Annotated in this window: 48 protein-coding genes (1 of these 48 running past the window's edge); 16 read left to right on the top strand and 32 right to left on the bottom strand. The window is 66.1% G+C overall.

Translation table 11 applies throughout. The annotated features are described in order from the left end of the window. Positions 1-503 carry the 3' portion of a tryptophan 2,3-dioxygenase gene (gene kynA / locus AB9K35_RS11900; protein WP_369926323.1) on the top strand. It extends 331 nt beyond the left edge of the window, so 503 of the gene's 834 nt are visible here — the last part of the coding sequence; the start codon falls outside the window, past its left edge; its stop codon occupies positions 501-503. Positions 504-535: 32 nt separating this feature from the next. Here the strand turns inward: kynA and AB9K35_RS11895 are convergent, their stop codons facing one another. Beyond that, on the bottom strand, positions 536-1,123 hold the full coding sequence (locus AB9K35_RS11895) for a TetR/AcrR family transcriptional regulator (protein WP_369926321.1): 588 nt from the start codon (positions 1,121-1,123) through the stop codon (positions 536-538). A 107-nt stretch (positions 1,124-1,230) separates the two neighbouring features. On the opposite strand from AB9K35_RS11895, the gene AB9K35_RS11890 reads away from it, so the two are divergent. Together AB9K35_RS11890 and AB9K35_RS11885 are read left to right on the top strand one after the other, a co-directional pair. Continuing rightward, positions 1,231-1,695, top strand: a complete 465-nt coding sequence (locus tag AB9K35_RS11890; RefSeq protein ID WP_369926319.1) for a (2Fe-2S)-binding protein — start codon at positions 1,231-1,233, stop codon at positions 1,693-1,695. 3 nt (positions 1,696-1,698) lie between these two features. Continuing rightward, a complete protein-coding gene (locus tag AB9K35_RS11885) occupies positions 1,699-3,939 on the top strand; it encodes a molybdopterin cofactor-binding domain-containing protein (RefSeq protein WP_369926317.1) in 2,241 nt (746 codons plus the stop codon). Between the two features lie 43 nt (positions 3,940-3,982). Here AB9K35_RS11885 and AB9K35_RS11880 read toward each other — a convergent pair whose 3' ends face one another. The 5 genes from AB9K35_RS11880 to AB9K35_RS11860 all read right to left on the bottom strand — a co-directional run bounded on the left by AB9K35_RS11880 (position 3,983) and on the right by AB9K35_RS11860 (position 8,580). Further along, a complete protein-coding gene (locus tag AB9K35_RS11880; protein ID WP_369926315.1) occupies positions 3,983-4,498 on the bottom strand; it encodes an N-acetyltransferase family protein in 516 nt (171 codons plus the stop codon). 27 nt (positions 4,499-4,525) lie between these two features. Beyond that, positions 4,526-5,305 carry a gamma-glutamyl-gamma-aminobutyrate hydrolase family protein gene (locus tag AB9K35_RS11875; protein WP_222455901.1) on the bottom strand — a complete coding sequence of 260 codons (780 nt, stop codon included), beginning with the start codon at positions 5,303-5,305 and terminating at the stop codon, positions 4,526-4,528. Between the two features lie 152 nt (positions 5,306-5,457). Beyond that, positions 5,458-5,886, bottom strand: a complete 429-nt coding sequence (locus AB9K35_RS11870; protein WP_369926313.1) for a heme-binding protein — start codon at positions 5,884-5,886, stop codon at positions 5,458-5,460. A 120-nt stretch (positions 5,887-6,006) separates the two neighbouring features. Further along, entirely contained in the window at positions 6,007-8,154 is a 2,148-nt protein-coding gene (locus AB9K35_RS11865; RefSeq protein WP_369926311.1) for a malate synthase G, read from the bottom strand. A gap of 219 nt (positions 8,155-8,373) precedes the next feature. Further along, a complete protein-coding gene (locus AB9K35_RS11860; protein WP_222455898.1) occupies positions 8,374-8,580 on the bottom strand; it encodes a hypothetical protein in 207 nt (68 codons plus the stop codon). Positions 8,581-8,703: 123 nt separating this feature from the next. On the opposite strand from AB9K35_RS11860, the gene pepN reads away from it, so the two are divergent. From pepN to AB9K35_RS11845, 3 genes are all read left to right on the top strand, one after another. After that, entirely contained in the window at positions 8,704-11,268 is a 2,565-nt protein-coding gene (pepN, locus tag AB9K35_RS11855; protein ID WP_369926309.1) for an aminopeptidase N, read from the top strand. Then, entirely contained in the window at positions 11,261-11,716 is a 456-nt protein-coding gene (locus AB9K35_RS11850; RefSeq protein ID WP_369926307.1) for a hypothetical protein, read from the top strand. Before pepN ends, AB9K35_RS11850 begins: the two co-directional genes overlap by 8 nt. Before the next feature lie 190 nt (positions 11,717-11,906). Next, positions 11,907-13,259: a hypothetical protein gene (locus tag AB9K35_RS11845; protein WP_369926305.1), complete on the top strand. Its 1,353-nt coding sequence runs from the start codon at positions 11,907-11,909 to the stop codon at positions 13,257-13,259. Positions 13,260-13,323: 64 nt separating this feature from the next. Here the strand turns inward: AB9K35_RS11845 and AB9K35_RS11840 are convergent, their stop codons facing one another. Continuing rightward, positions 13,324-15,690 carry a Tex family protein gene (locus AB9K35_RS11840; protein WP_369926303.1) on the bottom strand — a complete coding sequence of 789 codons (2,367 nt, stop codon included), beginning with the start codon at positions 15,688-15,690 and terminating at the stop codon, positions 13,324-13,326. Between the two features lie 336 nt (positions 15,691-16,026). Here AB9K35_RS11840 and gatB point away from each other — a divergent pair, with 336 nt between their 5' ends. The 3 genes from gatB (at position 16,027) to AB9K35_RS11825 (ending at position 19,631) form a co-directional block, all read left to right on the top strand. Beyond that, complete coding sequence (gene gatB, locus AB9K35_RS11835) at positions 16,027-17,541, top strand: Asp-tRNA(Asn)/Glu-tRNA(Gln) amidotransferase subunit GatB (RefSeq protein WP_369926301.1); 1,515 nt, start codon at positions 16,027-16,029, stop codon at positions 17,539-17,541. Positions 17,542-17,738: 197 nt separating this feature from the next. Continuing rightward, positions 17,739-18,980 carry a peptidase T gene (gene pepT / locus AB9K35_RS11830; protein WP_369926299.1) on the top strand — a complete coding sequence of 414 codons (1,242 nt, stop codon included), beginning with the start codon at positions 17,739-17,741 and terminating at the stop codon, positions 18,978-18,980. A 135-nt stretch (positions 18,981-19,115) separates the two neighbouring features. Next, on the top strand, positions 19,116-19,631 hold the full coding sequence (locus AB9K35_RS11825) for a DUF4177 domain-containing protein (protein ID WP_369926297.1): 516 nt from the start codon (positions 19,116-19,118) through the stop codon (positions 19,629-19,631). A 55-nt stretch (positions 19,632-19,686) separates the two neighbouring features. Here AB9K35_RS11825 and AB9K35_RS11820 read toward each other — a convergent pair whose 3' ends face one another. Continuing rightward, positions 19,687-19,941, bottom strand: coding sequence for a BolA family protein (locus AB9K35_RS11820; protein WP_222455891.1), 255 nt, complete (start codon positions 19,939-19,941; stop codon positions 19,687-19,689). Positions 19,942-20,047: 106 nt separating this feature from the next. On the opposite strand from AB9K35_RS11820, the gene AB9K35_RS11815 reads away from it, so the two are divergent. The 5 genes from AB9K35_RS11815 (at position 20,048) to AB9K35_RS11795 (ending at position 26,712) form a co-directional block, all read left to right on the top strand. Further along, positions 20,048-20,671 carry a DnaJ domain-containing protein gene (locus AB9K35_RS11815; protein WP_222455890.1) on the top strand — a complete coding sequence of 208 codons (624 nt, stop codon included), beginning with the start codon at positions 20,048-20,050 and terminating at the stop codon, positions 20,669-20,671. A 419-nt stretch (positions 20,672-21,090) separates the two neighbouring features. Next, on the top strand, positions 21,091-22,077 hold the full coding sequence (gene cobS / locus AB9K35_RS11810; RefSeq protein ID WP_222455889.1) for a cobaltochelatase subunit CobS: 987 nt from the start codon (positions 21,091-21,093) through the stop codon (positions 22,075-22,077). 166 nt (positions 22,078-22,243) lie between these two features. Then, positions 22,244-24,121, top strand: coding sequence for a cobaltochelatase subunit CobT (gene cobT, locus AB9K35_RS11805; protein WP_222455888.1), 1,878 nt, complete (start codon positions 22,244-22,246; stop codon positions 24,119-24,121). A gap of 395 nt (positions 24,122-24,516) precedes the next feature. Further along, positions 24,517-26,307, top strand: a complete 1,791-nt coding sequence (locus AB9K35_RS11800; RefSeq protein WP_369926293.1) for an aminopeptidase P family protein — start codon at positions 24,517-24,519, stop codon at positions 26,305-26,307. A 63-nt stretch (positions 26,308-26,370) separates the two neighbouring features. Then, positions 26,371-26,712 (top strand): DUF427 domain-containing protein, encoded by a 342-nt coding sequence (locus tag AB9K35_RS11795; protein WP_369926291.1) that lies wholly within the window; start codon positions 26,371-26,373, stop codon positions 26,710-26,712. Positions 26,713-27,051: 339 nt separating this feature from the next. Here the strand turns inward: AB9K35_RS11795 and AB9K35_RS11790 are convergent, their stop codons facing one another. The 14 genes from AB9K35_RS11790 to ftsW all read right to left on the bottom strand — a co-directional run bounded on the left by AB9K35_RS11790 (position 27,052) and on the right by ftsW (position 43,882). Further along, entirely contained in the window at positions 27,052-27,243 is a 192-nt protein-coding gene (locus tag AB9K35_RS11790; RefSeq protein WP_222455885.1) for a hypothetical protein, read from the bottom strand. 190 nt (positions 27,244-27,433) lie between these two features. After that, the gene (locus tag AB9K35_RS11785; RefSeq protein WP_222455884.1) at positions 27,434-29,116 is read right to left on the bottom strand and encodes a chloride channel protein; all 1,683 of its coding nucleotides are present in this window, start codon (positions 29,114-29,116) and stop codon (positions 27,434-27,436) included. Positions 29,117-29,201: 85 nt separating this feature from the next. Further along, entirely contained in the window at positions 29,202-30,851 is a 1,650-nt protein-coding gene (gene recN / locus AB9K35_RS11780) for a DNA repair protein RecN (RefSeq protein WP_222455883.1), read from the bottom strand. Positions 30,852-30,908: 57 nt separating this feature from the next. Beyond that, a complete protein-coding gene (locus AB9K35_RS11775; protein WP_222455882.1) occupies positions 30,909-31,760 on the bottom strand; it encodes an outer membrane protein assembly factor BamD in 852 nt (283 codons plus the stop codon). Between the two features lie 229 nt (positions 31,761-31,989). Next, positions 31,990-32,937, bottom strand: a complete 948-nt coding sequence (gene lpxC / locus AB9K35_RS11770; protein WP_369926287.1) for a UDP-3-O-acyl-N-acetylglucosamine deacetylase — start codon at positions 32,935-32,937, stop codon at positions 31,990-31,992. A 199-nt stretch (positions 32,938-33,136) separates the two neighbouring features. Further along, positions 33,137-34,882 carry a cell division protein FtsZ gene (ftsZ, locus tag AB9K35_RS11765; RefSeq protein WP_222455880.1) on the bottom strand — a complete coding sequence of 582 codons (1,746 nt, stop codon included), beginning with the start codon at positions 34,880-34,882 and terminating at the stop codon, positions 33,137-33,139. A 373-nt stretch (positions 34,883-35,255) separates the two neighbouring features. Then, positions 35,256-36,590 carry a cell division protein FtsA gene (ftsA, locus tag AB9K35_RS11760; RefSeq protein ID WP_222455879.1) on the bottom strand — a complete coding sequence of 445 codons (1,335 nt, stop codon included), beginning with the start codon at positions 36,588-36,590 and terminating at the stop codon, positions 35,256-35,258. 1 nt (position 36,591) lies between these two features. After that, positions 36,592-37,488, bottom strand: a complete 897-nt coding sequence (locus AB9K35_RS11755) for a cell division protein FtsQ/DivIB (RefSeq protein ID WP_369926284.1) — start codon at positions 37,486-37,488, stop codon at positions 36,592-36,594. Next, positions 37,476-38,396, bottom strand: a complete 921-nt coding sequence (locus AB9K35_RS11750; RefSeq protein WP_369926282.1) for a D-alanine--D-alanine ligase — start codon at positions 38,394-38,396, stop codon at positions 37,476-37,478. The genes AB9K35_RS11755 and AB9K35_RS11750 overlap by 13 nt, the downstream gene beginning before the upstream one ends. Before the next feature lie 297 nt (positions 38,397-38,693). Beyond that, positions 38,694-39,614, bottom strand: a complete 921-nt coding sequence (murB, locus tag AB9K35_RS11745; protein ID WP_369926280.1) for a UDP-N-acetylmuramate dehydrogenase — start codon at positions 39,612-39,614, stop codon at positions 38,694-38,696. 110 nt (positions 39,615-39,724) lie between these two features. After that, a complete protein-coding gene (locus AB9K35_RS11740; RefSeq protein WP_369926278.1) occupies positions 39,725-39,979 on the bottom strand; it encodes a DUF2484 family protein in 255 nt (84 codons plus the stop codon). A gap of 70 nt (positions 39,980-40,049) precedes the next feature. Then, positions 40,050-41,447: a UDP-N-acetylmuramate--L-alanine ligase gene (gene murC / locus AB9K35_RS11735; protein ID WP_222455874.1), complete on the bottom strand. Its 1,398-nt coding sequence runs from the start codon at positions 41,445-41,447 to the stop codon at positions 40,050-40,052. Between the two features lie 4 nt (positions 41,448-41,451). Then, positions 41,452-42,543, bottom strand: coding sequence for a UDP-N-acetylglucosamine--N-acetylmuramyl-(pentapeptide) pyrophosphoryl-undecaprenol N-acetylglucosamine transferase (locus tag AB9K35_RS11730; RefSeq protein WP_222455873.1), 1,092 nt, complete (start codon positions 42,541-42,543; stop codon positions 41,452-41,454). Positions 42,544-42,712: 169 nt separating this feature from the next. Then, positions 42,713-43,882, bottom strand: a complete 1,170-nt coding sequence (gene ftsW / locus AB9K35_RS11725) for a putative lipid II flippase FtsW (protein WP_369926276.1) — start codon at positions 43,880-43,882, stop codon at positions 42,713-42,715. A gap of 183 nt (positions 43,883-44,065) precedes the next feature. On the opposite strand from ftsW, the gene AB9K35_RS11720 reads away from it, so the two are divergent. Next, entirely contained in the window at positions 44,066-45,247 is a 1,182-nt protein-coding gene (locus AB9K35_RS11720; protein ID WP_369926274.1) for an NAD(P)/FAD-dependent oxidoreductase, read from the top strand. Positions 45,248-45,337: 90 nt separating this feature from the next. Here the strand turns inward: AB9K35_RS11720 and murD are convergent, their stop codons facing one another. From murD to AB9K35_RS11670, 10 genes are all read right to left on the bottom strand, one after another. Then, positions 45,338-46,735 carry a UDP-N-acetylmuramoyl-L-alanine--D-glutamate ligase gene (gene murD, locus AB9K35_RS11715; protein WP_369926272.1) on the bottom strand — a complete coding sequence of 466 codons (1,398 nt, stop codon included), beginning with the start codon at positions 46,733-46,735 and terminating at the stop codon, positions 45,338-45,340. A gap of 450 nt (positions 46,736-47,185) precedes the next feature. Continuing rightward, positions 47,186-48,268 (bottom strand): phospho-N-acetylmuramoyl-pentapeptide-transferase, encoded by a 1,083-nt coding sequence (mraY, locus tag AB9K35_RS11710; RefSeq protein WP_222455869.1) that lies wholly within the window; start codon positions 48,266-48,268, stop codon positions 47,186-47,188. A 19-nt stretch (positions 48,269-48,287) separates the two neighbouring features. Then, entirely contained in the window at positions 48,288-49,694 is a 1,407-nt protein-coding gene (gene murF, locus AB9K35_RS11705; RefSeq protein WP_369926270.1) for a UDP-N-acetylmuramoyl-tripeptide--D-alanyl-D-alanine ligase, read from the bottom strand. Continuing rightward, positions 49,691-51,190, bottom strand: a complete 1,500-nt coding sequence (locus AB9K35_RS11700; protein WP_222455867.1) for a UDP-N-acetylmuramoyl-L-alanyl-D-glutamate--2,6-diaminopimelate ligase — start codon at positions 51,188-51,190, stop codon at positions 49,691-49,693. The genes murF and AB9K35_RS11700 overlap by 4 nt, the downstream gene beginning before the upstream one ends. Before the next feature lie 20 nt (positions 51,191-51,210). After that, entirely contained in the window at positions 51,211-52,998 is a 1,788-nt protein-coding gene (locus AB9K35_RS11695; protein ID WP_222455866.1) for a penicillin-binding protein 2, read from the bottom strand. Then, positions 52,995-53,354, bottom strand: a complete 360-nt coding sequence (locus AB9K35_RS11690) for a cell division protein FtsL (RefSeq protein WP_369926268.1) — start codon at positions 53,352-53,354, stop codon at positions 52,995-52,997. Before AB9K35_RS11690 ends, AB9K35_RS11695 begins: the two co-directional genes overlap by 4 nt. After that, positions 53,351-54,346, bottom strand: coding sequence for a 16S rRNA (cytosine(1402)-N(4))-methyltransferase RsmH (rsmH, locus tag AB9K35_RS11685; protein ID WP_369926266.1), 996 nt, complete (start codon positions 54,344-54,346; stop codon positions 53,351-53,353). Before rsmH ends, AB9K35_RS11690 begins: the two co-directional genes overlap by 4 nt. Before the next feature lie 3 nt (positions 54,347-54,349). Beyond that, entirely contained in the window at positions 54,350-54,853 is a 504-nt protein-coding gene (gene mraZ, locus AB9K35_RS11680) for a division/cell wall cluster transcriptional repressor MraZ (RefSeq protein ID WP_222455863.1), read from the bottom strand. Positions 54,854-55,263: 410 nt separating this feature from the next. Continuing rightward, positions 55,264-55,605: a hypothetical protein gene (locus tag AB9K35_RS11675; protein WP_369926262.1), complete on the bottom strand. Its 342-nt coding sequence runs from the start codon at positions 55,603-55,605 to the stop codon at positions 55,264-55,266. A 123-nt stretch (positions 55,606-55,728) separates the two neighbouring features. After that, positions 55,729-56,793 (bottom strand): P-loop NTPase, encoded by a 1,065-nt coding sequence (locus AB9K35_RS11670; protein ID WP_369926260.1) that lies wholly within the window; start codon positions 56,791-56,793, stop codon positions 55,729-55,731. A 351-nt stretch (positions 56,794-57,144) separates the two neighbouring features. On the opposite strand from AB9K35_RS11670, the gene AB9K35_RS11665 reads away from it, so the two are divergent. Then, positions 57,145-57,354 (top strand): DUF1127 domain-containing protein, encoded by a 210-nt coding sequence (locus AB9K35_RS11665; protein WP_222455861.1) that lies wholly within the window; start codon positions 57,145-57,147, stop codon positions 57,352-57,354. Positions 57,355-57,671: the final 317 nt, after the last annotated feature.

The raw sequence follows: 57,671 nt of genomic DNA, 5'->3' as shown, positions 1-57,671 counted from the left end.
GGTTCCGCGATGCGCTGGGGCAGAGCTCCGGCTTTCAATCGCATCAATACCGGCTGATCGAATTCATGCTGGGCAACCGAAACCGCGCCATGCTGAAGCCGCACGCCCACCGCCCCGACCTGGTGGAGCTGCTGGAGGCGGAACTGGCGCAGCCGTCCCTTTACGACGTGGCGCTGCGGGCGCTGTCACAAAGCTTCCCGCTGCCTGCCGAGGTGCTGGAGCGCGACCCCGCTGTAAAGCACCAGCCCCACCCGGCCGTGCAGGCCGCCTGGACCGAGGTTTACCGCGCGCCCGAAGACCACTGGGAGCTCTATGAGCTGGCAGAAAAACTGGTCGATTTCGAGGACTATTTCCGCCGCTGGCGGTTTAACCACGTCACCACGGTGGAACGCGTCATCGGCTTCAAACGCGGCACCGGCGGCACCGGCGGCGTCAGCTATCTGAAACGGATGCTGGAGGTGGAGCTGTTCCCAGAACTCTGGCACCTGCGCACCGAGCTCTAACGCAGCCCTGCGGGCCGGGACACCGGCCCGCCTTAGCGCGGTGTCAGCGCAGCGCCCAGCAGCTTGGCCAGCTGCCGCACCCCGGCCTGATAGGTGGCAAAATCGCCGGAGGTATGCTTCAGGCCCTTCAGCGCGGCGCAGATGGTGCGGGCAATCTCCGCGCTGGGACCGGTCAGGCTGACCCGCCCGGCGGCGGCCTCCGCCTCCAGCCAGTCGGCATAGATCGCCCGGAACGCGGCCTCGCCTGCCTCGATATCCTCGGCGGCGGCGTTCATGCCCGCCTCGAACACTTCCAACCCATGCGGAGAGGTCAGCATGGCCTCCACCGCTGGCCCGACCTGCGCCTGAAACGCGGCCAGCAGACGGGTCTCCAACGTGCCCTGCCCGGCCAGCGCCGCGCGCAGGTTTTCGCAGGCTTCCGCGTTGTAAACCGTTACCAGCGCGCGAAAAATGGCGTCCTTATTCTTGAAATGCAGATACAGCGCCGGGCGCGACATGCCCGCCCCCCGCGCGATGTCATCCATCGACGTCTTGCGAAAACCATAGGTGGCAAAGGCGCTCCAGGCGGCGCCAAGAATTGCCTGCTGCTTGGGATCAAGTCCGGTCATCTTCAGGGTCATGGCGCGAGGTCTGACCGTCCCGGCGAAATTTGTCAATTGACACGCTGACAGAATTAATCATTTTTGTCAGCGTGTCACAACCCACTCAGCCAAGCAGAGAGCCAGCCATGTCCACAACCCTCCGCATCAATGGAACGCCGCATCAGGTGGATCTCCCAGGCGAGGTCCCGCTGTTGTGGGTATTGCGCGACGAAATCGGCCTCACCGGCACCAAGTATGGCTGCGGCGTGGCGGCCTGCGGCGCCTGCACCGTGCATATCGACGGCGAGGCGGTGCGCTCCTGCCAGGTGGCGCTGTCGGATGTCTGGGGCGAGGTCACCACGATCGAGGGGCTTGGCACGCCGGACGCCATGGCCGCGGTGCAGCAGGCCTGGGTGGATCACCAGGTGGCGCAATGTGGCTACTGCCAGTCGGGGCAGATCATGCAGGCCGCCAGCCTGCTGGCCGAAAACCCCACACCGTCGGATGCGGATATTGACGAGGCGATGCAGGGCAACCTCTGCCGCTGCGGCACCTACCCGCGCATCCGCGCCGCGGTGCACACCGCCGCACGCAAGCTGCAGGAGGCATAAACCATGGCCAGCATTGGCAAGATCGCCCGTCGCAGTTTCCTGATCGGCTCTGCCGCCATTGTCGGCGGTGTGGCCTTTGGCGCCTATTCCGTCAGCCGCCCCGCCCCCAACCCGCTGACCGCTGGCAAGGGCGAGGCCGCGCTCAATCCCTTTGTGCTGATCGACCAGCAGGGCGTCACCCTGTATGCGCCGCGCGCCGAGATGGGCCAGGGCGTGAAAACCAGTTGGGCCGCCCTGATCGCCGAGGAGCTGGACGTGGATCTGGATCAGGTCCGGGTTCTGCACGGCCCCGCCGCAAAGGCCTATTACAATTCCGCTTTCATGACCGATGCGCTGCCGGGCAAGGGCTATGACCGTGGCGAGATCAGCCATGCCATTGGCAACGCGCTGGGGCATCTGGGCAAGGTGCTGAACCTGCACGGCACCGGCGGCTCCACCTCGATGAAGGATGGCTTTGTCCGCCTGCGCGCGGCCGGTGCAAGCGCCCGCGAGACCCTGAAACAGGCTGCCGCCGAGCGGCTGGGTGTGGCCCGCAGCCAACTGCGCACCGCGCAGGGTGCGGTGATCGCCCCGGACGGCACCAAAATCGCTTACGCGGATCTGGCAGAGGCCGCGGCGCAGCTGGAACCGATCGAGGCAGAACTCCGCCCCAGCAGCCAGTGGCGGCTGATCGGCAAATCGCAGCACCGCGTCGACATGGTTTCGAAGGCCACCGGCACGGCAACCTTCGGCATCGACGTGCGCCTGCCCGGGATGAAATTCGCAGCCCTGCGCATGAACCCGGCACAGGGCGGCGGCATGTCCGGGTTTGACGCCACAGACGCGTTGAAAATGCCCGGCGTGGAGCGCGTCGTCGACATGGGCAGCGGCATTGCCGTAGTGGCCAGCAACACCTGGCTCGCTATGCAGGCGGCAGAGGCGGTGCAGATCGACTGGCAGGCGGCGCCCTACCCGCCCGAGACCGATCAGATCTTTGCCCGCATCGCCGAAGCCTTCGACGACGCCCCCAACTCCGTGATGCGGGACGATGGCGACGCAGACCAGCTGCCGCCCGGCGCGACGGAGCTGGCGGCGGAGTATCAGGTGCCCTACCTCGCCCATGCAACGATGGAGCCGATGAACGCCACCGCCCTCCTTGAGGATGGCAAGCTGACTGTCTGGTGCGGCAACCAGATGCCCGGTTTCACACAGATGAAATGCGCAGCCGAAGCCGGGCTGGACGCCGAACAGGTGGATCTGCACACCACCTACCTGGGCGGCGGCTTCGGGCGGCGGGTCGAGTTCGACTACGCCGTCTACGCCACCCGCCTGGCCAAGGCGATGCCCGGCGTGCCGGTGCAGCTGACCTGGAGCCGCGAGGAGGACCTGCGCCACGACATGTACCGCCCCGGCGCGCTGGCGCGGATGCGCGGCGCGGTGAAGGACGGCCAAGCGGTGCTGCTGGATGGCAAGGTGGCCGCCGCCTCGCCGGTGGCACAGGCAATGGACCGCGTCGCGGGCTTGCCCGCCGCGGGCCCCGACAAGGTGCATGTGGAGGGGTTCTTCAACACGCCCTACGCAATCCCCAACCACCGCATGGCCGGGCATCTGTCCGACGTGGAGGTGCCGGTGGGCTTCTGGCGCTCGGTCGGCAACAGTTTCAACGCCTTCTTTGTCGAAAGCTTCGTCGACGAAATGGCCCATGCCGCCCAGCGCGATCCGCTGGACTTCCGGCTGGAGATGGCGCGGCGCGAATGGGAACCCGCTGCAGCGGTGCTGGAGGCCGTGCGCGAAATGTCCGGCTGGGACAGCCCATCCCCGGCAGGCACCGGGCGCGGCGTGGCGCTGTGCTACAGCTTTGGCACCCCGGTTGCGCAGGTGATCGAGGTCGCACAGCAGGACGGCAGCATCCGCATGACCCGCGCCTGGATTGCCGCCGATCTGGGCCGGGTGATCGACCCCGACAACACCCGCGCGCAGATGTTCGGGGCCATGGCCTATGGGCTGTCGGCGGCCTGCTTTGGCGAGATCACCTTTGCCGATGGGGCCGCCGAGCAGGGCAATTTCCCGGATTATGACGCCCTGCGCATGCACACGATGCCCGCGGTGCAGGTGCAACTTCTGGAGAACCAGCCGCGCATGGGCGGCGCGGGTGAGCCCGGCACGCCCCCGGCCGCTCCGGCGCTGGCAAATGCGCTGTTCGACCTGACCGGCATCCGGGCCCGGCGGCTGCCCCTGATGCATGACTTCGACCTGCTGGTCTGACACAGCCCCTGGCCTGCCCGGCACCGGGTGGGCCGAGGGCAGGTCAGGCGAGGTGCTTCTCCATCAGGTAGTTGTGCATCATCACGCCGTCACGCTCAAATACGCAGCGCTGCTGCACAGTAAACCCCTGATGCTCAAAGAACCCGCGTGCCGCCTCGCTGGCGCGCACATGGAGGCGGGTCAGCCCGTCCTGCCGCGCCGCAGCCTCGAGATCCGCGTACAGTACCGCGGCCACGCCCTGCCCCGCAGCGCGCGGATGGCAGAACAGCATATCCACATGCCCGTCCGCTTCCAGATCGATGAACGCGGCAGGCATATCCTCCGCATCGACCGCCACCCACAGCTGCCGCCCGTCCGACAGCCGCCGCCCGAATACCTCGGTCGGCGGGTGTTCCGGGCACCAGGCGCGGATCTGCTCCGGGGTGTAGTGACGGCTGGCCAGCCCATGCACCGCGGCATGAAAAACCTCTGCCAGCGCGGCGGCATCCTCCGGCCTGCCGGGCCGGATGCGGTAAGCGGACGATCCGCTCCCGGCAGCCCCTTTGGTTGCCAGTGTCATCTTAAACCTCTTGCGACGTTGTGCGGGTCAGGCGCTTTTCTGGAATCCGGCCTGAACGCGGGTATCAGCCCAGCCGCGCACCGCGCGGCCAAAGGCCTCGAACAGCGGACGCGACACCGGGTCATTGGCGGCATCCCATTCCGGGTGCCACTGAACCGACAAGGTAAAACCGGGGGCATCCTTGATGTAGATGGCCTCTGGCGTCCCATCGGGCGCATGCCCGTCCACCACCACACGCGGGCCGGGGCGCTTGATGCCCTGCCCGTGCAGCGTGTTGGTCATAACCTCTTCGGCGCCCATCAGCTGATGGAACACCCCGCCGGAGCTGAATTTGACGGGATGACGCAGGGCAAATTTCTCTTCCAGCGTGCCATCGGGCGGCATCCGGTGGTTCATCCGCCCCGGCAGGTCGCGGATCTCGGGGTAGAGCGTGCCGCCCATCGCCACGTTCACCTCCTGAAAGCCGCGGCAGATGCCCAGGAACGGCTGACCGCGTTCGACGCAGGCCCGCACCAGCGGCAGGGTGATGGCATCGCGGGCGCGGTCAAAGGCCCCATGTGCCTCGGTCTCGGCCTCGCCGTATTCCGCGGGGTGCACGTTTGGGCGGCCGCCGGTCAGCAGGAAGCCGTCGAAGGTGTCCAGCAGTTCCTCTACCGTGACGAAGCGCGGGTCTGACGGGATCATCAGCGGCATGCAGCCCGCCACCTCGGCCACAGCCTCGGAGTTCATCGTGCCGCCCGCGTGCACGGGGTACTGATCGTTGATCAGATAGGAATTGCCGATAATGCCAACCTTGGGACGCGCCATGATCCACCCGCGAAACTAATGCCTGTGGGAAAACCTAGCTCTGCCCTCTGCAGGGTTCAACAGTCGGCACCGCGCAACACATTGTTCACGCACACACATGCGCGATGGTCCTGCAGCCGGACGACAGGCGGCGCAGACGCCCGGCGCGCGCCTCAGGCCTCGCCCTGCAGGCCCACGGCCTCGATCCCGGCCAGCGCCGCGATGGCGTCATTGTCGGAGGTATCGCCGGTCACGCCCACCGCGCCAATCACCGCGCCTGTGCTGTCGCGCACCAGAACGCCGCCCGGCACCGGCACCACCTGGCCACCATAGACCCCGTTCACCGCCGCCATGAAATAACCCTGCGCCTCGGCCCGCGCCATCTGCGCCGTGCCCCCCATGCCCAGCATCACCGCGCCATAGGCCTTGGCCTGCGCGATCGCAAAGCGGCCTGGCGCGGCGCCGTCCTCGCGCACGAAGGCCTGCACATGGCCGCCCGCATCCAGCACCACCACCGACAAGGGCTTCAGCGCCAGTGCGCGGCCCTTTTCCAGCGCCGCCCCGATGATGCCGCGCGCTTCGCTCAGAGAAATCCCAGCCATATCCGTCCTGCCTTTCGCTTACCTTGCGTCAGAACGAAAAAGGAGGCCAAACGGCCCCCTTTGACTAGCCGCATTTGCGGCGAAACTGTTTTGCGCGGGTCAGTTCGACGCAGGCCGCAATCAGCCTGCCGCAGCCTGCGCCTTCAGCTCGAGACGGCGCGCGTGCAGCACCGGCTCGGTGTAGCCCGAGGGCTGCACCCGCCCCTTGAACACCAGATCGCAGGCGGCCTGAAAGGCGATGGTGTCATAGCCCGGCGCCATCGCGCGGTAGCTGTTGTCGCCACGGTTCTGCGCATCAACGACCTGCGCCATCTTGCGCATCGAGGCCATCACCTCCTCCTCGCTCACCACGCCGTGGTGCAGCCAGTTGGCGATATGCTGGGCCGAGATCCGGCAGGTGGCGCGATCTTCCATCAGGCCGATGTCGTTGATGTCCGGCACTTTGGAGCAGCCCACCCCCTGATCGACCCAGCGCACCACGTAGCCCAGAATGCCTTGCGCGTTGTTGTCCACCTCGCGGGCGATCTGTTCCGGCGTCCAGCGACGGAAGCTCGCCAGCGGAATTTCCAGGATACCGTCCACATGGGCGCGGCGTCCGCCCGCCTTCAGCTTGGCCTGCACCGCCATCACATCGACCTTGTGATAGTGCAGCGCATGCAGGGTTGCGGCGGTCGGGCTGGGCACCCAGGCGCAGTTGGCGCCGGATTTGGGATGCTCGATCTTCTGCTCCAGCATCGCCGCCATCATGTCGGGCATCGCCCACATGCCCTTGCCGATCTGCGCCTTACCGGACAGGCCACATTCCAGGCCGATGTCCACGTTCAGGTTCTCATAGGCCCCGATCCAGCCCTTGCGCTTGATGAAATCCTTGCGGCTGAAGGGGCCAGCCTCCATCGAGGTGTGGATCTCGTCGCCAGTGCGATCAAGGAAGCCGGTGTTGATGAAAGCGACCCGGTGCTTGGCGGCGCGGATGCATTCCTTCAGGTTGACCGAGGTGCGGCGCTCCTCATCCATGATGCCGATTTTCACGGTGTGGCGCGGCAGGCCGAGGATGTCCTCGACCTTGTCAAAGATGCGGTCGGTAAAGGCGACCTCTTCCGGCCCGTGCATCTTGGGCTTCACCACATAGACCGAGCCATGGGCAGAGTTGCCGCCATCCCGCTTGAGATCATGCATGGCAATCGCAACGGTGATCAACGCATCGAGCAGCCCCTCGTAGGCCTCGTTGCCGTCCTTATCCAGAACCGCGGGGTTGGTCATCAGGTGGCCGACGTTGCGCACCCACAACAGGGCGCGCCCCTTCACGGTCAGGGCAGAGCCATCCGGCGCGGTGTAGTCCAGATCCGGATTCAGGCGGCGGGTGAGGGTCTTACCGCCCTTGTCGAGCTTGGCTTCGAGATCGCCCTTCATCAGGCCGAGCCAGTTGGAATAGGCCAGAACCTTGTCCTCGGCGTCGACGCAGGCGACCGAATCCTCGCAATCCATGATCGCCGACATCGCGCTTTCCAGCCGCACGTCCGCCAGCCCCGCCTGATCGCGCGCGCCGATCGCATGGGTCCGGTCAAAGACCAGCTCCACATGCAGGCCATTGTTGCGCAGCAGCACGGCATCGGGGGCCTTGGGGTTGCCGTGGTAGCCGACGAATTTTTCCGGCTGCGCAAGCGGCAGATCATCAACCAGCAGCGCGCCATCCTGCACGTGATAGCGGCGGGCGTCGGCGTGGCTGGTGCCCTCCACCGGGAAAGCCTCATCCAGGAACACCCGTGCGCGGGCAACGACGCGGGCACCGCGGCCCTTGTCATACCCGCCCTTGGGCGCAGGCGTGCCCATGGCGTCCGTGCCATAGAACGCGTCATACAGGCTGCCCCAGCGGGCATTGGCCGCGTTCAGCGCGTAGCGCGCGTTGGTGATCGGCACCACCAGCTGCGGCCCCGGCACCTTTGCGATCTCGGGATCGACGTTGCTGGTCTCGATCTCGAAGTCATCGCCCTCGGGCAGCAGGTAGCCAATCTCGCTCAGGAAGGTCTTATAGGCCTGATGGTCATGCGGCTTGTCGCGGTTCGCGATATGCCAGGCATCGATCTTGGCCTGGATGTCCTCGCGCTTTTGCAGCAGCGCACGGTTCTCGGGGCCAAAGGTATTCACCAGGTCTGCCAGGCCGGACCAGAAGGCCTCTGCCGCAACCCCGGTACCGGGCAGCGCCTGCGTTTCGATGAACTCCGCCAGTTCCGGCGCGACCTGAATTCCCTGTTTTTCGACCCGGCTCATGACTTGCTCCTTTCGGCGGTACACCACTGTATGCTGCATCCTACCTAGGGCAGAAGTTTCCGATCAGCAACAAAACAGCCATCCTGTGAAACCAAACGCAATTTCTTGATTTTCAAGAAAGTGCCGAAAAGAATTCCGAATATGCAATAGCTGGGAGCCCCTAAGAAAAGGGCGCACAGCTTTCGCTGCACGCCCCGGCAAACGGGCTCGGGCCCAATATCAGTCAGCGGTACCGTTGATGACCGCCTGCACCTCATCCGCGGTCGCCGGCAGCTCGGCGGTGTCATCCTCACTCGCGCGGTCAACGACCATCAGCGTGAGCAATGCGATCGCGGCCACACCAAAAATTGCGGCAGCGCCGATACCCAGCAGCGAAGGTTTGTGGTCTTTCTTCTGACGCTCAACATTGGTGTCCGGTGCTGACATAACTGATCTCCTTAAGGTAACAAATTGACACGCAGGACGGCTTGCCGCTCCGCCTGCTGTTGCCTACGACTAGGGAAACAACGTGCCGGACCCGCTCCGGTTCCCCCAAAATGAGGTTCCGCCGTGAAAGATGCCAGTCCTGCCACCGCCCCCGAAACCATCTACCTGAAAGACTACACGCCATTCGGATACGACATAGAAAGCGTTCATCTGACCTTCCACCTCGCCCCCGAAGCCACGCGCGTTCTCAGCAAGATCCGCTTCGCTCCGAAGGCAGATGCCACGGACGCGACCTTCTTCCTGCACGGTGAGGAGCTGAAGCTGATCTCGGCGAAGATTGATGGTCAGGAGGTGTCACCGACGCTTGTTGAGGGTGGCCTGAAATGCGACGTGCCCAGCGCCCCCTTCACCTGGGAAGCCGAGGTGGAAATCAACCCGGCGGGCAATACCGCGCTGGAGGGGCTCTACATGTCGAACGGCATGTACTGCACCCAGTGCGAGGCCGAGGGCTTCCGCAAGATCACCTATTACCCCGACCGTCCCGACGTGATGTCCACCTTCACCGTGCGCATCGAGGGCGACGCATCGGTGATGCTGTCCAACGGCAACCCCATGGGCAAAGGCGAGGGCTGGGCCGAATGGCACGATCCCTGGCCGAAACCGGCCTATCTGTTTGCGCTGGTGGCTGGCGACCTGGTCAACCACCCCGGTCAGTTCACCACCAAATCGGGAAAGGAGGTCGAGCTGAACATCTGGGTCCGCCCGGGGGATGAGGACAAATGCGCCTTCGGCATGGAAGCGCTGAAGAAGTCGATGAAATGGGACGAGGATGTCTACGGCCTGGAATACGACCTCGAACTCTTCAACATCGTCGCTGTCGATGACTTCAACATGGGCGCGATGGAGAACAAGGGGTTGAACATCTTCAACTCCTCCTGCGTTCTGGCGTCGCCCGAAACCTCCACGGATGCCAATTTCGAACGCATCGAAGCGATCATCGCGCATGAGTATTTCCACAACTGGACCGGCAACCGCATCACCTGCCGCGACTGGTTCCAGCTGTGCCTGAAAGAGGGGCTGACGGTGTTCCGCGACGCACAGTTCACCGCCGACATGCGCTCGGAGCCGGTGAAGCGGATCGAGGACGTGATCGCCCTGCGTGCCCGCCAGTTCCCCGAGGACAACGGCCCGCTCGCGCACCCGCCGCGCCCCGAACAGTTCCAGGAAATCAACAACTTCTACACCGCTACCGTCTATGAAAAAGGCGCCGAGGTGATCGGCATGTTGAAGCGGCTGGTGGGGGATGACAATTACTACAAGGCGCTCAAACTCTACTTTGAGCGCCACGACGGCCAAGCCTGCACCATCGAAGACTGGCTGAAGGTCTTCGAGGATGCCACCGGGCGCGATCTCAGCCAGTTCAAGCTGTGGTACAGCGAGGCCGGAACCCCCCGCTTGAAAGTCTCGGAGGACTACGCCGACGGCACCTATACCCTGACATTCGAGCAATCGACGCCGCCCACCCCCGGCCAGCCGCAGAAGGCGCCGCGCGTGATTCCGGTGGCGGTCGGCCTGCTGTCGCCCAACGGCGACGAGGTGCGTGGCACCGAAGTGCTGGAGCTGACCGAAGCCAGGCAGAGTTTCACCTTCGAGGGCCTCGCCGCCAAGCCGGTGCCCTCCATCTTGCGCGAGTTCTCGGCCCCGGTGATCCTCGAACGCGAGACCACCAATGCCGAACGCGCCTTCTTGCTGGCGCATGACACCGATCCCTTCAATCGCTGGGAAGCGGGCAACGCCTTGGCCAAGGAAGTCCGCGTGGCGATGGTCGTTGACGGTGCCACCCCCGACGCGGCCTATCTGGACGCCCTTGAAAAACTGGTGCGCGACGACGACCAGGACCCCGCCTTCCGGGCGCTGGTGCTGTCGCCGCCGAGCCAGGCCGACATCGCCCAGACCCTGGCAGAGCGCGGCCACACGCCGGATCCGCAAAAAATCTACGATGCGGCCGAAACCTTTGCCCAGACGCTGGCGCAGCAACTGGAGACCAGCCTGCCCCGGCTTTACGCCGCCACGACGGTCGACGGCCCCTATCGCCCGGACGCCGAAAGCGCCGGCAAACGCGCACTGAACGGTCGCATCCTGTCGCTGCTGACCCGGCTGGACGGCGGCGAGCAGGCCGCGCGCCAATATGCGACGGCGGACAACATGACCCAGCAGTACACGGCATTGTCCTGCCTGATGAAAGCGGAAAAGGCCGATGCGCAGTCGCAGGCCTTCTTTGACCAGTGGCAGCACGACCGCCTGGTGATGGACAAGTGGTTCGCCCTGCAAATCGCCTGTGCCTCCCCCGAGAATGCAGCCGCCACCGCGGCCGCCCTCACCCGGCACCCGCTGTTTGACATGAAGAACCCCAACCGCTTCCGCGCCGTTTTCGGCGCGCTGGCCGGCAATCATGCAGGGTTCCACCATGCCAGCGGTGACGGCTACGTGCTCCTCGCCGACAACCTGATCGCCCTCGACAAGCTCAACCCGCAGACCACGGCCCGCATGTGCGCGGCCTTCCAGACCTGGAAGCGCTACGACACCGCCCGTCAGGAACGGATCCGTGAGCAGCTCCTGCGGATCGCGGGCACCGACGGGTTGAGCCGCGACACCAACGAGATGGTCAGCCGGATCCTGGATGCCTGACCCGCAAACCAAGCCTCCCCCGGCGGATTTCACATTCGCCCGTCGGGGGCGGTCCCCTGCCGCGTTTGCGCTGGTGACTGCCTGGCTGGCTGCATTGCTGGGCCTTTGGCTACTGCTGGAGGCCTCGCCGCTGGTCATAGCACTTCTGACGCTGCCGGTGCTGCCAGCCCTTCTAGATCTGATCCGCAATCCCAGTGCCGGGCTGACGATGTCGCCCCAACGGGTTGACTGGCACAGTGGACGGCTGACCGGCTTCGTGAAGTTGGAGGAGGTCGACCACCTGCGCCTCGACACCCGCTGGGACTTCTCCCGGCGCGCGACGCTCGTCCTGAAAGACGGACAGCGCCTCCGCCTGCCGCAAGAGGCGACCCCACCCATAGATCGGCTGGAAGCCGCATTTGCCGCCCACGGGCTGCGCTGCAAACGCCACCATTTCTCCCCGTTCTGATACGGCCTTGCTGCCCGTTGGCGTACAACAGAACCGATTGGCTGCCCGCGCGGAAACCTGCGTGCGATCTTGCCTGTTTGCGGCGAATTATCGCCTTCGCTCAGGAACTTCCCCAGTCGCGCCATGATTGCGCCCCAATGCCTGACGAGAATGCCAGTAACGACAAGCTGCCAATCTTCAGGACGCGCAAATGTTCAATCCGTCTCGACAGGCGCGGGAAATGTTCTCGCGGATTTCCGGCCTGCTCTCCGCCACTGCGCCTGGCGGCCAACTGCGCTCCGCCTCCAAAGCCCGCGCCGTGCCGGTTGCGGTGCCGGTCCCGGTGCCAACGACGCAGCCGAAGCCGGTTGAGCAGACAGTCGCAAGCCCCGCCACCCGACTGGAGGACAGCCTGTCGATTCCGATCTGCGAGGCGGACGGAGACCCCGAAGCGGTTGCTGCACAGGACCAGGGCCAATTCCTCGCCCGTCAGGAGCTGTGGGCCGAACTGTCCGCCGAGATTCGTGCCGCGGATCAGGCCAGGACCGTGACCAGCTCTGGTCTGCCGATCGCCGAGCTTATCGCCTTTGGCGCGCGCGCGGATGTGGTGCATGCCACCGAGCACGCGCTGGCAGAAGGCAAGGATGCGGGCAGCCGCGCGCTGATCCGGGGCCTGATGGCCTTTGAGGCGCTGCGTGCCGAACATCGCCGCGATCCCTATCTGACCGCACTGGTGGCACTGGCGCATATCGACATCGGCTGGGCCTGGCGCAGACCAGACACCCGCCAAGCCGTCACCCCGCCCAACCAGCGACGCTGCGCCGCCCATTTCAACCGCGCCGCCGCGCTGCTTCACCCCATTGCAGAACTCAGCGCGGACAGCCCGTTTCTGAGGGCCGCGCAATGTGCACTGCTGGCGGGCCAGGGCCACGCCCCCGAGGATGTCGCCGATGAATTCGGCGCCCTGATCGCCCTGTTGCCCCGAAATCACCGTCCGATGCGCAGCCTGGGAACCCTGATGCTGCCCCGCAGTGCAGGCTCCTATGCTGCCCTCGAACTGGAGGCCCGCCGCACCGCGGCCAACACCGCCGACACCTGGGGCGCGGGCGGGTATGCTTGGGTCTATTTCGATGCGCTGGCGCTGGATGATCAGGCCTGCGCCCGCGTTGACACGCGGGTCTTCCTAGCCGGTCTGCGCGACATTGTCGCCGCCGCACCCTCGCAGGAGATGATCAATCTCCTCACCGCGTATTGCTGCGTTACCCTGCGCCGGGCCGAAGACACCCAATCGGAAGCGTCGCATCAGGCGGCCGCGAACCGGCAACGGATCGCCAGCGCCGCCGACTGGCTGATCCGCGACCACCTGCAAGAGCTGCACCCAATGGTCTGGGCCCATGCCGCAGAAGGGTTCGACAACAGCGCTCGGGTGCGCTCCGTCAGCCGGTTTGCCGCCCGCGGAGAAGCGGAAGGGCTGGCCGCCATCGCCGGACATTTCCGCAAGGAAATCACCGCCGGTCAAACGGTGACCTTCACCGCGGAAGGCCCGCGGTTCACCCCGGCCTGAGAACACCCGCCCGCCGCCGCGACCCGGCGCGCGTCCGCAACACGCCGAGCCGCGTTGCGCGACCTCAGGTCTTCTTGAAGGCGTCCATCAGCGCCGCGCCCAGCGCGCCCGTTCCCGCGCCGCCTTTCTGGTCACCCTGCGACTTGCCCCGCCCGGCCTTGGCGCCGCCGGGCTTGCCGCCGCCGCGCGCAGGCCCGCCTTTGGGCCCCGCGCGGTCGCCTGCCCGGGCTCCGCCGCGCGCGTTGCGGTCGTCTCGCGCAGACGCGCCGCCATCCTTCTTCATCGTCAGGCCAATGCGCTTGCGCGGCACGTCGACCTCGGTCACCGTGACCTTGACCACCTGGCCAGTCTTGACCACCTCATGCGGATCTTTCACGAAACGGTCCGCCAACTGGCTGACATGCACCAGCCCGTCCTGATGCACGCCGATATCCACAAAGGCACCAAAGGCGGCGACATTGGTCACGGTGCCTTCCAGCACCATGCCCGGTTTCAGATCGGTGATCTCCTCCACCCCATCCTTGAAAGCGGCGGTGACGAAGGACGGTCGGGGATCTCGGCCCGGCTTCTCCAGTTCAGCGAAAATGTCCCGCACCGTCGGCAGGCCGACATCGCCGCTGACGAAATCTTCCGGCCTCAGCTTTTTCAGCGCCGCGGCGTCGCCCATGATCTCGCGGATGTCACGGCCGCAGGCTGCCACGATCTTGCGCGCCACATCATAGGATTCCGGGTGCACGGCCGAGGCGTCCAACGGCTCCTTGCCATCCCGGATGCGCAGGAAGCCCGCGCATTGCTCAAAGGCCTTGGGCCCGAGGCGCGCCACTTTCAGCAACTCCCTGCGGGAGGCAAACGGCCCGTTCTGGTCACGATGCGCAACGATCGCTTCGGCCAGACCGGGGCCAAGACCCGACACATGGGACAGCAGCGGCGCAGAGGCCATGTTGAGGTCGACGCCGACAGCGTTCACCACATCCTCGATCACCGCTTCCAGCGATTTGGTCAGCTTGTGCTGGTCGACATCATGCTGGTACTGGCCAACGCCGATACTCTTGGGCTCAATCTTCACCAGTTCCGCCAAGGGATCCTGCAGGCGTCGCGCGATCGACACCGCGCCGCGCAGGGACACGTCCAGATCGGGGAATTCCCGCGCCGCCAGTTCCGACGCGGAATAGACCGAGGCCCCTGCCTCGCTCACCACCACCTTGGTCGGTGCCTTGATCTTGGCGGGCAGATGCTTCAGCACCTCCGCGACCATACGCTCGGTCTCGCGGCTGGCAGTGCCATTGCCGATGGCGATCAGCTCGACCCCATGTTCCGCGATCATCTTGACGATCGCCACCTGCGCACCGCGCAGATCATTCTTCGGCTGAAACGGGTACAGCGTCTCGGTGGCCACCAATTTCCCGGTTGCGTCAACCACCGCGGCCTTGACGCCGGTGCGAATGCCCGGATCCAGCCCGAGGGTCGGTCGCGCACCGGCTGGCGCTGCAAACAACAGGTCCTTGAGGTTGCGGGCAAAGACCTGAATGGCGTCCTCCTGGGCACGTGCTCGCAGATCGCTCATCAGCTCCAGCATCATCGACAGGCTCAATTTCACCCGCCAGCACCAGCCTGCGACCTTGCGCAACCAGACGTCCCCCGGCCCGTTGCCGCCAGCGCCCAGCTCCGCCGCAACCATCGCCTCGGCGCGGGCCGCGCCCTCTTCCGGCTCCGGTCCGGCATCCAGCGTCAGCACGCCCTCATTGGCACCACGCAGCATCGCCAGCGCCCGGTGCGACGGCACATCGGCCCAGCGCTCGCTGTGGTCGAAATAATCCGAAAACTTGGCGCCTTCCTGCTCCTTGCCCTCGACCACGCGCGCGGTCAGCACGGCCTCGCGCTGCAGGAACGTCCGCAAGCGCCCCAGCAGGCCCGCATTCTCGGTCAGCCGCTCGGTCAGGATGTCCCGCGCGCCGTTCAGCGCATCCTTCACCGTCGGCACTGCCTCGGTGATGTAGCCTTCGGCGAGTTTCTCCGGGTCGGCGTTGCGATTGTCCAGAATGGCCTCGGCCAGCGGCTCCAACCCGTTTTCCCGCGCGATCATCGCCTTGGTGCGCCGCTTCGGCTTGTAGGGGAGGTAGATATCCTCGAGCTGTGCCTTGGTCTCGGCCTTGGCGATCGAGGCCGCCAGCTCATCGGTCAGCTTGTCCTGCCCCTTGATCGACTCGAGGATGGCCGCGCGGCGCTTTTCCAGCTCGCGCAGGTATTCCAGCCGTTCCGCCAGGGTGCGCAGCTGGCTGTCATCCAGCCCCCCGGTTGCCTCTTTCCGGTAGCGCGCGACAAAGGGCACGGTGGCGCCTTCATCCAGCAGCGCCACCGCGGCGCTCACCTGCTTGGCGGCAGCGCCGATCTCTGCGGCAATGGTCTGGCTGATGCGGGCGGATGTGTCCAAGGCGACCTCCTGAAGTTCTGCTCGGTCTGCCAGTTCTAGCCCTCCTGCTGCACCCCGCCAAGAGGCTGAATCAGGCACAGGCGAACCATCGCGAAGGACAGCGCCCGTTCGCATGCAGCAGCCAAGCGCCCGCCCACGGGGACGGACCGGCGCTGCCGGGGCTGTCAGCCCGTACGATTCAAGGGGCTTCCGCCCGCCTCAAAGCTCTCTGTGCCACCTGCCCTCTTGCTCCTCCGCGCCGCCGGGCCTAGAACGCTGTGCAACTGAAATTGACAGTGTGCCGATGAAACATCGCACCACGTCACTGCAACTGACATTCGGATACGGCGGAAAACCATGCTCGACCTGACATATGAACTCCCCAAGCCCAAGGTGATCGCGGGCGCCAAGCATGACTGGGAACTGGTCATCGGCATGGAGGTGCATGCCCAGGTCAGCTCCAATGCCAAGCTGTTCTCCGGCGCCTCCACCAAATTCGGCGCCGAGCCGAACTCGAACGTGGCATTCGTCGACGCGGCGATGCCGGGGATGCTGCCCGTCATCAATGAATACTGCGTCGAGCAGGCGGTGCGCACCGGCCTGGGCCTGAAGGCGGACATCAACCTGTGGTCGGCCTTCGACCGCAAGAACTACTTCTACCCGGACCTGCCGCAGGGCTACCAGATCTCCCAGCTCTACCACCCGATCGTGGGCGAGGGCGAAGTGCTGGTGGAACTGGGCGACGGCACCGCGCGCAAGGTGCGGATCGAGCGCATCCACATGGAACAGGACGCGGGCAAGTCGATCCACGACATGGACCCCAACATGTCCTTCGTGGACCTGAACCGCACCGGCGTCTGCCTGATGGAAATTGTCTCCCGCCCCGACATTCGCGGGCCTGAGGAAGCTGCCGCCTATATCGCCAAGCTGCGCCAGATCATGCAGTACCTTGGCACCTGCGACGGCAACATGCAGAACGGCAACCTGCGCGCCGACGTGAACGTCTCGGTCTGCCTGCCCGGTCAATACGAGAAATATCAGGAAACGCAGGACTTCTCGCATCTCGGCACCCGTTGCGAGATCAAGAACATGAACTCCATGCGTTTCATCCAGCAGGCCATCGAGGTCGAGGCCCGCCGCCAGATCGCCATCATCGAAGCCGGTGGCGAAGTGGAGCAGGAAACCCGCCTCTATGACCCGGACAAGGGGGAAACCCGCTCCATGCGCTCCAAGGAAGAGGCGCATGACTACCGCTATTTCCCCGACCCGGACCTGCTGCCGCTGGAGATCGAGCAGGAATGGGTGGACGATATCGCCGCCAAGCTGCCGGAACTGCCCGACGAGAAAAAGGCGCGCTTCATCAAGGACTTCGGCCTGTCCGATTACGACGCATCGGTACTGACGGCCGAGGTGGAATCGGCCGCCTACTTCGAGGAGACGGCCAAAGGGCGCAATGGCAAGCTGGCCGCGAACTGGGTCATCAACGAGCTGTTCGGCCGCCTGAAAAAGGACGACGACAAGCCGATCACCGAATCCCCGGTCTCCCCTGCCCAGCTGGGCGGTATCATCGACCTGATTTCCTCGGACGCGATTTCCGGCAAGATCGCCAAGGATCTGTTTGAAATCGTCTATACCGAAGGCGGCGACCCGGCGCAGATCGTCGAGGAACGCGGCATGAAGCAGGTGACCGACACCGGCGCCATCGAAGCCGCGCTGGACGAGATCATCGCCGCCAACCCGGCACAGGTGGAAAAGGCCAAGGTGAACCCGAAACTGGCAGGCTGGTTCGTCGGCCAGGTGATGAAAGCCACCGGCGGCAAGGCCAACCCCAAGGCGGTCAACGAACTGGTCGCCAAGAAACTGGGCGGCTGACCCCGCCACGAGCCGGACTCTTGCACCAGATTTTGCTAAGGGCGCCCACAGCGGCGCCCTTTTCGCATGGGGATTGGTCGCACATCCTGTCCTCGGGTCTACATCGGGCTGCCCCGCCGCCGCCCCCCCCCGAAGCCATCCCGCTTGACCTCTCCCGTGCCAGCGGCTTTGCTGCGGCGAAAACCCCCGGAGGTCACATGTCACGCAAATTCGATCAGGAACTTCAGGACCGTCTTGTCCGCTACGCTGCCATCGACAGCCAGAGCGACGAGAACTCGTCCACCACTCCCAGCACCGATTGCCAGTTCGACATGCTGAACCTCCTCGTCGACGAACTGCGCGACATCGGGGCCGCGGACGTGCGGCTGACCGACTACGGCGTCGTTCTGGCCACCATTCCCGGCACCAGGCCGGGGCCGACCGTGGGCTTTCTCGCCCATGTTGACACCGCGCCGCAGTTCAATGCCACCGGCGTCAAACCGCGGGTGATCCAGGGCTACAACGGCGGCGACATCAGCTTTCCCGACAACCCGGATCTGGTTCTGTCGCCCGAGACAAACCCCTATCTCGCCTCCAAGCAGGGCGAAGACATCATCACGGCCTCGGGGCAGACCCTCTTGGGCGGCGATGACAAGGCGGGTGTGGCCATCATCATGACCATGGCGCGGCACCTGCTGGACAACCCGGACCTGCCCCGCCCCACCCTCCGCATCGCCTTCACCCCGGACGAGGAAATCGGCCGCGGCGTCGGCCCGCAGCTGCCCCGCGACCTGCAGGCGGATTTCGCCTATACGCTGGACGGCGGCGAGGTCGGCGAAATCATCTATGAAAGCTTCAGCGCCGACCGCGCCGTGGTGCGCATCAAGGGGGTTTCGATCCACCCCGGTCAGGCCAAGGAGAAGATGGTCAACGCCGCCCACCTGGCAGCCAAGATCGTGCAAACCCTGCCGCAGGCGACAATGACGCCGGAAACCACCGACGGGCGCGAAGGCTTCCTGCATGTGACCGACATGAACGGCGGCTCCTCCGAGATGGAGCTGAAGCTGATCCTGCGCGACTTCGAGCGCGAGGGTCTGGAGGACAAGGGCGATCTGCTGCGCCAGGTCTGCGCCGCCGTGCAGGCGGGTGAGCCCCGCGCCGAGATCAGCGTTGAGATCACCCCGCAATACCGCAACATGCGCTATTGGCTGGAGGAGGACATGACTCCGGTGGAGCTGGCCCGCGACGCCTGCCGCACGCATGGGATCGAGCCGGTCTCGACGCCGATCCGCGGCGGCACCGACGGCTCGCGACTGACCGAGCTGGGCGTGCCCACGCCCAATATCTTCACCGGCATGCAGGAAATCCACGGACCGCTGGAATGGATCTCGGTGCAGGACATGGCCCGTGCCACCGAGGTCTGCCTGACGCTGGCGCAGATGGCCGCCAAGCAGGAGTGAACGACGCAGGTAGAGCTGAAGGAGCCGTCCGCGCCCCGCGCGGACGCGAATGCCCGCCCAACTCGACGCTTGACCTCGCGCTCTGGAACCGGGCATCTACCCCAGTGAACCAACACGCAAATTCCGGAGACAGTCATGCAGGCCTTTGAGTACAAAGTCGTCCCCGCCCCGGCCAAAGGCACCAAGGCCAAGGGCATCAAGACCCCGGAAGCCCGCTTTGCCCACACGATCGAGCTCCTGATGAACGAATTGGCGGCCGAGGGCTGGGAGTACCAGCGCGCCGAGCTGCTGCCGAGCGAGGAGCGCGCCGGGCTGACCGGCAGCACCACCAATTGGCGCAACGTGCTGGTGTTCCGTCGCCCCGTGGCGGCACAGGCCCCCGCCGATGCAACCGCCGCAGACGCCACCCTGCGGGCGCCTGCGCGCACAGCCCCCGAAGCTCCCGCCCGGGAACCTCGGCTGACGGCCACCGCAGGCGACCCGGAAGCCCCGGCAGACGCCACCCCCGTTCCCGGCCCCGGCGCGGCCCGGATGCAAGCCGATGACGGCGTCGAAGAGCTGAGCCCGGTCTCCGGCATGACGGCCGCGCTGAAGCGGCGGGCCGAGAAGGCCGCGAAGAAGGACGACCCGAAAGAAAACGGGGAGAGCTGAGCCCTCCCCGCGCTGTCTGGATACTGATACGGGCAGCGCCCGGCAGTTCCGGGCGTCAGGTGCCGATATCCAGGGCCAGCGCGTGAATGCGCGGCACGATATCCCCGAGCGCCTTGTGCACGGCACGGTGCTGTTGCACCCGGTTCATGCCCTCAAAGGCGGTGGCACGGATTTTCACCGCGAAATGGCTCTCGCCCGAGCCGTCATCGCCCGCGTGTCCGGCATGTTTGTGGCTTTCGTTCACCACTTCCAGCACTGTCGGATCAAAGGCCGTCTGCAAGGCCGTTTCCATCTCCTGCTTCACGTTCATTTTCCGCTCATCCCCATCTTTTTTCTACACGCCCCCTTCTATCTGGCGCCCCTTAGACTAAACTGCTGCCTCCGAGTCGAACAGATGCGTCTAGAAGGTGCGCCCCATGACCAAATCCGATCCCTTTGGCTTTGATATGTCCGTCCGCTCTGCCAAAAAGAAAAATCCGCGCGGGCGGCGCGCAGCCACGGGGGCTTCCGAGACCTCGACCCGCGTCTGCGATCACCCGGGGTGCGAGGAAGCCGGCAAGTTCCGCGCTCCCAAGGCACCGGACGTGCTCGATGATTACTACTGGTTCTGCCAGGAGCATGTGCGCGAATACAACAACAAGTGGAACTTCTTCGAGGGCACGACAGAAGCCGAGCTGAACGCCCAGCGTTCCAAGGACAAGGTGTGGGAGCGCCAGACCAAGCCGATGGGCGACCCCGAGGCGCGGGCCTGGGCCCGGCTGGGCATCGAGGATCCGCACCAGGTGCTGGGGGCGAACGCGACCCTCAACCCGGGACGCAACGCCAAGGCGGGCCGGCGCCTGCCGCCCACCGAGCGCCGGGCGATCGAAATCCTCGAGGCCAAGGACGACTGGTCCAAGGCCGAGATCCGCAAGGCCTACAAGAAGCTGATCAAGGTGCTGCACCCCGACATGAACGGTGGTGACCGCAGCCAGGAAGAGCAGCTGCAGGAGGTCCGCTGGGCCTGGGACCAGATCAAGGACAGCAAAAGCTTCAAGTAACCGCCGACCGCATCCGCAGCATCACCGGGGGGCTTGCGGGCCTCCCCGGTGCGGAGCCATTGGCGTTTTCGGTCTGTCTAAGCGGTCTTTTGCCGACCGTTTACGATAGAGACTTTATTGCTTTGACCTGTTCCGGCAGCGCGGTTAGGCAGGGGATGTCGGTTGCAGCCCTTCCCCCCGAGAGCGCAGAACATTGCCGACATAACGCGCCCCCCGCTGCCCGGCTGGGGGCGCTGTTCGTTGGCTGGCGCGAGCTTCTCCCCTGACGTCAGCCTCGGCTGCCGCAACAGTTGTCCTGTCACAAATGCCGCCTTCGCCCGGTTGTCGGGACGGTTTCCCTTGCCCTTCGGCCGCAGATCAGGCACCAATCCCGCGAATTGGACCCTGACGGCAGGGCAGACAGATAAGGATCGACTGGGATGACCGACGGCTTTGTGGACATGAATGCGAAACCGACCGAAACGATTTCGGTGCGCGATGTATTCGGAATCGACACGGATATGACGGTCAAGGGCTTTGCCGAAGGCTCCGACCGGGTGCCGGCGCTGGACCCCACCTACAAGTTCGACCCCGAAACCACGCTCGCGATCCTCGCGGGCTTCAGCCACAACCGCCGGGTGATGATCCAGGGCTACCACGGCACCGGCAAGTCGACCCATATCGAACAGGTCGCGGCCCGGCTGAACTGGCCCTCCGTGCGGGTGAACCTCGACAGCCACATCTCCCGGATCGACCTGATCGGCAAGGACGCGATCAAGCTGCGCGATGGCAAGCAGGTCACCGAATTCCACGAGGGCATCCTGCCCTGGGCGCTGCGCAACCCGGTGGCCATCGTGTTCGACGAATACGACGCCGGCCGCGCCGACGTGATGTTCGTGATCCAGCGAGTGCTGGAGCATGACGGCAAGCTGACGCTGCTGGACCAGAACGAGATCATCACCCCGAACCCGTTCTTCCGCCTGTTCGCGACCGCCAACACCGTCGGCCTCGGCGACACCACCGGCCTGTATCACGGCACCCAGCAGATCAACCAGGCGCAGATGGACCGCTGGTCGCTGGTTTCGACGCTGAACTACCTCAGCCATGATGCCGAGGCAGCCATCATCCTGTCCAAGGCGCCGCATTACAACACCGCTGAGGGCCGCAAGACCATCTCTCAGATGGTAACCGTGGCCGACCTCACCCGCACCGCCTTCATGAACGGTGACCTGTCCACCGTGATGAGCCCGCGGACCGTGATCAACTGGGCGCAGAACGCCGAGATCTTCCGCAACGTGGGCTATGCCTTCCGGCTGTCGTTCCTGAACAAATGCGACGAGCTGGAGCGCCAGACCGTGGCCGAGTTCTACCAGCGCTGCTTTGACGAAGAACTGCCCGAAAGCGCCGCAAGCGTTTCGCTGGGCTGAATGTGACGTACCGCCCGGCCGTCAGGCCGGGCCGCGCCCGCCCCGCCCCCAACGGGGCGGGCGCTTCGCTTCCCACCCCGCCGGGCCGGGCGCTGCCCCAACCGCAGCTGTCCCACTGGACTTTCCCGAAACAAGGGGGGATGCTCAAAAGGGATAAGGTGCGACCATGAAAAAGCCGAACGACAACCCCGCCGATCCGTTCAAGAAGGCGCTGGCCGAAGCCACCAAGGTGATGGCCGACGACCCGGAACTTTCGGTCAGCTACACCGTCGACCCCTCGGGGCTGTCGGGCGACTCGATGCGGCTGCCGCAGGTCTCCCGCCGGATGAGCCGCGAAGAAGTTCTGCTGGCCCGCGGCACCGCGGATGCGTTGGCGCTGCGGCACAAGTTCCACAATGACGCGACGCACGCCAAATATGCGCCTCAGGGCGAAATGGCCCGCGACCTCTACGACGCGATGGAAACCGCCCGCTGCGAGGCGATGGGCGCGCGCCACATGCCCGGCACCGCCTCCAACATCGATGTGAAGATCCGCAACGAGGCGCTGCGCCGCGGCTACGACCAGATGAAATCCTCCTCCGAGGCGCCGCTGGCGGCCTCGGCCGGTTACCTGATCCGCCACCTCGCCACCGGTCGCCCGCTGCCGGAAGGTGCCGCGAACATCATGGAACTGTGGCGCGGCTTCATCGAATCCCAGGCCGGCGGCACGCTGGAAAACCTGGACGAGACCATCGCCGACCAGGCCGCCTTTGCCAAACTGGCGCGGCAGGTGATCTCGGACCTCGGCTATGGCGACCAGCTGGGCGACGACCCGGACGATCTGGACGATGACGCCAACGACGAGGCCGAGGACTCCCCCGAAGAGCAGGACGATCCCGACAGCTCCGGCCAGGACGACTCCGACGACGAGGAGGCCGACGCCTCCCCCGAGCAGAGCCAGGAACAGCAGCAGGACGAATCCCAGGCGCAGATCTCCGCCGATGACATGGCGGATGAGGAGCTGGCCGAAGACACCGAGATGCCCGACGGCGAGGCACCGCTGGAGCCGCCCGCACCGCCGCCGGTGTCGGATGCCGACCCCGACTACAAGGTGTTCCTCGACGCCCATGACGAGGAAATCGCCGCCGAAGATCTGGCCGAACCGGCCGAGCTGGAACGTCTGCGCGCCTATCTCGACCAGCAGCTGGAGCCGCTGAAAGGCGCGGTTTCAAGGCTGGCAAACAAGCTGCAGCGCCGCCTTCAGGCGCAGCAGAACCGCTCGTGGGAGTTCGACCTCGAGGAAGGCATTCTGGACGCCGGTCGACTGGCGCGGGTTGTCGCCAACCCGACCACGCCGCTGTCCTTCAAGATCGAGAAAGACACCGAGTTCCGCGACACCGTGGTCACGCTCTTGCTGGACAACTCCGGCTCGATGCGCGGGCGTCCGATCTCGATTGCCGCAATCTGCGCCGACGTGCTCGCCCGCACGCTGGAGCGCTGCAACGTGAAGGTCGAAATCCTCGGCTTCACCACCCGCGCGTGGAAAGGTGGCCTTGCCCGCGAGGCCTGGCTGAACGAGGGCCGCCCGCAGCAGCCCGGTCGCCTGAACGACCTGCGCCACATCATCTACAAGGGCGCCGACGCCCCGATGCGCCGCACCCGCGACAACCTCGGCCTGATGATGAAAGAGGGGCTGCTGAAGGAAAACATCGACGGCGAGGCGCTGGAATGGGCGCACCGCCGCATGGTGAACCGCCCCGAGGCACGCAAGATCCTGATGGTGATCTCCGATGGCGCACCAGTCGACGATTCGACACTGTCGGTGAACCCCGCCAGCTACCTCGAGAAGCACCTGCGCGACGTCATCGCCATGGTTGAGCGCCGCAAGCAGGTGGAGCTTCTGGCCATCGGCATCGGCCACGATGTGACCCGCTATTACGAGCGTGCGGTGACCATCACCGATGTGGAGCAGCTGGCCGGCGCCATGACCGAACAGCTGGCCGCCCTCTTCGACAGCGACCCGCGTGCACGCGCCCGGGTGATGGGAATGAAGCGCGCGGGCTAACGTCCCCGTCCCGGTCTCCCGACGCAGGCCGGGGCCCTCCCGCGCCCTTGGACGGCATCTTGCGATGCCATCCGCAGTCTTGGGCCCGGCCGCGCGCTGACGCGCGCGGCACCAGCGGCTGCCCCGGGCCGCCACTGCCCAGCCTCCGGACGGGAACGGGCGGCAGCGGGATCCGCAAGCACTCCCCGGCACCCGAGCGCAACATCACCCGCGCTGCGCACCCCAGCCATTTACCGGCATATTTCGTCCCACGCGGCTTTCTCCCCCACCGGGCTTGCCACCGGCACGCCGATTTGGGACAAGGAGGCGCACAGTCAGCCACCCCGGCCCCGCGACCCACTGCGGTTGACCCAGGCCTTGTCTGCCCCATGCCCCCAAACAGGAGACCCGCCCGCATGTACCAGAGCTTTGACGTGACTGCCCGCCCGGAACAGGGTCCCCCCCGGCTGGCCGCCCTGCGTCAGGAACTGGCCGCGGAAGGGCTGGACGGCTTTCTGGTGCCGCGCGCCGATGCCCATCAGGGCGAATACGTGGCGCCGCGCGACGAGCGGCTGGCCTGGCTCACCGGCTTCACCGGCTCGGCGGGCTTCTGCGCCGTGCTGCAGGACATCGCAGGCGTCTTCATCGACGGCCGCTACCGCACCCAAGTAAAACGCCAGGTCGCCGCGGAATACACCCCCGTGCCCTGGCCCGAGGTACAGCTGGCCGTCTGGCTGAAGCAGCAGCTGCCGCAGGGCGGCAAGGTCGGCTTTGACCCCTGGCTGCACGCCGCGGGCCAGATCGCCTCGCTCACCAAGGAGCTGCAGGGCAGTGGCATCACCCTGACGCAGTGCGACAATCTGGTTGACCGCATCTGGGCCGACCAGCCCGCGCCGCCAATGAACCCGGTTACCGCGCACCCGCTTGAATACGCGGGCGAAAGCGCTGCGGAGAAATGCGCGCGCCTCGCCACCGGCCTGCGCGATGCCGGTCAGAGCGCGGCGGTGATCACCCTGCCCGACAGCATCATGTGGCTGCTGAACATCCGTGGCTCCGACGTGGCGCGCAACCCGGTGGCGCACGGCTTTGCCATCCTGCATGACGACGCCCGCGTCGACCTGTTCATGGCGGCCGAGAAACTTGCCGGTCTCGACGGCCATTTCGACAGCAGCGTCCGCCTGCACGCGCCCGAAGACTTCCTGACCGCCCTTGCCGCGCTCGACGGACAGGTCGCAGCAGACAGCGGCACCCTGCCGCAGATCGTTGCCGACACCCTCGGCGACCGGCTGTCCCCCTCCGGTGACCCCTGCGCCCTGCCCAAGGCGCGCAAGAACAAGGCCGAGATCGCGGGCAGCGCCGCCGCCCACCTGCGTGATGGCGCGGCGGTGGTGGAAACCCTCGCCTGGCTGGACGCGCAGGCACCCGGCACCCTCACCGAGATCGACGTGGTGCGGCAGCTCGAGGCCAATCGGCGCAAGGACCCGGCCCTGCGCGACATCAGCTTCGAGACCATCGCCGGCACCGGCGAAAACGGTGCCGTGATGCACTACCGCGTGACCGAAGAGACCAACACCACGCTGCAAGACGGCCATCTTCTGGTACTCGACAGCGGCGGCCAGTACCTGGACGGCACCACCGACATCACCCGCACAATCGCCATCGGCACCCCAGGCGCCGAGGAGCGCGCCGCCTTCACCCGCGTGCTGCAGGGGATGATCGCCATGTCGCGCCTGCGCTGGCCCAAGGGGCTGGCAGGCCGCGATATCGAGGCCGTCGGCCGCATGCCGCTCTGGCTTGCGGGACAGGACTTCAATCACGGGCTGGGCCATGGCGTCGGCGCCTATCTCAGCGTGCACGAAGGCCCGCAGCGGCTGGCGCGCACCAGCCACGTCCCGCTGGAGCCGGGCATGATCCTGTCCAACGAACCCGGTTACTACCGCGAGGGTGCCTTTGGCATCCGGCTGGAGAACCTGCTGGTGGTGGAACCGGCCGCCGGACTTGACAGCAGCGACCCGGAACGTGACATGCTGGCCTGGCGCACCCTCACCTATGCCCCGATCGACCGGCGGCTGGTGGCTGTGGACATGCTCAGCACCGAGGAGCGCGACTGGCTGAACGCCTATCACCGCGAGGTGGCGGCCCTGATCGGCCCGCGGCTCAGCCCGGACGCAAAGCGCTGGCTGGATGCCGCTACCACGCCATTGTGACACAGCCGCGTTACATAGACTGAACACAAAGACGACACGCATGAAGAGAATGGGAAAACACGCATGACCAATATCCGTATCCGCAAGGCCGAAGGCACCTGGGTCGTCCGCTCCGGCGGCGCCGTACTGGGGGAAAGCGCCAACGCGCTTGAGCTGTCGGAGGGCGATATGGCACCGGTCATCTATTTCCCGCGCGGCGACATCGCGATGGCGTTTCTGGACCGTACCGACAAGAGCACCCATTGCCCGCACAAGGGCGATGCCAGCTACTACTCGATCGTCAACAAATCCTCTGTCACCGAAAACGCCGCCTGGAGCTACGAGGATCCGATCGAGGCCGCCAGCGCGATCAAGGGCCACATCGCCTTTGTGCTGAGCGATTCGGTCAAGGTCGAACAGGTCTGACCAACACCCGTAACTGCCCCGCGGCCTGCTTGTGCTGCGGGGCCAATTCGCAGGGTTGCCCTGCTCCGCGCCTGAATGGCCTGCCCTGACAGGCCTGGCCGTCGCGGCCCTTCCCCAGCCGATACCCAGCAGCCTAGAGAGCAAATGCCCTTGCCCGGTCCGCCCGGGGCCGAGAACGGGGCCGACAGATCCATCGGCTTGATCAATGAAACACTGGCCCCTGCCGCGCCGCGCCCCTAGGGCGTGCGGCACCGTTCACAGCGGCGTTTGTTACGTCACCACCCGCGCAGGGACGGACGTGCCGCCCCTGAAAGCGTGATGGCGTGTTGTGCGATCAGTTCAGCTCAGCACAGCCCGGCTCAGGTTCTGACGCGCTGCCTCCAGCGCATCCCCCGTCCCGAGAATGTCGGTTTCCCGTGCACATTGCAGCGCATAGTTGATCGCTGCCTCCAATGCCGCACGTTCATTCGCCTGCTTGTCCGCCTTATGATTCGCACCAGCCTCTTTTGGGCCGATTTCGAAATTGCGCATGGTTTTCCTGCCAAAGTCAGAGTTTAGTCCTGTCCCTGCTTCCAATGTTGATAACTGCGGCTTCGTTAATCAAATAGAAAGTTAACTTCTTGTTTACCTGTAACCGAATTCGCACAGCTGACGGGGAACGCCGCCGGAATTTTCCCCGTAACGTGGCCCGCGGCCGTTAGGGGCGCGGCGCTGTTGCCGGTTAACGGTGCTCTTCGGCCGCGGTCGCCGCCAGCGCCCGGTTGTAGGCCTTCAGCGCATCGATGTGATAGAGGGCGCCGATGATTTCCTGTTGGCCGTTCTCCTCGAGGACAACCGGCAGATAGGCCAGGTCAGCCCGGTCAAACACCGGCATCGCCGCCTCCAGCGTGGCAGAGGCCCGCACCAACAGGCCCTGCTCTACCAGCTCCTGACACGCCTCCAGCGACGCGCAGCGACTATCGCCCATCGGACGCATCACCGCCCCGGCCCGGATCAGCGCCAGCAGATAGGCCTGCGGTCCCGCCGCGCAGTGGATGTTGCGCTTTTCCAGTTGGGTCAGAAAGAAAGAGCGGTCCACCAGCCGCGACGCCAGCGCAGTCGACATGGAGACCGAGACCATGACCGCAAGGCCGATCTGCCAATCCCCGGTCAGCTCGAACACGATCAGCGTGGTCGAGATCGGCGCCCCGAGCACCGCTGCCGCCACGGCGCCCATGCCTGCAAAAGCATAAAGCGTGTGGGTGCCCGACACATCGGGCAGCACCGCCGTGGCGATCAGGCCAAAGGCCAGACCGGTCAGCGCCCCGATCATCAGCGAGGGCGAGAAGACGCCGCCCCCCATGCGCCCCCCCATGGTGATCGCCACCGCCGCCGTCTTGACCGCGGTGAACACCACCGCCTGCCCCAGCAGCAGACCGCCGGTCAGCGCCAGCACCGTGGTTTCGTAGCCGACACCGATGATATGCGGAAACCAGACCGCGATGACGCCCAGCATGGCGCCAGAGACCGCCGGGCGCAGCCAGCGCGGCAGGCTGAGCCGCTCCTGCACCTGGTTGCCCACCTTGTCGGCAAAGAAGATCGCCTTCATCTGCACCACCGCCACCAGGCCGCAGATCAGCCCGAGCAGCAGGAAGGCCGGCAGTTCGACGTAGAATTGCAGCGCGCCCGGCGTGTTCAGGGTAAACTCGGTCACGTCGCCGTATTCCAGCCGGTTGATGACGGTGCCAGCGACCGACGCGACCACGATGGGCGCAAAGGCGTTGACGGAGAAGTGCCGCAACACCACCTCCATCGCGAACAGCGCGCCGGCAATCGGCGCATTGAAACTGGCCGAAACCCCGGCAGCCACCGCACAGCCCAACAGATCGCGCCCGGTAATGCCGTCGGCGTTGATGCGGTTGCTGACCCAGGTCGAGATCACCCCCGCCATATGCACCACCGGCCCCTCGCGCCCCGAGGAGCCGCCAGTGGACAGGGTGATGAAGGAGGCCAGCGCCGAGGCGATGCCCGCGCGGGTCTCCACCCGCCCGTCATGCAGCGCGGCGCCCTCAATCACATCGGCCACCGACCGCACCCGTCCATCCGGGGTAAAGCGGTCGAGGATCAGCCCCACCACCAGCCCGCCGCCCGCAGCGATGCCAACCAGCGTGTACCACGGAAGATCCTGCGCGTGGCTGTGCAGGAAATGCACGTCCGGGGCGCCATAGACCCCGGCCTGCAACGCCGCGATTCCCTTGCGAAAGAACAGCGCCGCAAAGCCCGCGGCGATGCCGATCAACAGCGCGATCACCCAGAACTGGAACTGGCTTGGCCCGCGATGGCGCAGCACCCGCCCCAGGTCTTTCAACCCGGCAAGCCAATGCAGCAGGGCGGCGGAAAGGGAACGGCGGATTTCGTCTACCATAATGGGCCTGCAGGTCTTTTGAGTTCAATGACTTACATTGCCATACCGCGAGTTAACGAAGCCTCACCCCATTGGCGTTTCGCCGCTAACCTGCCAGCAGTGCGCGGGCCGCGGCGCGGGCCTCCTCGGTGATGGTGTCACCCGCAACCATGCGGGCCAGCTCGTCCACCCGGTCAGGCTCGGCCAGTGGCACCACCTGCGACAACGTCATGCCGTCGATCACCTGCTTGCGCACCTGCCAGTGATGCCCGCCAAGCGCCGCCACCTGCGGCGAATGGGTCACCACCAGAACCTGGCCGTTGCTTGCAAGGCTGCGCAGGCGCCGTCCGACCGCATCCGCCGTGGCGCCACCGACACCGCGGTCGATCTCGTCGAATATGAGCGTCTTGCTGGCATCCTGACCGCGCAGGCAGACCTTCAGCGCCAGCAGGAACCGGCTCAGCTCGCCGCCCGAGGCAATCTTGTTCAACGGTCCGGCCGGCGCACCGGGGTTGGTGGCCACGGTAAAGGCGACCGCGTCCATGCCATCTGGTCCCGGCTCAGCGCTGGTAATGCGGGTTTCAAAAACCGCGCGCTCCATCTTCAGCGGCGCCAGTTCCGCCATCACCGCCTTGTCGAGCGCTGCTGCCTGCTGGCGGCGTACCGCCCCCAGCTGCTTGGCGGCTTCGGTATAGGCGGCCTCAGCCGCCTTCAGGGCGGCCTCCTGATCGGCAAGATCCTGATCGCCCGCATCCAGCGCCGCCAGCTTGCCGCGCAGCGTCTCGGCGTACTCGCCCAGCTCGTCGGCGGTGACCCCATGCTTGCGGGCGAGCGCGCGGATCGCAAACAGCCGCTCCTCGCAGTCTTCCAGCTCGCCGGGATTGAACTCCAGCGCGTTCAGCACCCGCTCGACCCCGTCCTGGGCGTCGCCCAGCTCGATCATCGCGCGGCTCAGTGCGGCCAGGGGGGCTTCCAGCCCGGTGTCCTCGGCCTGGCCCTCGACCCCTTCCAGCCAACGCTGCGCCTCGCCCATGGCGCTCTCTGCCCCCTCGCTCAGCAGCGCATGGGCGCGGGCGATGTCGCCGCGGATCCGTTCCGCCGCCTGCATCTGGCGACGACGGATGTCCAGCGCCTCGTCCTCACCCGGCTGCGGGTCCAGCTTGTCCAGTTCCGCCACCGCGTGACGCAGGAACTCCTCCTCCGCACGCACCGCCTCCAGCGCGGCGCGCGTGGCCTCCACCGTCTTGCGCGCCTTGGCGGCCTCGCTCCAGGCCCGGCGCACCTTGTCCAGCAGGTCCTGCACCCCGGCATATTGATCCAGCAGAGCCATGTGCCCCCGCGGATTCAGCAGGCCACGGTCATCGTGCTGGCCGTGCAGTTCCACCAGCGTGTCCGACAACGCCCGCAGCACCTCGCCCGAGCAGCGCCGGTCGTTGACCCAGGCGGTCTTGCGCCCCTCGGCGGTATTGACCCGGCGCAGGATCAGCGTGTCGCCGCCGGGCAGGCCCGCCTCTTCGAGGATCGCATGTGCCGGGTGGCCCGCGGGCAGATCGAACTCCGCCAGCACCTCTCCCTGTGCGGCGCCCTGGCGCACCAGTTCGGCGCGCCCACGCCAGCCCAGCACGAAGCCTAGACTGTCGAGAAGGATCGACTTGCCTGCGCCGGTTTCACCGGTCAGCACGTTCAGGCCGGGCTGAAAGTTCAGCTCCAGATGATCAATGATCAGTAGATCGCGTATATCAAGCGCGCGCAGCATCGCTCCGCCCCCATTACGTCCGGCCCTCGCGGGCCGCCCCCAATGCCCTTGCCAGCGTTACAGCCACTGGCCTTTCAGCGACTGACGATAGATCTGGCTCAGCCAGTTGTTGCCACGATCCTTGGCCTCAAGCCCGTTCGAGGTCAGCAGGCGATAGCTGTCCTCATACCACTCGGTCGAGCGGAAATTGTGGCCGAGGATCGCCGCCGCCGTCTGTGCCTCGCCGGTGAGGCCCAGCGACAGATAGGCTTCTACCAGTCGGTGCAGCGCTTCAGCGGTGTGGCTGGTGGTCTGGAACTCCTCCACCACAACGCGGAAGCGGTTGATCGCCGAGGTATAATGCCCGCGGCGCAGGTAATACCGGCCGATCTCCATTTCCTTGCCTGCGAGATGATCGAACGCAAGGTCGAACTTCAGGATCGCGGAAGTGGCGTATTCGCTGTCGGGATAGACCTCGATCACGGTGCGCAGCGCCTGCAGGGCCTGGAAGGTCAGCCCCTGGTCGCGGCCGACCTCGTCGATCTGGTCATAATAGCTCAGCGCCAGCAGATACTGCGCATAGGCGGCATCTTCATCCGCCGGGTAGAAATCGATGAACCGCTGCGCCGCCGCCCGGCTGTTCTCGTAATCCTTGGTGCTGTGATAGGCAAAGGCCTGCATGATCAGCGCCTGCTTGGCCCACTCGGAGTAGGGGTACAACCGCTCGATCTCCGAGAAGTAATAAGCGGCATCCTTGGGCTTCTTGTTGGCGAGCTCGTATTCGCCGCGCTGGTAGATCTGCTCCGGCGTGTAGGTTTCCAGCGCCTCGTTCCGGGTCGCCGCGTCGCCATCCGCGCCGCCGCACCCTGCAAGGGCCGCCACCAAGAGGACCACGCCGAGGGTTCTGGCTCCTGCTCTGATGCCGTTCATAGTGCCTTACCTCACCGTCGTTTCCTTCGCGGGTCTGCGCCCCGGTTATGCCGGGTCTAGCATATTCAAATGGCGCGCAAAACGTCTTTTGCGCCATGCGCGCCCAGATGGCAGAGAAAGCGCGCCATGGTCAAGAGCGCCTGCCCCCTGCGCGCATAAAAGGCCCGCAGGAAAAGACCCGGAGCGCAGACGCCCCGGGCCAGTTGAATGCTCGTTTCAGGTTTTTGCCTTATGCAACGCGGCGCTGTTCGGCCGGGATTTCCGACCAGATCAGCCCCTGCCCCGGCAGCCGGGCGGTCATCGCCGCATCACAGGCGACGGCCCGGACTGCGCCCGGCTCCGCAAACAGGGCGCGCAGCAGCGTGTTGGTCAGCGCATGCCCCGCGCGCTCGCCAACATAGCGCCCCAAGATCGGCCCCCCAGCCAGCGCCAGATCGCCCAGGGCGTCCAGCATCTTGTGGCGTACAGGTTCATCCGCGTGGCGCAGCCCCAGGCCGCTTTCGACCCGCGCGCCGTCAAACACCACGGCGTTCTCGCCCGGCACGCCACCCAGCGCCAGACCGTTTGCCTGCATGGCCTCCACATCCGCCTGGCGGCAGAAGGTCCGGCTGTCGCACAGCTCCCGCGCGAAGCTGCCGTTGCGCATGTCCAGCGTCCGGCTCTGGCGGCCGATGGCCTCCTCGGCAAAGTCGATGTGGAATTCGATGGTCAGGCCATCGCTGGGCAGCAGCGTGGCGCGCGCGCCATCCTTTTCAACCGTCACCGGCTTCAGCACCTGGTAGGCGACGATCGGCACGCCGAGGCGCTGAACGCCCTGCTGCATGATGCCCCGCACGAAGGGCGCCGAGGAGCCGTCGACGATCGGAACTTCCGGGCCGTCAATCTCCACCAGCGCGTTGTGCACGCCACACCCGGACAGCGCCGCCATGATGTGTTCGACCGTGGACACGCTGACACCGGCGGCATTGACCAGCCGGGTGCACAGCGGGCTGCGCTCGACCAGATCCCAGCGCGCCGGGATCAGCGTATTGCCCAGAGCGATGTCGGTGCGCTTGAACACGATCCCGTGCCCCGCCGGAGCCGGGATCAGCGTCATGCGGGCAGGCTTGCCGGTGTGCAAACCAACCCCTTCAAATGTCACCGATGCCTTGAGCGTATTTTGCACGATGTGCCTCATTCCACTGTGTCCGACCTCTGCGGCCGTGTTGCGGATGAGAGTTAAGGTTTAGGAAAAAAACCTACAACTCAATCTTTGTAACGGATTGAAACATGACTGTAACAGATAGGCAAAACACCGCGCAGACCTATATACTGGCTTGTTTAATATAGAAAAAGCCGCCTCAACGGCGGCTCCTTCAGACTTCAGTTGTGATCGCTTAATTGGCCTGGCGACGCAGGAAAGCGGGGATTTCGATGCGTTCCTGATCCGGATCAGCCTGCTGGGTCTGCGGTTGCGGCTGCGGCGCTTGCGCCTGCATCGCGGGCTGCTGCCGCATTTGCTGGGGCTGATGCTTGGCACCGCCAGAGGCGGACTCGGCGCTGCCGGTCATGCGGTGGATCAGCGAGTTCAGGCCAAAGCGGCGCTGGCCCTCGCCCTGCTGCTGTGGCTGCTGTTGTTGCGGCTGCTGATGCGGTTGCGCTGTCTGCGTGGCCGAGACGATGGCCGGACGCTGCGGCTGTCCAACCGGCGGCTGCGCGCGTTTGGCGGCGGCCTGCAACCGCTCCAGCGCCTGCGGCGAGGGGGTGCCGGGGGCCGGTGCCTTGGGGGCGATGAAGCTGTCGGCCTGCGGCTCGACCGCATCTGCCTGCGGGCGGAATTCCGGAACGTCGGGCTGGTAGGCCGGCGGCGGCAGGCCGTCGTCGCCCAGCTGGTCGTTGGTCTCGATGACTTCGCCACCGTGGTCGTCAGCCGCTTCCGGCGTGTTCATCTCGGCGAAAAGCGAGGGTTCCTCCACCGCGTGCACGCTTTCAGCAGCAGGCGCCTGGGGGGCCGGCTGTGCCGGGGCGGGCTGCGTGGCGGCCACTTCGGCTGCGGGCTGCTCGACCGGGGTATCCAGTTCCAGCGGCGCCGCGGCGCGGGTTTCCTCGACGCTCACGGTCTGGCGCAGCGGTGCGGACATCGGGCGGCGCGGTACCGGAATGTCGGTGTTCACATCGCTGGCGTCGATGCCGGTGGCCACAACGGACACCCGCATGCGGCCTTCCATCTCGGTATCCAAGGTAGAGCCGACGATGATGTTGGCGTCCGGATCGACTTCCTCGCGGATGCGGTTGGCGGCCTCGTCCAGTTCGAACAGGGTCAGGTCGTGCGAACCGGTGATGTTGATCAGCACGCCGCGCGCGCCTTTCAGGCTGATTTCGTCCAACAGCGGGTTGGCAATCGCCTTCTCGGCGGCCTGGACCGCGCGGTCTTCGCCTTCGCCTTCGCCGGTGCCCATCATCGCCTTGCCCATCTCGTCCATCACGGCGCGGACGTCGGCAAAGTCGAGGTTGATCAGGCCCGGACGGACCATCAGGTCGGTCACGCCCTTGACGCCCTGGTACAGCACGTCATCCGCCATCGAGAACGCCTCGGTGAAGGTGGTTTTCTCGTTGGCGAGGCGGAACAGGTTCTGGTTCGGGATGATGATCAGCGTATCGACCACCTTCTGCAGGCTCTCGACACCGCTTTCGGCCTGGCGCATGCGCTTCAGACCTTCGAACTGGAAGGGTTTGGTCACCACGCCGACGGTCAGCACGCCCAGCTCGCGGGCGGCCTGCGCGATGATCGGGGCCGCACCGGTGCCGGTGCCGCCGCCCATGCCCGCGGTGATGAAGCACATATGCGCGCCCGCCAGGTGGTCGACGATCTGCTCGATGCTTTCCTCGGCGGCGGCAGAGCCCACCTGCGGACGAGCGCCTGCGCCCAGACCTTCGGTGACTTTCACACCCAGCTGGATGCGGCTCTTGGCCGAGCTTTGCTGCAGCGCCTGGGCGTCGGTGTTGGCGACGACGAACTCGACGCCGTCCAGCTCCTTGGCGATCATGTTGTTGACGGCGTTGCCGCCGGCCCCGCCGACACCAAACACCGTGATCTTCGGCTTCAACTCTTCCTGCCCGGGCATCGATAGATTCAACGTCATGCTCTTACCGCCTGTGTTACCCGCCCTTCCCGCAAAGGGCTTTTTCCTGTCCAGTTCACTATAATCTTACCGCGCAGGGCCAGTTCCGTCATCCCAAAAAGCGCGATCTTCCACGAAATAGGCCCCATTCTGAGGACAAACCCGCGGTATTTTGCCGTCCCTAGCAGATATGGGGGAAGAGGCACAACCGGAACACAACAAAACCGCACCAGCCCTGCCCACAGGGCACGGAGGATCGGGTTTCCAAGTTTGGCTGGCCACTGCCCGGCCTGCTGAATCGCCGCATATTTTTTGCGGGCGTTAACGCGATTCTAACGGCTGTGACCAGCCCTGTCACGTGATCTTTACCGCGAGCGCGTGATTTCCTGCTGTCCTACCAGTTGTCGCGGAACCAACGGACCGCGCGCCCCAGCGTGCCGGCCGGGTGGCTGCGGGCGGGCATGTCAAAATCCCACCACTCATCCTGTGGGTGCGCCGCAAAAAGGCACAGCCCCACCGCCGAGGCAAAGCCCGGACCGGTCGCCGCCTGCGGCAGCCCGTGCACGCGCAAGGGGCGGCCCAGCCGCACCTGCTGGCCCAGGATCCGGCTGGCCAGTCCGTCCAGCCCTAGGATCTGGCTGGAGCCGCCGGTCAGCACGATCTGCTGGCTCGGCAGGTACTCGAAACCGGCGGCGTCGAGCCGGGCACGGACATCCTCGAGGATCTCCTCAACCCGCGGCCGCATGATGCCGATCAACTCGGCCCGGCTGACAGTGCGGCGGTCATGCTCCCAATCGCCGGTGTCACCGCCGATCTCGATGATCTCGCGGTCATCCGCCCCGGTGGCATGCACGCCGCCGTGCTTGTTCTTGGTGCGCTCGGCCACCGACATCGACACCCCGAGCCCCATCGAGATGTCGCTGGTCACATGATCGCCGCCCAGACGCACGGCGTCGGCATAGATCATGTGCTTTTTCATGAAGATCGAAATCGAGGTCGTGCCACCGCCCATGTCGATGCAGGCTGCGCCCAGCTCCTGCTCGTCCTCGACCAGCGCCGAGAACCCCGACGCATACGCCGACGAGGCGATCCCGGCCAGCTCCAGGTCACAGCGCTGGATGCAGCGCACCAGGTTCTGCACCGCCATCGCATCCACGGTCAGCATGTGCATGTCCACCGCCAGCGTCTGGCCCAGCTGACCCCGCGGGTCGGCAAGGCCGGAGCGGTTGTCGAGCGCGAAATTCACCGGCTGCGCGTGCAGCACCTCGCGCCCGGCGCCGTATTCGGGCACTTCGCAGGCGGCCAGCACCTCCGCCACATCCTGTTCGGTGACCTCCTGCCCCTTCAGGTCGAGGGTCGCATCCAGCCCATAGGACCGCGGGTTGGCCCCCGAGAAACAGGCGATCACGTGATCGACGCGCACCTCGGCCATGCGTTGTGCCGCCTGCACCGCGGTGCGGATCGCCCGCTCGGTCTCCTGCATCGCGGTGATCTCGCCGAACTGCACCCCGCGGGAGCGCGTGGTCGCCGCACCGATCACCCGGAACCCGGACTGGCCGGCCAGGGCGCCGATCGAGCCGTCCTCGCTGAGCCGCGCGCTGCCGTCAAACCGCAGCACCAGACAGGCAATCTTGGAGCTGCCCACGTCCAGGATGGCAACCACGCCGCGCTGCATCGCCTGTCGGCGCATCTGCCGCATCGCCCGCTGCGATTGATAGAGATCTGTCATTTTACTGCCCGCCCCCATTCAACTGCCTGATCCGCCACCAGTTTTCCACTGCATTCTCGGCCATGCGCACCGTCGGACGCCCGGCCAGACGCATGTCCACCGCGGCGACATCGCGTTCCAGCAAATCTTGAACCTCATTCACCGCCAGCACCCGCTCCAGCGCCGGCACCGGATTGCGGGCAGGCAACATGATGCGCTGCCCCCGGTCCAGAACCACGTCCCAGCGCCGTTCGCCGACCCGCACCAGCCCGCGCAGCCGCGGCCCCAGCGGGCGCGCCGCCGCGAACAGGCGCAACGCCTCCTCCGCCTTGGCGGCCGCCCCCTTGCCCGCGATCAGCGGCAGGTCCGGATGCAGGCTGCGCCGCCCCAGCTCGGCGACGTGAATGCCGTCCTTGTCAAGCAGCGCCAGCCCCTCGCGGCTGCGCCAGACCAGGGCCGGTTCACGCTCGACCACGTCCACCTGCAGGATGCCACCGGGACGGATCCGCACGCTGGCGCTCCGGACCGGGTCCAGGCCGGTAATGACATCGCGGATATGCTCAAGATCCAAATCGAAGGAGCTGACCGGGAAATCCACCGAGATCACCTCGCGGATGTCCTGCGCAACGCTTGGACCGGCGCCGTCCACCGCCATCACGTTCACCATGAATTCCGGGCGCTGCTCGATCGCGGTACGGGCGTCCTGCACCAGCGCCAGCAGATCCGCGCGCCGCTCCTCGTCCGCGAGGTAGCCACCGGCCGCCGCCAGGATCAGGCAAAATGGAACCCCGAACCGCAGCCCGAAGCGAATTCCGGGGGTCAGCATCCAGCGCTGCAATCGGTACTTCAGCCGCGAAGGTGCCGGATCGGCCCGCCCTGCCGAGGCCGGACGGCCAAACCGCTGCTTCAGCGCCCGCATGAAGCGTCCTCCACCATCCAGGCGCACAAGCGACCAAAGCTGATGCCGCAATGGGCTGCCTGCTCCGGCGCCAGCGAGGTCGGCGTCATGCCGGGCTGGGTATTGGTCTCAAGGAGGATCAGCCCACGCGCGCCGCGCGCCTCGTCCCAGCGGAAGTCGGTGCGGCTGACACCGCGACAGCCCAGGGCCGCGTGCGCCTGCAGCGCGTAGTCGAGGCAGAGGTCGAAAATCTCCTGCGGCAGATCCGCAGGCAGCACATGGCGCGAGCCGCCGGGCTTGTACTTGGCATCGTAGTCATACCAGCCGTCCGTGAGGATATCCGTCACCGTCAGCGCCCGGTCTCCCATCACGGTGGTGGTCAGTTCGCGGCCCGGCGCGAAGGTCTCGACCATCACTTCATCCGGCATCTCCGGTGCCAGCTGCGGCGGGCCATTGGCGGCCTCATGCACGATGTAGATGCCGACGCTGGAGCCTTCGTTGTTGGGTTTCACCACATAGGGCGGCGGCATCACGTGACCCGCGCTGACCTCTGACTTGGCAAACAGCCCGCTCTCCACCACCGGCAGCCCGGCCGCCCGGAACGCCGCCTTGGAGCGCTGCTTGTCCATCGCCAGCGCCGAGGCCAGCACGCCCGAGTGGGTATAGGGGATCTTCAGCCATTCCAGCATGCCCTGCACGCAGCCGTCTTCGCCCCAGCGGCCATGCAGCGCATTGAAAACAACATCGGGTTGCACCTCGGCCAGCCGCGCGCACAGATCCGCGCCGGCATCCACCTCGACAACCTCATACCCCTCACCGCGCAGCGCCGCCGCACATTCGCGACCGCTGGACAGCGATACCTCGCGTTCGGCTGATGGCCCGCCCATCAGCACCGCGATCTTCGGGAGTGTCCTGCTCGACCTACTCACCACCAAGCGCCTCAATATGCGGGGCTTTTGCCCCAGTTTCTTGGAATCCTTTCCGGATCCGCCTTATGTCGTGTTGCCGGATCATCCCCGGCCAATCGCGGCGATAGCCTGCCCCGACGCCGCAGGCCTGCAGTCCGCGCCGCCTGCCCGCCACCCTAACGCCCAAATCGTTACCGGGGCGTTAACAGTGTTTTTACCATAGGCCACGGGAATCACCGCACGCCTCCGTGCTCACCCGGAATGGACAGCGGGAAACCAAAGGTCAACCCATTGACGTTGCCCGGTTAAATCCAGTTATCAGGGAAGCGGTTCACCAATCCGCATAATTTCCCACTCTAACGTAATGCCGGAATTTTCGTAAACCTTTTTCCGAACATCTTCCCCCAGCCCTTCCAGATCCGCGGCGGTGGCGCCACCGGCATTGATCAGGAAGTTAGAATGCTTCTCGCTCATCTGGGCGCCGCCCCGGCTGGCGCCGCGCATGCCGGCGTCGTCGATCACCTTCCAAGCCTTCAGGTCATGCACGTCATCTGCCTGCCCGGTCGAGGAAAACCCCGCAGGGTTGCGGAAGGTCGATCCCGCCGACCGCTCCCGGGTCGGCTGGGTGGCATCCCGCTTATCCAGCTGCGCCTGCATCCGCGCATGCAGCTCCTCGGGGTCGCCCTCGGTGCCCCGCAACGTCGCCGAAACCAGCACCGCGCCTTCGGGGAAGGCCGTCTGGCGATACTGAAACTGCAACTCCTCGGCGGTGATCTCGCGAATTTCACCCTGGCGCGTCACCAGGGTGCCCGAGACGAACACATCCGCGACGTAGCTGCCATAACAGCCTGCATTCATCCGCACCGCCCCGCCGATCGAGCCGGGAATGGTGCGCAGGAAGGTCAGGTCGACCCCCGCGTCCGCCGCCTTGCGCGCCACATGCGCATCCAGTGCCGCAGCGCCTGCGGTCACCGTGTCCCCCTCGACCGAGATCGCGTTGAAGCCGCGCCCCAGCCGGATCACCACCGCCCGCAGGCCGCCATCCCGCACGATCAGGTTGGAGCCCACCCCCATCGGGAACACCGGCACGGCGGGATCCAGCTGGCGCAGAAAGGCTGCGAGGTCGTCCACATCGGCAGGCTGAAACAGGTAATCCGCAGGCCCGCCCACACGCAGCCAGGTCAGCCCCGCCAGATCGCGATTGGCGGTCAACTTGCCACGGATTCCGTCGAAATTCATCACATCTATCCCTCGAACCTTTGCCGCCAGCCTCTAGCAAGGAATGCAGCCGCAAGACAATGGACCGCTCGCAAGTGGCATCGGCGAAATCTCGCCGCCAGCAGTTCGGCTCAGGTGCCGCGACGCCACCGCTGGGCCAGCCAGCGGCCGAAATAGATCACCGGCCAGCGCAACACCGACATGCCCGCGGCCAGCACCGCCAACCCCCACCAGGGGCCATTTTCATAGGTCACGTAACCCAGAAGCGGGATTCCCAGCGCGATCAGCGCATAGGCGCGACGCCAATGGTTGTCTCGGCTGGGCAGAACCGCCAGCACATTCGCCGCCAAGGCCCAGACCGCCGCCAGTGTCAGCGACAGCGTCATTGCTCCGCACGCCCCGGCCCAAGCCGCCGCAGGCCGCCGGGGGCCACGCCCCCGGTCACGCTTGCATTGCTCACCGCGCCAACCGCGCAGGCAGGCCGTTGGCCCAGGTGCTGATGGTGCCCGCCCCAAGGCAGACCACGATGTCGCCGGGCCGGGCCTGCTCGCGCACCAGCCGCTCCAGATCGTCCTCGTCCAGAATGGCGCGGGCGTGGCGATGGCCGTGGCGGATCATCCCCGCCACCAGATCATCGCGGCTGGCGCCCTCGATCGGATCCTCGCCCGCGGCAAAGACCTCGGCAATGGCCACCACGTCGGCCTCGTTGAAACAGGCGCAGAAATCGTCGAACAGGCTGGACAGGCGCGAGTAGCGGTGCGGCTGATGCACCGCGATCACCCGGCCCTCGCTGGCCTGGCGAGCCGCCTTCAGCACCGCGGCAATCTCCACCGGGTGGTGGCCGTAATCGTCGATGATGGTGACGCCGTTCACCTCGCCCACCTTGGTGAAGCGCCGGTTCACCCCGCCGAAGGCCGCAAGCGCCGCGCGGATTTCTTCCTTCTTCATGCCCAAGTGCCGCGCCACCGCCACCGCCGACAGGGCGTTGGAAACATTGTGGTCGCCCGGCATCGGCAGGCTGCAGCCCTCGATCACCTGACCCTCGGCCTGTAGGTGCACGTCGAAATGGGCCACCCCCGCCTTGTAGGTCAGGTTCACCGCCCGCACGTCCGCCTGCGCGTTGAAACCGTAGGTGACAACCCGGCGGTCCGAGATCCGCCCCACCAGCGCCTGCACCTCGGGATGGTCGGTGCAGCAGACCGCGATGCCGTAGAAGGGGATGTTGGAGACAAACTCGAGGAAGCCGTCGCGCAGCCGGTCGAAGTCGCCCCAATGCTCCATATGCTCGGGATCGATGTTGGTGACCACGGCGATGGTCGCGGGCAGCCGGTTGAACGAGCCGTCGCTCTCGTCCGCCTCGACCACCATCCATTCGCCCTGCCCCATCCGCGCGTTGGAGCCGTAGGCATGGATGATGCCGCCATTGATGATGGTGGGATCAAAGCCGCCGGCCACCATCAGCTCGGCCATCATGGTGGTGGTGGTGGTCTTGCCGTGGGTGCCCCCGATGGCGATGTTGGACTTCAGCCGCATCAGCTCGGCCAGCATGTCGGCCCGGCGCACCACCGGCAGGCCGCGGCGGCGGGCCTCGTCCAGCTCCGGGTTGCCGGGCTTGATCGCCGAGGAGATCACCACAACGGCGGCGCCTTCCAGGTTTTCCGCCTGCTGGCCGACAAAGATCCGCGCGCCCAGCTCTTCCAGCCGTCCGGTGATCTTGCTGGCCTTCAGGTCCGAGCCCTGCACGCTGTAACCGAGGTTCAGCAGCACTTCGGCAATGCCCGACATGCCGATGCCGCCAATGCCGACAAAATGGATCGGGCCGACATCACCGGGCAGCTTGGTTGCAGGGTTCATCACGTTATCCTTCCTGTGCCAGTTGCTCCACCAGTGCCGCCAGACGGTCGGTGGCATCGGGGATTCCGGCGTTCAGTGCAGCGGTCGCCATCTGGGTGGCGGCCTGCGGGTTACTCAGAATTGCGCCCATATGCTCCGCCAGCACCGAAACATCAAGCGCGCTTTCGGGGATCACCACCGCCGCATCCGCCGCGGCCAGACCGCGGGCATTGGCGCTTTGGTGGTCGCCGGCGGCGGCCGCAAAGGGGATCAGGATCGAGGGGCGCCCGATCACCGAAATATCTGCAACCGAGGACGCGCCCGCGCGCGAAATCACCAGCTGCGCCTCCGACATGCGGGCAGGCACATCGTGAAAGAACGGCTGCACATCGGCATTGATGCCATGCTCGGCGTAAAAGGCGGCAACCCGCTCCTGGTCCTCGGCGCGGGCCTGGTGCGACACCCGCAGATGCTGCCGGATCGCCTCGGGCAGCGCGGCAACCGCGCCCGGTACCACGTCCGACAGGATGCGCGCGCCCTGGCTGCCGCCCATCACCAGAAGCGACATCGGGTAGTCGCCCGGCGGAATATAGGCCGCGCCCGCGCGCTCCATCACCGCCTGGCGCACCGGGTTGCCCACATGCTCGTGCGGCACCCCCTCGGGCAGGTCGGTGGGCCAGGTGCCGCAGGCGACCCCCTGCACGCGCTTGGCAAAGAGCTGGTTCACCCGGCCCAGCACGCCGTTCTGCTCATGGATCATCCGCGGCAGCTTCAGCAACGTCGCCGCCCCCAGCGCCGGGATCGACGGATAACCGCCAAAGCCCACCACCGCATCCGGGCGCTCGCGCCGCATCTGCATCATCATCGACAGCACGCCGCCCGCGATCTTCGGCCCGACCATCGCCTTGGCCAGCAATCCGCCGCGGGCAAAGGTGGCCGAGGAAACCTGGCTGATTTCCACCGTGTGGGGAAAGCCGCCGGTATAGCGCGCGCCGCGCGCGTCCGTCGACAGTTTCACCCGCCAGCCGCGCGCCAGCATCCGTTCTGCCAGCGCCTGCGCGGGGAACATGTGGCCGCCGGTACCGCCTGCGGCCATCAAAAGCAGTTTCTGTGCCATCGGTCCTGAAATCTTCCTGTCTTCTATGCAACTGCCAACGCAGACAGCACCTCGTCGGTTTCAATCGGCCCCGCCCGGCCGCAGCCCAAGCCGCGCCGACCGGCTGGGCGGCGCGGCCCTTGTTACGTGTGCCGCGTCACGTGTACCGCAACGCCCCGCGCACCTCGGATCAGCCGCGGCCGCGCCCGTTCAGGTAATCGGCAATGCCGCCCTGCGGCCGCGTGCGGGTAAAGGCCAGCAACATGCCCACCGCGATGCCGGTGGCAATCAGCGACGAGCCGCCGTAGCTGACAAACGGCAGCGTCATCCCCTTGGCCGGCAACAGCCGCACCGCGACGCCCATGTTGATCATCGCCTGCACGCCCAACATGCAGACCAGCCCGGTGCCCGCCAGCCGGATGAAGGTATCGCGCTCGCGCATCAGCCGCAGCAGCGAGCGCACCACGATCAGCGCGTAAAGCACGATCAGCACCGCCACCAGCACCAGCCCGTATTCCTCGGCGGCAACGGCGATGATGAAATCGGTATGCGCATCCGGCAGCGACCATTTCACCTGGCCCTCGCCGACGCCGACCCCGAACAGCCCGCCCTCGCGGATCGCGTTGGTGGCATAGCCCAGCTGGGTGGTGGGATCGATGTCAGGATTCAGGTAGCCATCAATGCGGCGCGCAAAATGTTCCGAGCTGTTGTAGGCAAAGATGCCCCCCAGCACCACCACCGCCGCCATGCAGACAAGCAGGATCATCGGCGCCCCGGCGACGAAATACATCACCCCCCAGCCGAACAGCACCAGGCTGGCCTGGCCGAAGTCCGGTTGCAGCACCAGCATCATCACCACCGCCATGCACAGGCCGAACGACATCAGCGTGCCCGGCGGGCCGTTGATCTGCTGGCTTGCCGCGATCATCCAGGCCGCGACCACGATGAACCCCGGCTTCAGGAACTCCGACGGCTGGATCGAGGCAAAGCCGAGCGAGTACCAGCGCACCGCCCCCTTGCCGAAATCGGTGCCGAAGATCGGCAGGAAGGCCAGCGCCACGAAGGCCACGGCAAAGCCCAGCACCGCCAGCCGCCGCACCAGCGTCGGCGACATCACCGAGGTCACCAGCATCGCCGCCAGCGCGGTCACGCCGAACACCAGCTGCCGCTGCACATAATGGAAACTGCCGAATCCATTGCGCTCTGCCAGCGGCACCGAGGCCGCCAGACCGAGCAGCAACCCGATCACGAACAGCATCAGGATGCAGGACACCGTCCATTTATCCAGCGTCCGCCACCATTTCGGAAGAATCGGCTCGCCTGCCTGCACGGGAACCGCGCCATAGACCATCTCAGTCATGGGAATACCGCCACTATATGCCTCGTTGTGCCCCATGCGGGGCCTGCCCTGCCCCGTTTTCGGGGTCTGTTGCAGGAATGCTAACCCGAAAGAGTATTTTTTGCCACCCGCTTTACCTTCTGTTGCGCGGGTTTTCGCACATGGCAGCTTGCGCCGTTGCCGCATCCGTGGTCGATGCGCGCCATGCAGATAAGAACCCTGATTCTCGGCGCCGGCGCGGCTGGCATGATGTGCGCGCGCCATACCGGCGGCAGCACGCTGGTGATCGACCACGCCAAGGCGCCGGGCGAGAAGATTCGCATCTCCGGCGGTGGCCGCTGCAACTTCACCAACATGTATGCCGGGCCCGCCAACTACCTGTCGCAGAACCCGCATTTCTGCAAATCGGCGCTGGCGCGCTACACCCAGTGGGACTTCATCGAGCTGGTCAGCCGCCACGGCATCGCCTGGCACGAAAAGACCCTGGGCCAGCTGTTCTGCGACGGCTCGGCCAAGCAGATCATCGCCCTCCTGGTGGATGAGCTGCGCGCCGCCGGGGCGGACCTCTGGCTGCAGACCTCGGTCGAAAGCGTCGAGCGCACCGCCAGCGGTTTTCGCGTCACCCTGCTGCGCGAGGGCAAGCGCCAGGCGGTTTCCTGCCGCAATCTGGTGCTGGCCACGGGCGGCAAATCGATCCCCAAGATGGGCGCCACCGGGCTGGCCTATGATCTCGCCCGCCAGTTCGAACTGCCCCTTACCGAAACCCGCCCGGCGCTGGTGCCCTTCACCTTTCCCGATGGCCGCTTCAAGCCGCTGGCCGGGGTTGCCCTGCCCGCGCGGCTCTCCAACGACCGCACCTCCTTTGACGAGGCGCTGCTGTTCACCCACCGAGGCCTCTCCGGGCCGTCGGTGCTGCAACTGTCGTCCTACTGGCGCGAGGGCGAAGCGATCACCGTCAACCTGTTTCCCGACACACCGCTGTTCGACCGCCTGCGCGAACAGCGCCAGGCCGGGGGGGGCCGCGATCTGACAACCGAACTGTCACGCCACCTGCCCGCCAAGCTGGTGGATTTCCTGACACCGGTACTGGCGCTCAAGGGGCGACTGGCCGACCAGTCCGATGCCGCGCTCCGGACCCTCTGCGAGTCGCTCGAGAACTGGCAATTGCTGCCCGCAGGCACCGAGGGCTACCGCACGGCAGAGGTGACGCTGGGCGGCATCGACACCGATGCGCTGTCCTCCAAGACGATGGAAGCCAAATCCGTGCCCGGTCTCTACGCCATCGGCGAAGCCGTCGATGTGACCGGCTGGCTGGGCGGCTACAACTTCCAGTGGGCCTGGTCGTCCGGTTTCGCTGCCGGCACCGCGATTGCCGCCACCGGCTGATCCTTCACAGGGGCCGATTCCGCGCGGTGTCCGCCCGGATCGGCCCAGATCCCCCCGGATCGACCTGACGCGGAACCTGCGCCGCGCCTTCTAGCCGAGACGCCCGCGCACCTGCGCGATGAAATCCTCGCCGCGCTGTTCGAAATTGTCATACTGGTCAAAGCTGGCTGCGGCCGGGGCCAGCAGAACCGTGTCGCCCGGCTGCGCCTCGGCCATCGCCCGCTCCACCGCGGCGGCCATGGTGGTGCAGACCTCGGCCTCCACGTCCAGCTGCATGGCAAAACCGGCCGCCTCGCGCCCGATCACATAGGCCTTGGTCACATTCGCGGTCTGCCCGGCGAGCCCGTCAAGGCCGCCGTCCTTCTCGAGGCCACCACAGATCCAGCGGATGTTCCTGAACGCGCTCAGCGCCTTGGCAGCGCTGTCCACATTGGTCGCCTTGCTGTCATTGACATAGCGCACGCCCGCCGCCTCGGCGATGGTCTGGCTGCGGTGCGGCAGGCCGGGGAAAGTCGCCATCGCATCGCCGATCAGCCGCGGCGCCAGCCCCAGCGTGCGCGCCGCTGCATAGGCCGCACAGGCGTTCTGATGGTTATGCGCCCCCGGCAGCCCCTGCATCTCGCGCAGATCGATCGAGGCCGCCTGCCGCCCCTTGCGATACTCCGACAGGAACCCCTTGCGGGCAAACACCTGCCAGCCCGGCCCGGTCAGCTTCTGCGCGGCCGAGATGCGGATCACCCGGTCATCGCTCAGGCTTTCGGAGAGCTGCCCGGCCAGGAACAGCCCCTCGTCCTCGTCGACGCCGATCACCGCGCGGTCGGGACCGCCTTCGGCAAACAGGCGGCGCTTGGCGGCGAAATAGCCGCCCATACCGCCATGCCGGTCGAGGTGATCGGGGCTGAGGTTGGTGAAGACCGCCACATCCGGCGTCAGCGCCCGCGCCAGCTCGGTCTGATAGCTCGACAGCTCCAGCACCACCACGCCGCCATTGCCCGGCGGGTCGATGTCCAGCACTCCGCGACCGATATTGCCCGCCAGCTGGCTCTCGCGGCCCGCCTCCTGCAGGATATGGTGCAGCAGCGCCACCGTGGTCGACTTGCCGTTTGACCCGGTCACCGCCACCACCCGCGGCGGCTGGTCGTGCATCTGCCACTCGGCATCCGCAAAGGAGCGGAAGAACAGGCCGATGTCATTGTCCACCGGCACCCCCGCCGCGAGGGCTGCCCGGATCACCGGGTTGGGCTTGGGGTAGAGATGCGGGATACCGGGTGACGTCACCAGCGCGGCGATCTCGTCGAAGGCGCCCGACTTGTGCAGGTCGCGACAGGTGAAGCCCTCGGCCTCGGCCGCCTCGCGCGCCGCCGGGTTGTCGTCCCAGCAGATCGCCTCTGCGCCGCCCGCCCGCAAGGCCCGCGCCGTTGCCAGGCCCGAGCGCCCCAGCCCCAGCACCGCCACGTTTGCGCCTTCAAAACCTCTGACCGGGATCATCGCTTGCCCTTTCGCACGATCACTCTTTGCGCCGTACCCTGTACCGCAGCGAAGGAGATTTGCAAGCCATCACGGCAGCGCCTGTCCGCCCCCATGGGCGGGCCCTTTGCGTCCGCCCGCGGACGGGCACCGACCCAGGACACAAGTGTTGCGCACCCGGCGCACGCTGCCCTCATGCGATCTTCACCCGCCCGCTCTAGGGTCAATGCGTTGCAACGAGAAGACCAGGAGACCGGCCCCCTCAGACCACCTCCTCATTGGGTGCAGGGCGGGTCCGCAACAGGCCGATAGACGGACATGACCGCTGACACCGGTCATCCGATGCTCCGCCCTTTGGCGGCGCCGCCTTCCTTGCAAAACAAAACCGCGCCCAGCATCAGCCCGGCGCGGTTGCCATGAAAGCAGACAGGACAGCCCCGCCGCCTTGGCCGGGCTGCAAAGCGGCGCGGCTCAGCGCACCTTCAGCGTCGCCAGACCGATCATCGCCAGGATCAGCGAGATGATCCAGAAGCGGATCACAATGGTCGGCTCGGCCCAGCCCTTCTTCTCGTAGTGGTGGTGAATCGGCGCCATCAGGAAGACCCGCCGCCCGGTGCGCTTGTAATACAGCACCTGGATGATCACCGACAGCGCCTCGACCACGAACAGGCCGCCGACGATCGCCAGCACCAGCTCGTGCTTGGTGGCCACCGCGATCGCCCCTAGCGCGCCGCCCAGGGCCAGCGAGCCGGTGTCGCCCATGAACACCGCCGCAGGCGGCGCGTTGTACCAAAGGAAGCCCAGGCCAGCGCCGAACAGCGCCGAGGTGAAGATCAGGATTTCACCGGTGCCCGGCACGTAATGCACGTCCAGATACTCGGTAAAGTCGACGCGCCCCACCGCATAGGCGATGACGCCCAGCGTCCCGGCCGCAATCATCGACGGCATGATCGCCAGCCCGTCCAGACCGTCGGTCAGGTTCACCGCATTGGCCGAGCCGACGATGACGCAGATCGCAAACGGCACGTAGAAGATGCCAAGGTTGATGAGCGTGTCCTTGAACACCGGCAGCGCCAGCTGATTCTGCAACGGCGCCGGGTGATAGGCCGCCGCCCACAGCGCTGCGGTGACGGCGATCAGCACGCCCAGCAGCAGCCGCACCTTGCCCGGCACCCCCTTGGTGTTCTGTTTCGACACCTTGGCATAATCATCGGCAAAGCCGATCAGGCCATAGGCCAGCGTCACGAACAGCACCATCCAGACAAAGGGGTTGTCCCAGCGTGCCCAGATCAGGGTCGCGGTCAGCAGCGCGCCGACGATCAGCAGCCCGCCCATGGTGGGCGTGCCCGCCTTCGACAGATGCGCCTCCGGCCCGTCGTCGCGGATCGGCTGCCCCTTGCCCTGGCGCTTGCGCAGCACGTTGATCAGCGGCTTGCCAAACAGAAAGCCAAAGATCAGCGCGGTCAGAAAGGCGCCGCCTGCGCGGAATGTGATATAGCGGAAGAGGTTGAAGAAATCTCCCCCGTCCGACAAAGCGGTCAGCCAATAGAGCATGCGGCCCGTCCCCCGATCCTTACGGTTTTTCAGAATTGCGGCCGGATTGGCCCATTTCGCGGATGCCGTCAACGATCTTGGCCAGCGCCATGCTCAATGACCCCTTGGCCAGCACGATATCGCCCGCCGCGATGCTGTCCTGCAACGCGGGCACCGCCTCGGCGCTGGTCGCGTACCAGCCGCCCCGCTTGTCCGCGGGCAGCGCATCATGCAGCGCCCGCATCAAGGGACCGATGCAGTGAATCCGGTCGATCTCCTGCACCGCGTCCAGCTGCGCCAGATCCGCATGCAGCGCCAGCTCCTGCGGGCCCAGTTCCTTCATGTCGCCGAGCCAGGCCAGCTTGCGCCCGCTGCCCTGCACCGGCGTCGCCGCCAGCACCGCCAGCGCCGCCGCGACCGAGGTCGGGTTGGCGTTGTAGCTGTCGTCCAGAAGGGTCACCGCGCCGCCGTCCAGCCGGATCGTCTCGCGCACGCCGCGGCCTTTGACAGGCGACCACAACGACAGGCTTTGTGCGGCCTTTTCGACATCCCCCCCCAGCGCCTCGACGCATGCCAGCGCGCCCAGGGCGTTCATCGCAAAATGCGCGCCAAGTGACTGGATATGCAGATCGATCTCGCGCCCCGAAACCGTGACCTGGGCAAGGGTTTCCGCTCCCTTGATCGCCGCCGAGCGCAATTGATACGCCGCCGCCGTCTCGCCGAACCAGCGGGCCTCGGCACCCAGATCCGCCGCCACCCGGGCCAGCACGGGCGCCTCGGCGATATCGGCATTCAGCACCGCCACGCCACCCGGCTCCAGCCCTTCCATGATGGCGGCCTTCTCGCGGGCGATGCCCGCCACGTCGTCAAAGGCCTCCAGGTGCACCGCCGCCACGGTGGTGACCATTGCCACATGCGGACGGGCCTGTTTCGACAGCGGCGCGATCTCACCGGGGTGGTTCATGCCGATCTCGATCACCGCATAATCGGTGTCCCGCGGCATCCGCGCCAGCGTCAGCGGCACGCCCCAGTGGTTGTTGTAACTGGCCACCGCCGCATGGGTGCGGCCCTGATCGGACAGCATACGCGCCAGCATCTCCTTGGTCGAGGTCTTGCCGACCGAGCCGGTGACCGCCACCACCCGCGCCTGCGTGCGCGCCCGCGCGGCGCGGCCCAGGGCCTCCAGCCCCTTCTGCACGTCCTCGACGATCAGCAGCGGCGCCTCTGCCGACACGCCGTCCGGCACGCGCGAAACCAGCGCCGCCCCGGCGCCCTTCTCCAGCGCCTGCGCGACAAAATCATGCCCGTCGCGCGCCGCGGTCAGCGCCACGAACAGATCACCGGGCTGGATGGTGCGGGTGTCGATCGACAGGCCAGAGACCTGCCACTCCCCCTGTGTCTGCCCGCCGGTTGCGGCGGCGGCCTCTGCTGCGGTCCACAGGCTCATGCCAGCCTCCCGTCCAATGCGGCCACGGCGATGCTGGCCTGTTCCACGTCATCAAAGGGCAGCACCGTGTCACCCACGGTCTGGCCGGTCTCATGGCCCTTGCCGCAGATGATCAGCGCGTCACCCGGCCCCAGCATATCCGCCCCGCGCAGGATCGCCTCGGCGCGGTCGCCGACCTCGATGCAATCGGGCGCACCGGCCTTGACCGCGGCGCGGATCGCCGCCGGATCCTCGCTGCGCGGGTTGTCATCCGTCACGATGACCACATCAGCGTTCTCATGCGCCGCCTGCCCCATCAAGGGCCGTTTCGAGGTATCACGGTCGCCGCCTGCGCCGACGATGGCAATCAGGCGCCCCAGGACATGCGGGCGCAGCGCCTTGATGGCGCTGGCCACCGCATCCGGGGTGTGGGCGTAGTCCACGAACACTGCCGAGCCATTGTCGCGCTCGGCCGCCAGCTGCATCCGGCCGCGCACGGTGGTCAGATGCGGCAGGGTCTCGAACACCCGCTCGGGATCCTCGCCGCCGGCAATCACCAGCCCACAGGCGAGCAGGATGTTTTCCGCCTGGAAGCCGCCGATCAGGTTCAGCCGCACCTGGTACGGCTTGTCATGCCAGGCAAAGCGCATGTCCTGCCCGGTGCCGTCATAGCGCAGCCCCATCAGGCTGAGATCGCCAAGGCCGCGGCCGACGCTGATGATCTCCTGGCCGCGCGCCGCCGCCACCGCGCGCATCTCGGCACCGCGGGGATCGTCCATGTTGATGACCGCCACGCCCTCGTCCGGAAGCACCCGGCGGAACAGCCCGGCTTTGGCGGCGAAATAGGCGTCGAAGGTCTCGTGGTAGTCGAGGTGATCCTGGGTGAAATTGGTAAACCCCGCCGCCGCCAGCTGGACCCCGTCCAGACGGCGCTGGTCGAGCCCGTGCGATGAGGCCTCCATCGCCGCATGGGTCACGCCCTCGGCGGCAGCGGCGGCCAGGGCCCGGTGCAGGGTGATGGGTTCCGGCGTGGTATGGGCCAGCGGGTAACTCCAGGCGCCCTCGATTCCAGTGGTGCCCATGTTGACCGCCTGGTGGCCCAGCTCCATCCAGATCTGGCGCACAAAGGTTGCAACGGAGGTCTTGCCGTTGGTGCCGGTCACCGCGACGACCGTCTGCGGCTGGCCGCCGAACCACAGTGCGGCGGCATAGGCCAGCGTCTGGCGCGGGTCCTCGACCACCACCAGCGCGGCATGGCTGTCGGCCAGCACCCGCGCGGCGATCTCGGCTCCGGCGGCATCGGTCAGCACCGCGACCGCGCCCTTCTCCAGCGCTGCGGGAATGAACTTGGCGCCATGAACCTGGCTGCCGGGCAAGGCCGCGAACAGGTAGCCTGCCCGCACCTCGCGGCTGTCCACCGCGAGGCCGCTGATCTGCGGATCCGCCCCGCCACGCGCCGTCAGACCCAGCTGGCTGAGCGGCTGCGGCTCCGGGGTACTACTGTTGCTGCTGCTCATGGCCGGGTCCCTACCGAGGTCTAGTTCGAGGTGAGGGTTATACCAGCCATCTCGATGGGTTCAACTTGCGGACGCAGCCCGAGCAAAGGTGCGACCCGCCCGATCATCTCGGCCGCCACCGGCGTCGCCGTCCAGCCCGCGGTGCGGCGCGGCTTGCCGTGGGCGATCACCTCCGGCTCATCCAGGGTCACCACCAGAACGTATTTCGGGTCATGGGCCGGGAACATCGCGGCAAAGGTGGCAATCACCTTGTCCTCGTAATAGCCGCCCTGCGGCTTGGGCTTGTCGGCGGTGCCGGTCTTGCCGCCCACCTGATAGCCGGGCACCTCGGCAAAGGAGGCGGTGCCGCTGGTCACCACCTTGCGCAGCATGGCGCGGGACTGGCGCGCGGCTTCCTCGGACATCACCCGCTGACCTTCCTGCGGCCCGTCCTGGCGCAGAATCGTCGGTTTCACGTAGCGCCCGCCGTTGGCGATCGCCGCATAGCCCGCCGCCAGATGCATCGGGCTGGCGGACAAGCCGTGACCATAGGAAATGGTGACGGTGCTGAGATCCCCCCACTTGCGCGGCGTCAACGGGCGGCCACCTGCGGCTTCGGCGATTTCAATCGGGGTCGGCTCGAACATGCCGAGCGCCCGCAGGAAGTCCTGCTGGCGCAGGGCCCCGATCTGCAGCGCCAGGCGGCCGGTGCCGCGGTTGGAGCTGTTGACGATCACATCCGCAAGGCTCAGCTCGCCAAAGTTCTTGTGGTTGAACTCGCCGATCGGAAAGCGGCCGATGCGCATCGGGCCGGACGCGTCGATCATGGTCTCGGAGTTCGCAAGGCCAAGGTCGACCGCCTGCGCGGCGGTGAAGATCTTGAAGGCGGAGCCCAGTTCGTACACCCCCTGCACCGCGCGGTTGAACAGCGGGCTGACCGAGGGATCAAACCCCGAGGTCGGCGGCCGCGGCCGGTCGTTCGGGTCGAAATCCGGCAGCGACACCACCGAGATCACCTCGCCGGTGTGCACATCCATCAGGATCGAGGTGGCGCCCTTGGCGTTCATCAACTTCATGCCACCGTAGAGCACCCGCTCGGCTGCCGCCTGCACGGTCAGATCCAGCGACAGCTGCAACGGCTTGCCGCCGTTGGCGGGGTCGCGCAGGTAGCTGTCGAACTGCTTTTCCACCCCGGCGACGCCGATCACCTCGGCGGCATTGACGCCTTCCTTGCCGAAACCGGCCCCGCCCAGCACATGGGCGGCGAGGCTGCCATTGGGATAAAGCCGCATCTCGCGCGGGCCGAACAGAAGGCCGGGGTCGCCGATGTCATGCACCGCCTGCTGCTGCTCGGGGCTGATCTTCTTCTTTATCCACAGAAACTTGCGCTTCCCCGTGAAATCCTCGATCAGCTCGTCGCGATCAAGGTCGGGGAAGATCTCCACCAGCTTTTCGGCGGCCCCGACGGGATCGACCATCTGCGGCGGCTGGGCATAGAGCGAATGGGTCTCGAAGTTGGTTGCCAGCAGCCGACCCTTGCGGTCGACGATGTCGGCGCGCTGCATGGCGATGGCACTGCCCGGCACGCTGGCGACCGGCTCGGCCGGTTCGGACAAGGCGGTGATGCCCATGCGGGCACCGATGGTGGCGAAGGCAAAGACGAACAGCGCCCCCATGACCAGAAGCCGCCCCTCGGAGCGCTGACGGGCCTGCACCTGCATCTCCTGGTGGCGCAGGGTGATGTTTTCCTGTTCGATCCGGTCAGGGTTCTCCCCCACTGCGCGAGCGTGCAGAATCCGGGCCAGCGGGCGCAGCGGAGTGCGGATCATGGGTGTCCTCCTGCGGCGGCGGCATTCAGGCCCGAGACCTCGATGCCATTGCTGAGGTCCAGCTCAGGCGGCACCGGGTAGGAGACCTCGTCCACCCGGCCAAACTGGTCCGGGCGCAGCGGCAGCAACCCCAGGCGATCAAAGTTCAGCTCGGCCAGGTCCCGCAGCCGCTCCGGCCGGTTGAGATAGGCCCATTCCGCCCGCAGAACCCCCAGCCGCACCTTGGCGGCACCGATCTGCTGGCGCAGGGCGCGGGTTTCCTTCAGCACCTCCTGAGTGGCGTAATTCTCGCGGTAGGCCCAGAAAGCCAACGCCAGAACGGTCAGGCAGGTGGCGACATAAAGCAGGGTTTTCATCGACCGTTGCCCTCCTTCAGTTGTGGCATGCCCAGTTCCTTGGCCGAGATCGGCCCCGGCGCGGCCGCGGTGCGGCGTCCGACCCGCAGGCGGGCGCTGCGGCTGCGCGGGTTCTCTGCCAGTTCCTGATCATCGGGACCGACGGCCTTGCGGGTGACCAGCTCGAATTGCGCGGGGGCTTCGGCCTGCTCGGGCGCGTAACGGTTGGCGCGACCGGTCTTGCCCGCGCGATGCTGGAAGAAACGTTTCACCATGCGATCCTCGACCGAGTGGAAGGTCACCACGGCCAGAAGCCCGCCCGGCTTCAGCGCCCGCTCGGCGGCCAGCAGACCTTCGAACAACTCCTCGTATTCGGCATTCACCGCGATGCGCAGCCCCTGGAAGCTGCGGGTCGCCGGGTGCGACTGGCCCGGCTTGGGGCGCGGCAGACAGCTTTCGATGATCTTGGCCAGACGCAGCGTGGTGGTGATCGGCTCCACCGTGCGTTCGCGCACGATCGCCTTGGCGATGCGGCGGCTGGCGCGCTCTTCGCCGTAGTGGAACAGGATGTCGGCAATCTGCGCCTCGCTCAGCTCGGCGATCAGATCGGCGGCGGAGGGACCGGATTGTGACATCCGCATGTCCAGCGGGCCGTCCTTCATAAAGGAAAAGCCGCGCTCGGCCAGGTCCAGCTGCATCGAGGAAACGCCGAGGTCGAGCACCACGCCATCGAGATCCTGGGCGTATTCATCCATGCGCGAAAACACACCCGGTTGCAGGATCAGCCGGTCGCCATAGTCTCCCGCCCAGGGTTTCGCGAGTTCGAAGGCAAGCGGGTCGCGGTCGACGCCGATGACCTGTTCGGCCCCGGCCTCCAGCAGGCCACGGGTATAGCCGCCAGCGCCGAAGGTGCCATCCAGCCAGCGCCCCGACACCGGGGCAACCGCCTTGAGCAGCGGACGCAGCAGAACCGGAATATGGGGACCATTGGCAGCTGTCTGGTCCTGAGTCATGTCTTAAATGTCTCCGTCGCCATCAAGGAATTGCATCGGATCGAAGTCTTCCGGCAGTTCCTCCATCCACTTCTCGGTCTGGGCCAGCTCTTCTTCCTCGTAGGTTTCGGGCTTCCAGATCTGGAAGGTATCCCCCGCCGCGATGAAGAAGGCCTCGCCCTCGAGGCCGATTTTCTGGCGCAGCTTGGCAGGCAGCACCAGGCGGCCGGTCTCATCCACGTTGGTCGGGAAGGACTGACCATGAAACATCCGCTGCAGCATCTTGCGTTGCATGGAGCCGCGCGGCAGGCGGTCGATCTTGGCGTCGACCTCCTCGATTGCCTCTATAGTATAGCACTCCAGGAACTTGCGGCGATGGTCACCGTAGACAATCACCAATTCCGGGTTGCGGTCGGGCTGCCAGTTGGGATCGGATGCCTCCAGCACACGGCGAAAAGAGGCCGGGATTGACACCCGCCCCTTGCTGTCCACCTTGTGGTGGCTTTCGCCTCTGAACCTGCGACCCAATCTACCGTCCTTTTTCGCGCGTCCCTCGCGTTGATCCGTCCCCCAGAATGAAAAGGGGCGGGTTGATCTGCTGCCACTGATCAACCCGCCACCTTGGCCCGCCTTGCGGGATGTCCGACTGCGCGCGCCACCTGGGGGGATGTCTGCTCGCCCGCGCGCCGGATCTCTGTTTTTCGAGGAAAGCGAAGGCCTGTATGAAACCTGCTTTTGTTTTTGTGGTCTGGGGTCGTTTGGCGCCCCGTCCCTCGTTTCCGTCGATGAATTAGGGATACTATGGGAATTGATGGCCCTGCAACCATTTTCTGCCCAAACCCTCTGGACTCTTGCAGAAATTGAAGGAGATTCGCAGCAGAATCTCCCTGATTTTGGCCCCACCTTAGCTTCTGTGGTGCGCAAACTCTCCGCTAACACTACATATAGATCCAAATTGCAGAGAGATATTTTTTCCCATAGTTTCCCGCGATTCCTGATCCCGGCATCGCCGATTCAAGAATGTTCGCGTCATGTTCCGAAACCAGCCCCACATTCGCGGCAAAATCCGCCCTTTTCCACGGTTCAACACCGAGTGATTCGCAACGGCAAGCTGAAAGTGCGCGCGAGATGGCCATGAATTCCCATGCCGCCCATGAATTCCCGCCTGTCCCGTCGTTTCCCAATCTTCCCACGGTTTCCCAGTGGTCCCATGCGCAGCCCTCCGCCGCCGGAAGGGCCAGACCGCCCCGGATCCGGCAGGCGATCCCATCCCGGCCCATTCCGCCTCCCGAAACGGCGGCCCTGTCGGCGCCCACCGGCGGCGCGGGCAACACAAAACGGCCCGCCGAAAGACGGGCCGCTGTGCAGAAATACGAAAGGCAGCCGGGTTGGCCGCGGGGCGATCAGGCCATGCCGCCCTTGACCAGCCCTTCGGCGATCCGGGCGTAGGCCTGGGCCATCGGCCCATCCCCCGCCGCAATCGGGGTGCCACCATCGCCCGCCAGACGGGTTTCGAGATCAATCGGCAGCGCGCCCAGCAGCGGCAGGCCCAGCCCTTCGGCCTCGGCCGCGACACCGCCGTGACCAAAGATGTGATGTTCGCCGCCGCAATCCGGGCAGGTAAAGAAGGACATGTTCTCGATCAGCCCCAGCACCGGGGTCTTCAGCGACTTGAACATGTCCATCGCCTTGCGCGCGTCCAGCAGCGCGACGTCCTGCGGCGTGGAGACGACGATGGCGCCGGTCAGCTCGGCCCGGGTGCACAGCGTCAGCTGCACGTCGCCGGTGCCGGGCGGCAGGTCGACGATCAGCACGTCCAGCTCGCCCCAGTTGACCTGGCCCAGCATCTGCTGCAGCGCGCCCATCAGCATCGGGCCGCGCCAGACCACCGCCTTGCCCTCCTCCAGCATGAAGCCGATCGACATAAGAGTGACGCCATGGGCGTGCAGCGGCTCGATGATCTTGCCGTCAGGGCTGGCCGGGCGGCCCTTGGCCCCCATCATGCGGGGCTGCGAGGGGCCGTAGATGTCGGCGTCCAGCAGGCCGACCTTGCGGCCCTGCCTGGCCAGCGCCACGGCGAGGTTGGAGGCCACGGTGGACTTGCCCACCCCACCCTTGCCCGAGGCCACTGCCAGAATGCGCTTGACCCCCGCCGGTTTCAGCGGCTCCGCCTGCGGCTTGGGGTGGCCGCCGACCTTGAGGCTGGGCGCGGGCTGCTGCGCCGCATGGGCGGTCAGCGCCACCGACACGCCGCTGACCCCCGCCAGCTCCGCCACTGCGGCCTCGGCGGCGCGGCGCAGCGGTTCCATCTGCTTGGCCACCTCGGGGCTGGGCGCCTCGATCACGAAGCTGACCTTGCCGTTCTCGATGCGCAGGGCGCGCAGCATGTCGCGCGACACCAGCGTGCCGCCGTCCGGCAGCTGCAGACGCTCCAGCGCTGCGTAAATCTGTTCCTGGGTGACCGGCATGGCTGCTCTCCTGCTTCTTGACCGACACATATATATGCAGCGAGGCGACGCGATGGAAGCCGCGACGACAGCCCCAGGGCCAGACCGCACAAAGACCTGTCAAGATTGACGCCAGTTCCCCTATGCAATCCCTGCACGCCTGCGCCGAGATCCGCGGCACATCACAAAGGTGATGCCAAAAAATCCGGCACTATCAGAACGGTAGCGGCTTCCACCCATGCATTTGCTGCATAGCGGCATTGACCAGACACGGGATTGTGCGTCCGCAGCATATCCGTAAATTGTATCACAAGAGGCGCCACTGGGGCGCAGGACGAAACGGCCGGACGGCAAGACGAAGGAACCGAAAAGATGGCAGCAGCACAACAGATCACCGCAGTGAAACTGGCGTCGCCTTTTGCTGCACTGGACGGCCTGATGGCGAAATTCGCCCGTTACCGCCTGTACCGCCAGACCGTCAAGGAACTGTCGGAGCTGAGCGGCCGCGAGCTGGCGGACCTGGGCCTGCACCGTTCCGAAATCAAGCGTATCGCCTATCAGGCGGCTTACGAAAACGAATAACAGAGATCAGGCTCTTTCTCCTCCTCCCTTGAAGAGCCTGTACTACGCGGTGGCATCCTCCTCCTCCCTGATGCCGCCGCACCCTATACCGGCCGAAAGCCGGGCTTGGATCACCGGGACCTCCTCCTCCCTTAATCCCGGTGTATGACAGAACGGCGGTGCCCCCTCCTCCTCCCTGGGCGCCGCCGTTTTTGTATTTTCAGACATCCGCGACCCAGCCCCTGCCCGCGCCGGACTGCGCAGGGCAGGCCGCTTTGCGCCAGAGCCTTGCAATGAAGGGCAGCGCGGCAGCGGCGGCGGGCAGCCCTGCTGCCCGC

This window comes from Leisingera sp. XS_AS12 (assembly GCF_041224635.1).
Taxonomy (GTDB): domain Bacteria; phylum Pseudomonadota; class Alphaproteobacteria; order Rhodobacterales; family Rhodobacteraceae; genus Leisingera.
Note: the sequence above shows the minus strand (reverse complement) of the source record. Positions and strands in the feature narration are given on the sequence as shown.

Excerpts from the sequence above, each read along its gene's own strand:
- AB9K35_RS11895 (WP_369926321.1), bottom strand. The coding sequence starts at position 1,123 with ATGACCCTGAAGATGACCGGACTTGATCCCAAGCAGCAGGCAATTCTT.
- AB9K35_RS11890 (WP_369926319.1), top strand. The coding sequence starts at position 1,231 with ATGTCCACAACCCTCCGCATCAATGGAACGCCGCATCAGGTGGATCTC.
- AB9K35_RS11885 (WP_369926317.1), top strand. The coding sequence starts at position 1,699 with ATGGCCAGCATTGGCAAGATCGCCCGTCGCAGTTTCCTGATCGGCTCT.
- AB9K35_RS11880 (WP_369926315.1), bottom strand. The coding sequence starts at position 4,498 with ATGACACTGGCAACCAAAGGGGCTGCCGGGAGCGGATCGTCCGCTTAC.
- AB9K35_RS11875 (WP_222455901.1), bottom strand. The coding sequence starts at position 5,305 with ATGGCGCGTCCCAAGGTTGGCATTATCGGCAATTCCTATCTGATCAAC.
- AB9K35_RS11870 (WP_369926313.1), bottom strand. The coding sequence starts at position 5,886 with ATGGCTGGGATTTCTCTGAGCGAAGCGCGCGGCATCATCGGGGCGGCG.
- AB9K35_RS11865 (WP_369926311.1), bottom strand. The coding sequence starts at position 8,154 with ATGAGCCGGGTCGAAAAACAGGGAATTCAGGTCGCGCCGGAACTGGCG.
- AB9K35_RS11860 (WP_222455898.1), bottom strand. The coding sequence starts at position 8,580 with ATGTCAGCACCGGACACCAATGTTGAGCGTCAGAAGAAAGACCACAAA.
- AB9K35_RS11850 (WP_369926307.1), top strand. The coding sequence starts at position 11,261 with ATGCCTGACCCGCAAACCAAGCCTCCCCCGGCGGATTTCACATTCGCC.
- AB9K35_RS11845 (WP_369926305.1), top strand. The coding sequence starts at position 11,907 with ATGTTCAATCCGTCTCGACAGGCGCGGGAAATGTTCTCGCGGATTTCC.
- gatB (WP_369926301.1), top strand. The coding sequence starts at position 16,027 with ATGCTCGACCTGACATATGAACTCCCCAAGCCCAAGGTGATCGCGGGC.
- pepT (WP_369926299.1), top strand. The coding sequence starts at position 17,739 with ATGTCACGCAAATTCGATCAGGAACTTCAGGACCGTCTTGTCCGCTAC.
- AB9K35_RS11825 (WP_369926297.1), top strand. The coding sequence starts at position 19,116 with ATGCAGGCCTTTGAGTACAAAGTCGTCCCCGCCCCGGCCAAAGGCACC.
- AB9K35_RS11820 (WP_222455891.1), bottom strand. The coding sequence starts at position 19,941 with ATGAACGTGAAGCAGGAGATGGAAACGGCCTTGCAGACGGCCTTTGAT.
- AB9K35_RS11815 (WP_222455890.1), top strand. The coding sequence starts at position 20,048 with ATGACCAAATCCGATCCCTTTGGCTTTGATATGTCCGTCCGCTCTGCC.
- cobS (WP_222455889.1), top strand. The coding sequence starts at position 21,091 with ATGACCGACGGCTTTGTGGACATGAATGCGAAACCGACCGAAACGATT.
- cobT (WP_222455888.1), top strand. The coding sequence starts at position 22,244 with ATGAAAAAGCCGAACGACAACCCCGCCGATCCGTTCAAGAAGGCGCTG.
- AB9K35_RS11800 (WP_369926293.1), top strand. The coding sequence starts at position 24,517 with ATGTACCAGAGCTTTGACGTGACTGCCCGCCCGGAACAGGGTCCCCCC.
- AB9K35_RS11795 (WP_369926291.1), top strand. The coding sequence starts at position 26,371 with ATGACCAATATCCGTATCCGCAAGGCCGAAGGCACCTGGGTCGTCCGC.
- AB9K35_RS11790 (WP_222455885.1), bottom strand. The coding sequence starts at position 27,243 with ATGCGCAATTTCGAAATCGGCCCAAAAGAGGCTGGTGCGAATCATAAG.
- AB9K35_RS11785 (WP_222455884.1), bottom strand. The coding sequence starts at position 29,116 with ATGGTAGACGAAATCCGCCGTTCCCTTTCCGCCGCCCTGCTGCATTGG.
- recN (WP_222455883.1), bottom strand. The coding sequence starts at position 30,851 with ATGCTGCGCGCGCTTGATATACGCGATCTACTGATCATTGATCATCTG.
- AB9K35_RS11775 (WP_222455882.1), bottom strand. The coding sequence starts at position 31,760 with ATGAACGGCATCAGAGCAGGAGCCAGAACCCTCGGCGTGGTCCTCTTG.
- lpxC (WP_369926287.1), bottom strand. The coding sequence starts at position 32,937 with ATGAGGCACATCGTGCAAAATACGCTCAAGGCATCGGTGACATTTGAA.
- ftsZ (WP_222455880.1), bottom strand. The coding sequence starts at position 34,882 with ATGACGTTGAATCTATCGATGCCCGGGCAGGAAGAGTTGAAGCCGAAG.
- ftsA (WP_222455879.1), bottom strand. The coding sequence starts at position 36,590 with ATGACAGATCTCTATCAATCGCAGCGGGCGATGCGGCAGATGCGCCGA.
- AB9K35_RS11755 (WP_369926284.1), bottom strand. The coding sequence starts at position 37,488 with ATGCGGGCGCTGAAGCAGCGGTTTGGCCGTCCGGCCTCGGCAGGGCGG.
- murB (WP_369926280.1), bottom strand. The coding sequence starts at position 39,614 with ATGAATTTCGACGGAATCCGTGGCAAGTTGACCGCCAATCGCGATCTG.
- AB9K35_RS11740 (WP_369926278.1), bottom strand. The coding sequence starts at position 39,979 with ATGACGCTGTCGCTGACACTGGCGGCGGTCTGGGCCTTGGCGGCGAAT.
- murC (WP_222455874.1), bottom strand. The coding sequence starts at position 41,447 with ATGAACCCTGCAACCAAGCTGCCCGGTGATGTCGGCCCGATCCATTTT.
- AB9K35_RS11730 (WP_222455873.1), bottom strand. The coding sequence starts at position 42,543 with ATGGCACAGAAACTGCTTTTGATGGCCGCAGGCGGTACCGGCGGCCAC.
- ftsW (WP_369926276.1), bottom strand. The coding sequence starts at position 43,882 with ATGACTGAGATGGTCTATGGCGCGGTTCCCGTGCAGGCAGGCGAGCCG.
- AB9K35_RS11720 (WP_369926274.1), top strand. The coding sequence starts at position 44,066 with ATGCAGATAAGAACCCTGATTCTCGGCGCCGGCGCGGCTGGCATGATG.
- murD (WP_369926272.1), bottom strand. The coding sequence starts at position 46,735 with ATGATCCCGGTCAGAGGTTTTGAAGGCGCAAACGTGGCGGTGCTGGGG.
- mraY (WP_222455869.1), bottom strand. The coding sequence starts at position 48,268 with ATGCTCTATTGGCTGACCGCTTTGTCGGACGGGGGAGATTTCTTCAAC.
- murF (WP_369926270.1), bottom strand. The coding sequence starts at position 49,694 with ATGAGCCTGTGGACCGCAGCAGAGGCCGCCGCCGCAACCGGCGGGCAG.
- AB9K35_RS11700 (WP_222455867.1), bottom strand. The coding sequence starts at position 51,190 with ATGAGCAGCAGCAACAGTAGTACCCCGGAGCCGCAGCCGCTCAGCCAG.
- AB9K35_RS11695 (WP_222455866.1), bottom strand. The coding sequence starts at position 52,998 with ATGATCCGCACTCCGCTGCGCCCGCTGGCCCGGATTCTGCACGCTCGC.
- AB9K35_RS11690 (WP_369926268.1), bottom strand. The coding sequence starts at position 53,354 with ATGAAAACCCTGCTTTATGTCGCCACCTGCCTGACCGTTCTGGCGTTG.
- rsmH (WP_369926266.1), bottom strand. The coding sequence starts at position 54,346 with ATGACTCAGGACCAGACAGCTGCCAATGGTCCCCATATTCCGGTTCTG.
- AB9K35_RS11675 (WP_369926262.1), bottom strand. The coding sequence starts at position 55,605 with ATGGGCCGGGATGGGATCGCCTGCCGGATCCGGGGCGGTCTGGCCCTT.
- AB9K35_RS11670 (WP_369926260.1), bottom strand. The coding sequence starts at position 56,793 with ATGCCGGTCACCCAGGAACAGATTTACGCAGCGCTGGAGCGTCTGCAG.
- AB9K35_RS11665 (WP_222455861.1), top strand. The coding sequence starts at position 57,145 with ATGGCAGCAGCACAACAGATCACCGCAGTGAAACTGGCGTCGCCTTTT.